The organism is Virgisporangium ochraceum (assembly GCF_016863655.1).
Taxonomy (GTDB): domain Bacteria; phylum Actinomycetota; class Actinomycetes; order Mycobacteriales; family Micromonosporaceae; genus Virgisporangium; species Virgisporangium ochraceum.
Genome location: NZ_BOPH01000073.1, coordinates 1 through 56788, shown reverse-complemented (window position 1 = coordinate 56788; position 56788 = coordinate 1). Strand labels below are relative to the sequence as shown.

At 71.4% G+C, this 56788-nt stretch carries 47 protein-coding genes and 1 pseudogene (1 of these 48 cut by a window edge); 20 read left to right on the top strand and 28 right to left on the bottom strand.

From position 1 onward, the window contains the following. From Voc01_RS25495 to Voc01_RS25475, 5 genes are all read right to left on the bottom strand, one after another. Positions 1-602 carry the 5' portion of a threonine ammonia-lyase gene (locus tag Voc01_RS25495; protein ID WP_203930071.1) on the bottom strand. The gene continues 352 nt to the left of window position 1, outside the view, so 602 of the gene's 954 nt are visible here — the first part of the coding sequence; the start codon lies at positions 600-602; its stop codon lies off the left edge, out of view. After that, a complete protein-coding gene (locus Voc01_RS25490; protein WP_203930070.1) occupies positions 599-4372 on the bottom strand; it encodes a multifunctional oxoglutarate decarboxylase/oxoglutarate dehydrogenase thiamine pyrophosphate-binding subunit/dihydrolipoyllysine-residue succinyltransferase subunit in 3774 nt (1257 codons plus the stop codon). The genes Voc01_RS25495 and Voc01_RS25490 overlap by 4 nt, the downstream gene beginning before the upstream one ends. 149 nt (positions 4373-4521) lie before the next feature. Then, complete coding sequence (locus Voc01_RS25485) at positions 4522-5379, bottom strand: ABC transporter permease (protein ID WP_203930069.1); 858 nt, start codon at positions 5377-5379, stop codon at positions 4522-4524. After that, entirely contained in the window at positions 5376-6287 is a 912-nt protein-coding gene (locus Voc01_RS25480) for an ABC transporter ATP-binding protein (RefSeq protein ID WP_203930068.1), read from the bottom strand. The genes Voc01_RS25485 and Voc01_RS25480 overlap by 4 nt, the downstream gene beginning before the upstream one ends. Positions 6288-6372: 85 nt before the next feature. Then, positions 6373-6771 (bottom strand): DUF3052 domain-containing protein, encoded by a 399-nt coding sequence (locus Voc01_RS25475; RefSeq protein ID WP_203930067.1) that lies wholly within the window; start codon positions 6769-6771, stop codon positions 6373-6375. An 83-nt stretch (positions 6772-6854) separates the two neighbouring features. Between Voc01_RS25475 and Voc01_RS25470 the strand changes: the two genes are divergently transcribed. The 7 genes from Voc01_RS25470 (at position 6855) to Voc01_RS25440 (ending at position 16002) form a co-directional block, all read left to right on the top strand. Continuing rightward, the gene (locus tag Voc01_RS25470) at positions 6855-7610 is read left to right on the top strand and encodes a GNAT family N-acetyltransferase (protein WP_203930066.1); all 756 of its coding nucleotides are present in this window, start codon (positions 6855-6857) and stop codon (positions 7608-7610) included. A 24-nt stretch (positions 7611-7634) separates the two neighbouring features. Next, positions 7635-8492 (top strand): lysophospholipid acyltransferase family protein, encoded by an 858-nt coding sequence (locus tag Voc01_RS25465; protein WP_203930065.1) that lies wholly within the window; start codon positions 7635-7637, stop codon positions 8490-8492. Positions 8493-8784: 292 nt separating this feature from the next. Beyond that, a complete protein-coding gene (locus tag Voc01_RS25460; protein ID WP_203930064.1) occupies positions 8785-12171 on the top strand; it encodes a cyclic nucleotide-binding protein in 3387 nt (1128 codons plus the stop codon). A 238-nt stretch (positions 12172-12409) separates the two neighbouring features. Further along, complete coding sequence (locus Voc01_RS25455) at positions 12410-13399, top strand: Os1348 family NHLP clan protein (RefSeq protein WP_203930063.1); 990 nt, start codon at positions 12410-12412, stop codon at positions 13397-13399. A 121-nt stretch (positions 13400-13520) separates the two neighbouring features. Next, positions 13521-13949: a hypothetical protein gene (locus Voc01_RS25450; protein ID WP_203930062.1), complete on the top strand. Its 429-nt coding sequence runs from the start codon at positions 13521-13523 to the stop codon at positions 13947-13949. 86 nt (positions 13950-14035) lie between these two features. Beyond that, positions 14036-14938 carry an ABC transporter ATP-binding protein gene (locus tag Voc01_RS25445; RefSeq protein ID WP_203930061.1) on the top strand — a complete coding sequence of 301 codons (903 nt, stop codon included), beginning with the start codon at positions 14036-14038 and terminating at the stop codon, positions 14936-14938. Continuing rightward, positions 14938-16002, top strand: a complete 1065-nt coding sequence (locus tag Voc01_RS25440; protein WP_203930060.1) for an ABC transporter permease — start codon at positions 14938-14940, stop codon at positions 16000-16002. The genes Voc01_RS25445 and Voc01_RS25440 overlap by 1 nt, the downstream gene beginning before the upstream one ends. Here the strand turns inward: Voc01_RS25440 and Voc01_RS25435 are convergent. The 4 genes from Voc01_RS25435 to Voc01_RS25420 form a co-directional block, all read right to left on the bottom strand. Further along, on the bottom strand, positions 15999-16532 hold the full coding sequence (locus Voc01_RS25435) for a GNAT family N-acetyltransferase (RefSeq protein ID WP_373873868.1): 534 nt from the start codon (positions 16530-16532) through the stop codon (positions 15999-16001). The genes Voc01_RS25440 and Voc01_RS25435 overlap by 4 nt on opposite strands. 54 nt (positions 16533-16586) lie before the next feature. After that, complete coding sequence (locus Voc01_RS25430) at positions 16587-18449, bottom strand: bifunctional metallophosphatase/5'-nucleotidase (RefSeq protein WP_203930059.1); 1863 nt, start codon at positions 18447-18449, stop codon at positions 16587-16589. Between the two features lie 112 nt (positions 18450-18561). Next, positions 18562-20580, bottom strand: a complete 2019-nt coding sequence (locus Voc01_RS25425; protein WP_203930058.1) for a prolyl oligopeptidase family serine peptidase — start codon at positions 20578-20580, stop codon at positions 18562-18564. Then, complete coding sequence (locus Voc01_RS25420; protein ID WP_203930057.1) at positions 20580-21284, bottom strand: SDR family NAD(P)-dependent oxidoreductase; 705 nt, start codon at positions 21282-21284, stop codon at positions 20580-20582. Before Voc01_RS25420 ends, Voc01_RS25425 begins: the two co-directional genes overlap by 1 nt. 482 nt (positions 21285-21766) lie before the next feature. Here Voc01_RS25420 and Voc01_RS25415 point away from each other — a divergent pair, with 482 nt between their 5' ends. Then, the gene (locus tag Voc01_RS25415; protein WP_203930056.1) at positions 21767-22711 is read left to right on the top strand and encodes a sigma-70 family RNA polymerase sigma factor; all 945 of its coding nucleotides are present in this window, start codon (positions 21767-21769) and stop codon (positions 22709-22711) included. A 269-nt stretch (positions 22712-22980) separates the two neighbouring features. Here the strand turns inward: Voc01_RS25415 and Voc01_RS25410 are convergent, their stop codons facing one another. The 3 genes from Voc01_RS25410 to Voc01_RS25400 are packed head-to-tail and all read right to left on the bottom strand — an operon-like array spanning position 22981 to position 26788. Beyond that, positions 22981-25074, bottom strand: coding sequence for an Hsp70 family protein (locus Voc01_RS25410; protein WP_203930055.1), 2094 nt, complete (start codon positions 25072-25074; stop codon positions 22981-22983). Between the two features lie 9 nt (positions 25075-25083). Then, positions 25084-25887, bottom strand: coding sequence for a methyltransferase domain-containing protein (locus Voc01_RS25405; RefSeq protein ID WP_203930054.1), 804 nt, complete (start codon positions 25885-25887; stop codon positions 25084-25086). 4 nt (positions 25888-25891) lie between these two features. After that, positions 25892-26788 carry a C40 family peptidase gene (locus Voc01_RS25400; protein ID WP_203930053.1) on the bottom strand — a complete coding sequence of 299 codons (897 nt, stop codon included), beginning with the start codon at positions 26786-26788 and terminating at the stop codon, positions 25892-25894. Between the two features lie 235 nt (positions 26789-27023). Between Voc01_RS25400 and Voc01_RS25395 the strand changes: the two genes are divergently transcribed. After that, a complete protein-coding gene (locus tag Voc01_RS25395) occupies positions 27024-28283 on the top strand; it encodes an ABC transporter substrate-binding protein (protein ID WP_203930052.1) in 1260 nt (419 codons plus the stop codon). Positions 28284-28330: 47 nt separating this feature from the next. Here Voc01_RS25395 and Voc01_RS25390 read toward each other — a convergent pair whose 3' ends face one another. After that, complete coding sequence (locus tag Voc01_RS25390; protein WP_203930051.1) at positions 28331-29197, bottom strand: helix-turn-helix domain-containing protein; 867 nt, start codon at positions 29195-29197, stop codon at positions 28331-28333. A gap of 1360 nt (positions 29198-30557) precedes the next feature. Here Voc01_RS25390 and Voc01_RS54155 point away from each other — a divergent pair. From Voc01_RS54155 to Voc01_RS25370, 4 genes are all read left to right on the top strand, one after another. Continuing rightward, on the top strand, positions 30558-30782 hold the full coding sequence (locus Voc01_RS54155) for a DUF397 domain-containing protein (RefSeq protein ID WP_203930050.1): 225 nt from the start codon (positions 30558-30560) through the stop codon (positions 30780-30782). Positions 30783-30856: 74 nt separating this feature from the next. Next, positions 30857-31093 (top strand): DUF397 domain-containing protein, encoded by a 237-nt coding sequence (locus tag Voc01_RS25380; RefSeq protein ID WP_203930049.1) that lies wholly within the window; start codon positions 30857-30859, stop codon positions 31091-31093. Between the two features lie 97 nt (positions 31094-31190). After that, positions 31191-34556 (top strand): S8 family serine peptidase, encoded by a 3366-nt coding sequence (locus Voc01_RS25375; RefSeq protein WP_203930048.1) that lies wholly within the window; start codon positions 31191-31193, stop codon positions 34554-34556. Next, positions 34553-34957, top strand: coding sequence for a hypothetical protein (locus Voc01_RS25370; protein ID WP_203930047.1), 405 nt, complete (start codon positions 34553-34555; stop codon positions 34955-34957). The genes Voc01_RS25375 and Voc01_RS25370 overlap by 4 nt, the downstream gene beginning before the upstream one ends. A 30-nt stretch (positions 34958-34987) precedes the next feature. On the opposite strand, the gene Voc01_RS25365 is transcribed toward Voc01_RS25370, so the two are convergent. The 5 genes from Voc01_RS25365 to Voc01_RS25345 form a co-directional block, all read right to left on the bottom strand. After that, on the bottom strand, positions 34988-35482 hold the full coding sequence (locus tag Voc01_RS25365; protein WP_203930046.1) for a CAP domain-containing protein: 495 nt from the start codon (positions 35480-35482) through the stop codon (positions 34988-34990). A gap of 90 nt (positions 35483-35572) precedes the next feature. Continuing rightward, positions 35573-37675 carry a 1,4-alpha-glucan branching protein GlgB gene (gene glgB, locus Voc01_RS25360; RefSeq protein WP_203930045.1) on the bottom strand — a complete coding sequence of 701 codons (2103 nt, stop codon included), beginning with the start codon at positions 37673-37675 and terminating at the stop codon, positions 35573-35575. A gap of 23 nt (positions 37676-37698) precedes the next feature. Beyond that, entirely contained in the window at positions 37699-39030 is a 1332-nt protein-coding gene (locus Voc01_RS25355) for a maltokinase N-terminal cap-like domain-containing protein (RefSeq protein ID WP_203930044.1), read from the bottom strand. Positions 39031-39084: 54 nt separating this feature from the next. Beyond that, the gene (gene treS, locus Voc01_RS25350; protein WP_203930043.1) at positions 39085-40923 is read right to left on the bottom strand and encodes a maltose alpha-D-glucosyltransferase; all 1839 of its coding nucleotides are present in this window, start codon (positions 40921-40923) and stop codon (positions 39085-39087) included. Positions 40924-40952: 29 nt separating this feature from the next. Continuing rightward, positions 40953-42920 (bottom strand): alpha-1,4-glucan--maltose-1-phosphate maltosyltransferase, encoded by a 1968-nt coding sequence (locus Voc01_RS25345; RefSeq protein ID WP_203930042.1) that lies wholly within the window; start codon positions 42918-42920, stop codon positions 40953-40955. A 112-nt stretch (positions 42921-43032) separates the two neighbouring features. Between Voc01_RS25345 and Voc01_RS25340 the strand changes: the two genes are divergently transcribed. Genes Voc01_RS25340 through Voc01_RS25325 form a run of 4 tightly spaced genes read left to right on the top strand, consistent with a single transcriptional unit; the run spans position 43033 to position 46091 of the window. Continuing rightward, positions 43033-43962 (top strand): 1-phosphofructokinase family hexose kinase, encoded by a 930-nt coding sequence (locus Voc01_RS25340; RefSeq protein WP_239160476.1) that lies wholly within the window; start codon positions 43033-43035, stop codon positions 43960-43962. Positions 43963-43969: 7 nt separating this feature from the next. After that, entirely contained in the window at positions 43970-44770 is an 801-nt protein-coding gene (surE, locus tag Voc01_RS25335; RefSeq protein ID WP_203930041.1) for a 5'/3'-nucleotidase SurE, read from the top strand. A 55-nt stretch (positions 44771-44825) separates the two neighbouring features. Further along, positions 44826-45191, top strand: coding sequence for a hypothetical protein (locus tag Voc01_RS25330; protein ID WP_203930040.1), 366 nt, complete (start codon positions 44826-44828; stop codon positions 45189-45191). A 15-nt stretch (positions 45192-45206) separates the two neighbouring features. Then, complete coding sequence (locus Voc01_RS25325; protein WP_203930039.1) at positions 45207-46091, top strand: hypothetical protein; 885 nt, start codon at positions 45207-45209, stop codon at positions 46089-46091. On the opposite strand, the gene Voc01_RS25320 is transcribed toward Voc01_RS25325, so the two are convergent. The 10 genes from Voc01_RS25320 to Voc01_RS25275 all read right to left on the bottom strand — a co-directional run bounded on the left by Voc01_RS25320 (position 46078) and on the right by Voc01_RS25275 (position 54827). Further along, a complete protein-coding gene (locus tag Voc01_RS25320; RefSeq protein WP_203930038.1) occupies positions 46078-48396 on the bottom strand; it encodes an FtsX-like permease family protein in 2319 nt (772 codons plus the stop codon). The two genes, Voc01_RS25325 and Voc01_RS25320, sit on opposite strands and share 14 nt — an antisense overlap. Continuing rightward, positions 48393-49043: an ABC transporter ATP-binding protein gene (locus Voc01_RS25315; protein WP_203930037.1), complete on the bottom strand. Its 651-nt coding sequence runs from the start codon at positions 49041-49043 to the stop codon at positions 48393-48395. Before Voc01_RS25315 ends, Voc01_RS25320 begins: the two co-directional genes overlap by 4 nt. Continuing rightward, a complete protein-coding gene (locus tag Voc01_RS25310; protein WP_203930036.1) occupies positions 49027-49575 on the bottom strand; it encodes a PadR family transcriptional regulator in 549 nt (182 codons plus the stop codon). The genes Voc01_RS25315 and Voc01_RS25310 overlap by 17 nt, the downstream gene beginning before the upstream one ends. Before the next feature lie 45 nt (positions 49576-49620). Beyond that, positions 49621-50292 carry a SanA/YdcF family protein gene (locus Voc01_RS25305; RefSeq protein WP_203930035.1) on the bottom strand — a complete coding sequence of 224 codons (672 nt, stop codon included), beginning with the start codon at positions 50290-50292 and terminating at the stop codon, positions 49621-49623. Further along, on the bottom strand, positions 50289-51122 hold the full coding sequence (locus Voc01_RS25300; protein ID WP_203930034.1) for an SDR family oxidoreductase: 834 nt from the start codon (positions 51120-51122) through the stop codon (positions 50289-50291). Before Voc01_RS25300 ends, Voc01_RS25305 begins: the two co-directional genes overlap by 4 nt. Before the next feature lie 17 nt (positions 51123-51139). Further along, positions 51140-51388 carry a hypothetical protein gene (locus Voc01_RS25295; RefSeq protein ID WP_203930033.1) on the bottom strand — a complete coding sequence of 83 codons (249 nt, stop codon included), beginning with the start codon at positions 51386-51388 and terminating at the stop codon, positions 51140-51142. A 99-nt stretch (positions 51389-51487) separates the two neighbouring features. Continuing rightward, positions 51488-53032 (bottom strand): bifunctional AfsR/SARP family transcriptional regulator/alpha/beta hydrolase, encoded by a 1545-nt coding sequence (locus Voc01_RS25290; RefSeq protein WP_203930032.1) that lies wholly within the window; start codon positions 53030-53032, stop codon positions 51488-51490. Positions 53033-53036: 4 nt separating this feature from the next. Continuing rightward, positions 53037-53654 carry a class I SAM-dependent methyltransferase gene (locus Voc01_RS25285; protein ID WP_203930031.1) on the bottom strand — a complete coding sequence of 206 codons (618 nt, stop codon included), beginning with the start codon at positions 53652-53654 and terminating at the stop codon, positions 53037-53039. After that, on the bottom strand, positions 53651-54502 hold the full coding sequence (locus Voc01_RS25280) for an alpha/beta fold hydrolase (RefSeq protein ID WP_203930030.1): 852 nt from the start codon (positions 54500-54502) through the stop codon (positions 53651-53653). The genes Voc01_RS25285 and Voc01_RS25280 overlap by 4 nt, the downstream gene beginning before the upstream one ends. A gap of 115 nt (positions 54503-54617) precedes the next feature. Then, positions 54618-54827 carry a hypothetical protein gene (locus tag Voc01_RS25275; protein ID WP_203930029.1) on the bottom strand — a complete coding sequence of 70 codons (210 nt, stop codon included), beginning with the start codon at positions 54825-54827 and terminating at the stop codon, positions 54618-54620. A 172-nt stretch (positions 54828-54999) separates the two neighbouring features. Here Voc01_RS25275 and Voc01_RS25270 point away from each other — a divergent pair, with 172 nt between their 5' ends. The 3 genes and pseudogenes from Voc01_RS25270 to Voc01_RS25260 form a co-directional block, all read left to right on the top strand. Further along, positions 55000-55794 carry a CoA transferase subunit A gene (locus Voc01_RS25270; protein WP_203930028.1) on the top strand — a complete coding sequence of 265 codons (795 nt, stop codon included), beginning with the start codon at positions 55000-55002 and terminating at the stop codon, positions 55792-55794. Continuing rightward, the gene (locus Voc01_RS25265; protein WP_203930027.1) at positions 55776-56561 is read left to right on the top strand and encodes a CoA-transferase subunit beta; all 786 of its coding nucleotides are present in this window, start codon (positions 55776-55778) and stop codon (positions 56559-56561) included. Before Voc01_RS25270 ends, Voc01_RS25265 begins: the two co-directional genes overlap by 19 nt. Continuing rightward, a pseudogene (locus tag Voc01_RS25260) lies at positions 56561-56788 on the top strand (hypothetical protein); the annotation flags it as partial. The gene Voc01_RS25265 and the pseudogene Voc01_RS25260, both read left to right, overlap by 1 nt.

Sequence of the window (56788 nt, the reverse complement as noted above, 5' to 3'; positions counted from 1 at the left end):
ACGCAGATGACCTCCACCCCGGGCGCCAGCTCCTTCAGCACGTGGCCCACGCCGGTCGCCATCGCACCGCCGCCGAGGGCGATCAGCACCGCGTCACCGGGGGACACCCGGTCGACCAGCTCCAGGCCGATCGTGGCGGCACCCTCGCAGGTCTCGACGTCGAGGCTGTCCTCGACCAGCCGGACGCCGCGCTGCCGGGCCAGCTCGACCGCCCGCTCCCGGGCCGCCTCGAAGTCGCCGTCGACCAGCTCCAGCGTCGTGCCGAGCGCGCGGATCCGGTCGAGCTTCGCCGCCGGTGCCCGGCGCGACGCCACCACCGTGACGTCGACGCCGCGGCGGCGGCCCGACCAACCGAGCGCCCAGCCCAGGTTGCCCGCGCTGGCGCACACCGCGGCCCCGTCACGCAGCTGGCTGGTGACGAGCTCGGTGCCCCGGCCCTTGAAGCTCCGGACCGGGTTGGCCGTCTCCAGCTTGATGCTCACCGCGCAGCCCAGCCGGTGCCCCAGGGGATCGCAGCGGAACAGCGGCGAATCCAGGAACACCGGGTCGATCACGTGCCGGGCCGCGCGGATCCGATCGAGATCGAGGCGCGTGCCGGTCACTGGCTGGGCAGGGCGGCTTCGATCAGTGCGGACTGCTCGACGTCGTGCATCTTGGTCGAGCCGACCGCGGGAGCGGCGGCGGCCGGGCGGGAGATGCGGCGCAGCCGCACGCCCTCCAGGTGCTCGAGCAGGTTGAGCGCGATGAACGACCAGGCACCCTGGTTCGCCGGCTCCTCCTGCACCCAGGCGAAGTCCTCGGCGTTCGGGTAGCGGCCGAGCGCCGCGCGCAGCTCGTCGACCGGCAGCGGGTACAGCTGCTCGACCCGCACGATCGCCACGTCGTCGATCTTGCGGTCGGCCCGGGCCTGCAGCAGGTCGTAGAAGACCTTGCCCGAGCACAGCAGGACGCGCTTCACCTTGGACGGGTCCGTGATCACCGTGTCGCCGATGACCGGCTGGAACGTGTGCTCGGTGAAGTCGGCGACCGACGACACGCACAGCCGGTGCCGCAGCAGCGACTTGGGCGTGAACACCACCAGCGGCTTCTTCTTCGTCGACAGCGCCTGCCGGCGCAGCAGGTGGAAGTAGTTCGCCGGGGTGGTCGGCACCGCGACCCGCATGTTGTCCTCCGCGCACAGCTGGAGGTAGCGCTCCAGCCGGCCCGAGGTGTGGTCGGGACCCTGACCCTCGTGCGAGTGCGGCAGCAGCAGCGTCACCGCCGACTGCTGGCCCCACTTCACCTCGCCCGACGACACGAACTCGTCGACGATCGACTGCGCGCCGTTGACGAAGTCGCCGAACTGCGCCTCCCACAGCACCAGCGCGTCGAGGTTCTCGACCGAGTAGCCGTACTCGAAGCCCATCGCGGCGAACTCGCTGAGCAGCGAGTCGTAGGCGAAGAACCGCGTGGTGTCGTTGAGCGACTGGACCGGCAGGTAGTCCTTGCCGGTGACCGAGTCGACCACCGCGGCGTGCCGCTGCACGAACGTGCCGCGCCGCGAGTCCTGCCCGGCCAGGCGCACCGTGACGCCCTGCTCGACCAGCGAGCCGAACGCGATGATCTCGCCGAAGCCCCAGTCGATGTTGCCCTCGACCGCCATCTTCGCCCGGCGCTCGAGCAGCTGCTGCACCCGCTTGTGCGGCGTGAAGCCCTCGGGCAGGTTGACGTGCGCCTCGCCGATGCGGCGGAGCACCTCGGCGTCGACGTGGGTGTCGACCTCGGGCTCCGGCTCCGGGTCACGCAGGCGCGACCGGCGCGTCGACGGGCCGGACGTGTCGCGGGTCGCCTTGAACACCGTCTCGAGCTGGGAGTTGAAGTCGCGCAGCGACTCCTCGGCCTCCTCGAGCGTGATGTCGCCGCGGCCGATCAGCTCCTCGGTGTAGATCTTCCGGACCGAGCGCTTCTGGTCGATGATCGCGTACATCAGCGGGTTGGTCATCGACGGGTCGTCGCCCTCGTTGTGACCGCGCCGCCGGTAGCAGACCAGGTCGATCACGACGTCCTTGTGGAACGCCTGGCGGTACTCGAACGCCAGCCGGGCCACCCGGACGACCGCCTCGGGGTCGTCGCCGTTCACGTGGAAGATCGGCGCCTGGATCATCCTGGCGACGTCGGTGGAGTACAGGGACGAGCGTGAGTACTCCGGCGCGGTGGTGAACCCGACCTGGTTGTTGACCACGACGTGCACCGTGCCGCCGGTGCGGTAGCCCGGGATCTGCGACAGGTTGAGCGTCTCGGCGACCACGCCCTGACCGGCGAACGCCGCGTCGCCGTGCACCAGCAGCGGCAGCACGGTGTAGCCCTCGAGCTTGAGGTCGATGCGGTCCTGCTTGGCCCGCACGATGCCCTCGAGCACCGGGTTCACGGCTTCCAGATGCGACGGGTTGGCAGTGACGCTCACCGTGGTGGCGTGCTCGCCGTCGGGCGTCGTGAACTTGCCCGTCTGGCCCAGGTGGTACTTCACGTCGCCGGAGCCGTGCGCGCTCTTCAGGTCGAGGTGACCCTCGAACTCGGAGAAGATCTTCTCGTACGGCTTGCCGACGATGTTGGCCAGCACGTTGAGCCGGCCGCGGTGGGCCATGCCGATGACGACCTCGTCGAGGTCGGCCTCCGCCGAGTTCTGCAGGATCTCGTCGAGCAGCGGGATCAGCGACTCGCCGCCCTCCAGCGAGAACCGCCGCTGGCCGACGAACTTCGTCTGCAGGAACGTCTCGAACGCCTCGGCGGCGTTGAGGCGGCCCAGGATGTGCTTCTGCTCCTCGGTCGACGGCTTCTCGTACTTCTTCTCGACCCGGGTGGCGATCCAGCGCCGCTCCTCCGGGTCCATGATGTGCATGTACTCGACGCCGACGCGCCGGCAGTACGAGTCGCGCAGCACGCCGAGCACCGACCGGAGCTTCATCTTCTCCTGGCCGGAGAATCCGCCGACCGGGAACATGCGGTCGAGGTCCCACAGCGTGAGGCCGTGCTCGAGCACGTCGAGGTCGGGGTGCTGGCGGATCTTGAACTCGAGCGGGTCGGTGTCGGCCATCATGTGACCGCGGACCCGGTAGGCGTGGATCAGCTCGATGACCCGCGCCGCCTTGTCGATCTGCCCCTCGGAGGTGCGGGCGACGTCGCTGACCCAACGCACCGGCTCGTACGGGATCCGCAGCGACGTGAAGATCTCGTCGTAGAACCGGTGCTCGCCGAGCATCAGCTCGTGGATGACCTTGAGGAACTCGCCCGACTGCGCACCCTGGATGATGCGGTGGTCGTAGGTGCTCGTCAGCGTGATGATCTTGCTGACGGCGAGCTCGGCGAGCTGGTCCTCGGCCATTCCGGCGAACGGCGCCGGGTACTCCATCGCGCCGACACCGAGGATGGTGCCCTGGCCGACCATGAGCCGCGGCTGCGAGTGGACCGTGCCGATGCCGCCCGGGTTGGTGAGCGAGATCGTGGTGCCGGCGTAGTCGTCCATGGTCAGCTCGTTGCGCCGGGCCCGTCGCACGATGTCTTCGTACGCGCTCCAGAACTGGCGGAAGTCCATCGCCTCGCAGGCCTTGATGCTCGGCACCACGAGCGTGCGGCTGCCGTCGGGCTTCGCGAGGTCGATCGCGATACCGAGGTTGACGTGCTCCGGCTTGACCAGTGCGGGCTTGCCGTCGACCTCGAGGAACGAGTTGTTCATCTCGGGGTGGGCGGCCAGCGCCTTCACCATCGCGTAGCCGATGAGGTGGGTGAAGCTCACCTTGCCGCCGCGACCACGCTTGAGGTGGTTGTTGATGACGATGCGGTTGTCGGCGAGCAGCTTCGCCGGCACGGCCCGCACGCTGGTGGCGGTCGGAACCTGGAGCGAGGTCTCCATGTTCTGGACGATCCGGGCGGCGACGCCACGCAGCGGGACGGTCTGCGTCTGCTTGGCGTCCTTCGCCCCGGACTCGTCGGCCTTCGGCTTCGCGGGAGCGACGGTCTTGGCGGGCGTCTTGGCGGGGGCTTCGGCGGGGGCCTTTGCCGGGGTCTTCGCCGGCTCGGCCCTGGCGGGAGCCGCTGCCTTCGCCGGCTCGGCCTTCTTCGGTGCGGCGGCCTTGGGGGCCGGCTCGTCGGTGGGCTTGTCTGCCGGCTTGTCGGCCGGTGGAGCGCTCGCACCGTCGGCCTTCGCGGTCTCGGTGTCGGCCGGTTCGGTGGTGTCTTCCTCTGCCGGCTTGTAGTCGGCGAAGAACTCGTGCCACGCCGGATCGACGCTGCCCGGGTCGGCCAGGTAGCGCTGGTACATGTCTTCAACGATCCACTCGTTGGGGCCGAAGCCAGCGAGGGGGTTGTCTTGCGGGCTGGTCGCCTGGGTCGACACGGGAGGTATCGCCTCTTCCACGGTGACGGTTAGATCCGCGGTCAAGGCTACGCGCTCTGGTGGATCTTGGACTCCGGTACGTGCCTCCGTCGCCTCCGCCGGCGACAAATCGGCTGCCGCCAGCACGCACCGGAGTCCCAGATCGGTCCTTACGAGATGTCGCGCTTACGCAGGATGAGCGTGCCGACCACGCCGCAGAGGACGCCGTAGGCCAGCATCACGATGCCGCCGACCCAGTACTCCGGCGCGTCGGGGAACGCCTCGGTGGCCGAGACGAAGACCTGCGCGGCCACCGCCGGCACGATCACCTGGGCCTGCAGGACCCAGTCCTCCTTGATCAGGTACTCGTGGATCAGGAAGAAGATGATCGTGGCGGCCTGGGTGCCGATCACGTACAGCAGCGACCCGGTGAGCACCGCGCCGATCTGGTTGCGGATCAGCGCGCCGAACCCGACGCCCACGATCCCCCAGAGGATGAACACCAGCAGGTTGAAGATGATCGCCCGCTGGACCTCCCACTCGCCGAGGCCGTTCGACACCTCCTGCGCCTGGAAGAACAGGAGCCCGGTTGGCAGACTCATGACGGTCGTGACCAGCCAGAACACCGCCGCGAACGCGACGCCGGTGACGAGCTTGGCCGCCATCACCGACGACCGGTGCGGCGTGGTCAGGAACGTCGCTGTCGCGGTCTGGTGGTAGAACTCGTTCGTCACGATCAGCATGCCCAGCATCAGCACGAACAGGCCGCCGAAGAACTGGCCCGAGGTGAAGATGTTGGCGGCCTGCGCGATCACCTGGCTCTGCGACTCGTACTGCTGCACGGCGTTGGCCGCGTCCTCGGCGTTCATGCCGGACGTGTCCGGCCGCTCCTGGTTGAGGAAGAAGTCGGCCTGCAGGCAGTTGACCAGCAGCGCCAGCGCGGTGGTGCCGATGACGCCGAGGCCGAACAGCCACCAGGTGTTCGTGGTACGGATCTTGAGAAGCTCGCCGCGGATCAGCCCGGTCATCGGATGGCCGCCTTTCCGTGGGTGAGTTCGAGGAACACGCGTTCGAGGTCGGGCCGGTCGGTGAACAACTCGTGGAGGACGACGCCCGCGTTGAGCGCGGCGGCACCCACGCCGGGCGCGTCGATCCCGGTGACGAACACCGCGCCGTCCGGGCCGTTCTCTAGCACGGCGCCGGCGGTGGTCAGCGCGTCGCGGAGCTTCTCCATGTCCGGGGTGCGGACCCGTACCCGCGAGGAGGTGGCCATCGAGTCGACCACGGCGCTCACCGGCCCCTGCCGCACCAGTTGCCCCGCCGCGATGATCACGATGTCGTCGGCCAGGATCTGCATCTCCGACAGCAGGTGGCTGGAGACGAGCACCGTGCGCCCCTGGGCGGCCAGCCCCTTGAGCAGGTCACGCATCCAGCGGATGCCCTCCGGGTCGAGCCCGTTGGCCGGCTCGTCCAGGATCAGCACCTGCGGGTCGCCGAGCAGCGCGGCGGCGATGCCCAGCCGCTGCTTCATGCCCAGCGAGTACCCCTTGAACTTGCGGTTGCCGGCCGCGTCGAGCGCGACCAGCTTGAGCACGTCGTCGACCCGGCTCGCCGGCAGCCCGGCCGCCGCGGCGATCACCCGCAGATGGTTGCGCCCGGTGCGGCCCTTGTGCGCGCTGGACGCCTCCAGCACCGCACCGACCGTGCGGATCGGCTGCTGCAGGTCGGCGTAGCGCTGGCCGCCGATGGTCGCGTGACCGGCGGTGGGTGTGACGAGGTTGAGCAGCATGCGCAGCGTCGTGGTCTTGCCCGCCCCGTTGGGACCGAGGAAGCCGGTGACGCGGCCCGGCTGCACCTCGAAGGAAAGGTTGTCCACGGCTCTGACCCGTTTGTACTGCTTGGTCAGGCCGGAGACGACGATCTGTCCGTTGGACATCGATCGGTCTCCTCAAAGTTTCGCGATGTGTGACGCCCGATGTTCCCTTATTTCGCCCATCCGTGTGGGGTCAGGGTCGGTGATCTCACCGGTCGGAAACCCGGATGACGTGCTTCAACGCTGACCAGGTGTCGTCGACCGCGCACACCTTGACGTCGACGCGACCGTGCGACAGCGCGTAGTGGCGGATCGTGTTCTCGGAGAGGTCGGTGACCACCCCCGACGATCGCTTAGGCCACATGACCCACAGGGCGCCGGCCGGCGTGGTCAGCGGGTGCAGCACCGGCCACCGGGCGGCCAGCCGCCGGCTGTCGGCACAGAAGCACAGCACCACGTCGTACGGCTCCGACCGCTGGACCCGGCGGTGCACCACCGCACCGGGCGGCCAGTCCGGGTCGAAGCCGGCCGCGCCGTCGACGAGCACGCGGTGGCCGGGCACCACACCGAGCTTCCGGACGAGGGGCGTCGCGCTGTAACCAGCCACGTGCGACACGTTCTCACGCCCGCGCCGGCCACGCTTCACGGCCGCGCCAACTGGGCGTCACCGTCGGCCCTTACACAGATGCCATGACCATTCTCGCGGCCACACCGGCGGGGTCAGTTCCGACCGGCGCCACCCGCCGGTACACGGTGCACATCGCCACGGAAGGTGCCCGGGTGCGGGACGCCCAGGCGCTGCGCCACCGTGTCTTCGCCGGTGAACTCGGAGCCGTGCTGCACACCCCCGAGCCCGGCTTCGACATCGACCCCTTCGACGCCGACTGCGACCACCTCGTCATCCTGACCGACGACGACGAGGTGGTCGGCACCTACCGCATGCTGCCGCCCGGCCGGCGCGAGAAGCTCTACGCCGACGGCGAGTTCGACCTGCGCGGCCTGGCGCCGCTGCGGCCCGGGCTCGTCGAGACCGGCCGCTCCTGCGTGCACCCCGACCACCGCACCGGCGCGGTGATCAACCTGATCTGGCAGGGCATCGCCCGCTACATGCACCTGCACGACCACCGGTGGCTGATCGGCTGCGCGAGCGTGCCGCTCGACGACGGCGGAGCCACCGCGGCCGGCGTGTGGGAGCTGACCCGGCGCCGCAACCTGGCCCCGCCGGCCTGGCGGGTCAGCCCGCGCAACCCGTGGCCGACCGCCACGCCCGCGCTCACCGACCGCCGGGCGAGCATGCCGCCGCTGCTCAAGGGCTACCTGCGCCTCGGTGCCTGGGTGTGCGGCCCGCCCGCCCACGACCCGGACTTCGATGTCGCCGACTTCCTCGTGCTGCTCGGCCTCGACCGGGTCGACCCGCGGTACATGCGCCACTTCCTCGGCGTCTGACCGGCAACGGAGAGGGGTCACGACATGGAAGCCGCGCTCTGGCGTCCCGCGTCCACCTGCACCACGGCGTGCCTTCCGCGGCCCGGCGCCGAACCGCGGGCCCGGCCCACAACGGTGGCCGGCCGGGTGGTCGCGGCGGCCGCGGTGCTGCTGTTCGCCGCGGCGGTACTGCCGCTGCTGCCGGACGGCCGGGTGCCGGGAACGGCCCGCCGGATCGCCCGCGCCCTGCTCGCCGCGCTCGGAGTGCGGCACGAGGTGACCGGCCGCCTGGCCACCCGGCGCGCGCTCGTGGTGGCCAACCACGTGTCGTGGCTCGACGTGGTGGTGCTCGCCGCGCACCTGCCGGCCAGGCCGCTGGCGAAGAGCGAGGTGCGGCTGTGGCCGGTGGTGGGCCGCCTCGCCGTCGCGATGGGCACGGTGTTCATCGACCGGAGCCGGCCCCGCTCGCTGCCGGCGACGGTCGACGCGGTCGCCGGCGCGCTGCGCGGCGGCGGCGCGGTGGTGGCGTTCCCGGAGGGCACCACCTGGTGCGGCCGGGCCAGCGGACCGCTGCGGCCGGCGCTGTTCCAGGCGGCGCTGCGCGTGGGCGCCGTGGTGGCGCCGGTGCGCCTCACGTTCGCGCTCGCCGACGGCTCGCCGACCACGGTGGCCGCGTTCATCGGCGACGAGTCGCTGCTGACGTCGCTGCGCCGGGTGCTGACCGCCCGCGGGCTGGCTGTGACGCTGCGGGCGCACCCGCCGATCCATCCCGGGCTCGGTGCCACCCGGCGCGGGCTGGCCGGCGTCACGCAGACCGTGCTCCGGTCGGGGAGCCCGACAGTCCACATGACGGGAACCTCGGATTCCGTGCAACCCTCCGTGTCCCCACCGCGTCAGATGTAGCGGTGACGTTCTTCTCTCCTCCCCAATGACGGTGGGCGGGCCGGCTCCAAATCGAGGGTGGAGTTTGGCCTGCCCACCGTGTCACTCCGGGGAGTACCCGGGGGGATGGGTGAACGGGTTGCCGGGGACGAGCTGTTCGGGGGCGTACCCGGCAACCCCACTCCCGGGCCGGAAGAGGCTCGGCCGGTCGGATCGACGACCGTAACCGTTCGGATAGTCATCTGTCGTTTTCCCGCCACACCCTGTTACAGGCGTCGATCGGTGCTTACCCTGCGACCGCGAGGTGGGGCCGATGACTATTGCCGAAACGCGGATCAGCGTCTGGGAGGCGCTCGCCGGGCGCGCCCCCGGTGTTCCGACCGGTCCGGCCGACCCGGGCCTGTGGCGCGCCGTCGTCGACCGGCTGAACCCGGCGAAGGCTCGCCCCGTCCTGCGGAAGGACATCGAGGACGCCCACCTGGTCAGCGCGCGCAGCGTCCCGTACGTGATGCTCCGCTCGCCCGACCGGGGCGAGTCCCGGTACCTGCGCCTGACCCCCGACGAGTGGCGGCTCGCGCTGCTCTGCGACGGCACCCGCACCGTCGCCCGCCTGGTCGCCGAGTTCGCGAAGATCTCCGGCAAGCTCGCGCCAGACCAGGTCACCCGCGTCATCGCCGACCTCGCCGCCAACCGGATGCTCGAGGAGCTGCCGGTCGACGCGTTCCGGCCGATCCAGCACACTCTCCGCAAGCCGTGGCCGGTGCGCCTGGGCCGGGGCATGGTCGCGTTCGCCCAGGGCCGCCGGGTGGTGCTTGCCAGCGTCGACCCGCTCGTCGGTGCCCTCTACAAGGGCGGCGGAAGGCTGTTCTTCACCCGTGCCGGCGCGCTCCTCTCGGCGCTGGTGGCGCTGGTCGGCATCGGGCTGTTCGTGTGGACCTGGGCGACCGGCGCGCAGGCGGTGTTCCTCACCGAGGACTCCTACATCGCCGGTGCGCTGGTGCTGCTCGGTCTCAACGTGGTGGCGCTGGCGTGCCACGAGCTCGGCCATGCCCTCGCCACCAGACACGCCGGCCGGCGCGTACCCGTGGCGGGCTTCCTCGTCTACTTCGGCATCCCGAGCGTCTTCGTCGACACCACCGACGTGTGGATGGCCGGCCGGAAGGCCCGCATCATCACGACCGCCGCCGGTCCGGCCGCCGGGCTCGTGCTCGCCGGCCTCGCGCAGCTCCTGGCGGTCGTCTACCCGCCGGCCGCGCCGTGGGCGTTCAAGCTCTGCTTCGCCTGGTACGTCAACGCGTTGTTCAACCTCAACCCGTTCCTCGCCCTCGACGGCTACTACCTGCTCATGGACTGGCTGGAGGTCCCCAACCTGCGGGCCCGCGGCCTGGCCTGGGTGGTCGCGCGCGTGCGGCGCCGGCCGCCGCGCTTCGCCCAGCTCGACCGCGAGGGCCGGCTGGTCGCGTTGTACGGGATGCTCGCCGTGGTCTGGCTGGTGATCGCCGCGAACCTCGCGTACCGCATATATACCGACCGCGTGGCCGGGCTGGTCACGGGGCTGTGGCGGTCGGGGTGGCCGGCCCGCGTGCTGCTGGTCGCGGTGGTCGCGGGGTTGCTGTCGCCTGTGTGTTACGCGCTAGCTGGCTGGTCGTCTCGAAGAGTCCGTCGGTTGCGTGCTTCCGTACGCGAGCGGAACCGGGCCGCCGACGCGCCCCGGCGGCTGGCCGCGCTGCGTGAGTCGTCGCTGGGCCGGCTGCCCGTGCCGGTCCTGGTCGCGCTCGCCGAGCAGGCCCGCTGGGTGCACCCGCGCACCGGCCAGCACCTGGTGTTCGCCGGCGCCGCCCAGCCCGACGTGTTCGTCGTCGTCGACGGCGCGGTCGAGGGCCGGCGGCCCAACGACCCGTCCGGGCTGGTGCGGGAGCGGGTCGGCCCAGGTGGCGTCGTCGGGCTCGCCGGCGCGGTCACCGGCGCGCCGGCCGCGCTGACCTGGATCACCGCCGGCACCACGCTGCTCGCCGTGCCCGCGCCGGCCGTCGCCGGCGCCATCGGCCCGGTCTCCGGTCCACCACCGGCCGAGCGGGCCGAGCTCGACGCGCTGCTCGCCGAGTCGCCGGCACTGGCCGGGCTCACCGAGGACGACCGGCTCGCGATGGCCGCCCGCTCGAAGCCGGCCACCTGGGCACCCGGCGCCCCGGTGACCACCGCCGACCCCACCGACGCGGTGGTCGTCGCGGCCGGCGTGGTGACCCTGTCCGACGGCACCGACCTGCAGCGCGGCGCCCTGATCGGCCCGCGCGGCGAGGGCCAGCCGGCCGCGAACGCCACCGCACGCACCCCCGTGCGCACCTGGACCCTGCCCGCCGTCGGCGGCACCACCCTGCTCCTGGGTACCGGGGGCCCGTCGTCCACGGCCGGAGCCACGGCACCCACCTTCGGCGCCCACCCACCCGCCGCGTACCCGCCCCTCGCCGCACCGCCGGGTGCTCCTCCGCCGGTCGACGAAGACGCCGACGGCCGGTTCGAGCGCAAGCTGTGGTGGCTGCTGCTCCTGCTGCTGGTGTTCGCGCTGGGCGTCACCACGAGCAACATCTGGCCCGGTCCCGCCTGGGCCGAGATGCCCACCGACCGGGCGATGCTCACGGGCCTGCGCGGCACGACGGTCGCCGTCGTCGACGGCGAGGAGGTGCGCCTGGCCGAGGGCGACGAGGTGTACGTGAGCGCCGGCGACTCGGTCACCGTCGGGCGGCGCTCCGGCGCCTGGCTGACGTTCCGGGGCGGCGCGCGCACCGTGCTGTGCGCCGGGTCGGCGGCCGGGATCGGCGAGCTGGCCAGCACCGGGGCCGGCCCGACCCGTCCGTCGGCCGCGTTGCGGCTCGACCGTGGCCGGGCACTGGTCGACACCGGTGCGACGTCGTCGGCGTTCGCGCCGCTCGCGATGGCCCTCGGCACCGCGGCCGGCCCGATCGCCAACACCGGCGACGCGCGCTGGATCACCGAGCCGCAGGCCACCGTGGCGTCGATCGGCGCGGTCCGCCTGGCCGGTGACCTGCTGCCGACCACCGAGACCGCGCTCGACTGCGGCGACGGCGTGGCCCTGCCGGTCGCCGGCACGGCGGCTCCCACCACCGACCCGCCGGCCACGTCGGCGTCACCGGTGCCGTCGCTGACCCCGCCGCCGTCGAGCTCCACCACGACGGCACCGGACCCGACCCGCGGGCCCACCCGCGGACCGACGACGACGCGGCCGAACAACCCACCGAACAACCCGCCGCAGAATCCACCCCAGAACCCACCCCAGAACCCGCCGACGACCACCTCGCCGGCGCCGCCGCGCGACACGACGGGTCCGGTGATCCAGCGGGCGTCGGCCGGGCCACGGCTGATCTACGCGACGTACTGCCGCACCACGCCGACGACGTTCACCATCAGCGCGCTGGTGTCCGACGCCGCGTCGGGAGTGAAGTCGGTGGTGGCCCGGTACACGTTCTTCGGACAGACCACGACGGTGACGATGAGCGGTGGCAACACCTACACCAGCGGACCCATCGGCCCGTTCGGTACCGACGAGGCCAACTACACGATCCCGGTGACCATTGTGGCCACCGATGGGGCCGGCAATACTTCATCGGCCAGCGCCGGCTCGGTCACCTACCAGGCCCGGTGCCCACAGACGTCCCCCACGGTTGACGAGAAGGAGACATAGTCGGATGTTGTGCTGGTTCTGCGCCAAGGCTGCGCGCGGTTCATGCCGGTTCTGCGCGCGTGGGCTGTGCGAAGACCACGCGAAGTTCGGCCCCTACCTCCTCGAGGTGCACCGTAGCCAGGCACGCGGCCGCGCCGAGGGGCTCGTCGTGGAGGACGCCGTGCAGTGTGGGACGTGCCGGCCGCGGCCGCAGCCCGTCCCGATGCCCGAACTTGACTGACCGAGGGACCGTTGCGCCATGACGGATTTTGACGCCGCCCTGGAACGCCTGATCTCCGACCCGGCGTTCCGTGACGAGCTGGCCACCGACCCGGCCCGTGCGCTGGCCGGCTACCGGCTGTCGCCCGACGAGCTCGACCTGCTGCGGTCGCAGGTCGACACCGGTGCCGGCGACAGCCAGCGCCAGGTCGAGACGCGCACCAGCAAGGCGAGCCTGTTCGGCCTGCTCTCTCCGATGGGCGGGTTCGGTGGCCTCGGCGACGCGACCCTGAACCCGGCCGACACCGGCGGGCAGGGCGGTGGCGCCGGCGGCTCGTTCCTGACCGACCACCAGGACGGGTCGCGGTCGGGCGCCAGCTTCGGCGCCGACGACAGCCGCTCCGGCGCCAGCTTCGGCGCCGGGGAGAGCCGGTCGGGCGCCAGCTTCGGCTCGGCGGATCCGGGCGGGCAGGGTAGCGGTGGACAGGGCGGCGGCGGACAGGGCGGCGGCGGGCCGGTCGACTCGGGTGCCAGCTTCGGCACCGACGACGGCGCGTCTCAGGCCAGCTTCGGTGACCAGCCGGGCAGCGACGAGTACCGGCCCCGGCACGGCGAAGGGCACGGCGAAGGGCTCGGCGCCGTGGTGAGCCAGGCCGGCGACTTCATGGGCGACGGCGGGGTGGAGGAGGAGCCGCGCGGCACGCTCTACACCAGCGCCGCCGCGCAGGACTACACCACCCGGGTCGACGCCAACGGCGACGGCCGGTGGGACGACTTCACCGCCACCAACCGGGAGGACGGCGGCGTCGACCTGTCCGTCGACCGCGACGGCGACGGTCACGCCGAGTTCGTCGGCCACGACCTCGACCGCGACGGCCTGATCGACGAGGCCACCACCGACGCCGACGGCGACGGCGCCCTGGACACCCAGTGGGTCGACACCGACGGCGACGGCTGGCTCGACGAGCGCCGGCAGGCGCCCGCGTACGAGGCCCAGCGCTCCGAGATCAGGGACCCGCGGGCGCAGTAGTCGCGCGACCCGCGAGCCCGGCAGAAGGTTGCTCGCGAGCGCGGCACACTTTGGGGAGCACCCGCGCTCCGCTGTTACCTACCGTTGAGCACATCACCAAACGACGGCTGGAGCAGCGGCGATGAGCGAATTCGAGTTTCTTGAGGGCCTCGAGGGGGCCGGCGACGACGGCACCCACGATGCGCCCGACTCGCTCTGGTCCGACGCCCCCACCGGCGCGGACCATGACGCGAGCTACGACGACGCCTCGTCGTTCCAGGACGCCGAGTGGGGACCCTCCCACGAGGACGACCCGGCCGAGCCGCTCGACGTGAACGAGTACGAGGACCCGCTCGCGATCGAGGAGCCCGGTGGGCTGCTGGACGGTCTCGAGTTCGACCTCTCGGGTCTCGATCTCGGCAGCCTGTCCGATAGCCATTTCGACGCCTCCTACGACCTGATCGGCTCGGACCCCGGTGAACAGGGCTGGTGGACCGACCTGGTGTCCGATCACAACCACGACGGCGCGTACGAGACAGTGTCGGCCGACGATCCGTACGTAGCCCTATAGACGCCGTGAGGCGGGACAAAACCGGCGCGTTCGACCAGACCTTGGTCGGGCGCGCCGGTTGATGTTGGCCGACTATCGTGCAGGTCGTGACGGGGACGATCGAGGTACAGGACCTCCACAAGCAGTACGGCGACACCAGAGCCGTCGACGGTGTGACGTTCGAGGTCCAGCCCGGGGAGTTCTTCGGCATCCTCGGACCCAACGGCGCGGGCAAGACCACCACCCTGGAGATCATCGAAGGGCTGCGGGAGCCCGACAGCGGTAGCGTGAGCGTGTTCGGCACCTCGCCGTGGCCGCGGAACCGGAGCCTGCTGACCCGCATCGGCGTCCAGTTGCAGGCGTCCTCGTTCTTCGAGCGGCTCACCGCGCGTGAGCAGATCCGCATGTTCGCGTCGCTCTACGGGGTCGCCGCCGACCGGGCCGACGAGATGCTCGCCACAGTGGGCCTCACCGACAAGGCCGACACCCGCACCGAGAAGCTCAGCGGCGGCCAGATGCAGCGGCTGTCGATCGCCTGTGCGCTCGTGCACGACCCCGAACTGGTCTTCCTCGACGAGCCGACGGCCGCCCTCGACCCGCAGGCCCGGCGCAACCTGTGGGACCTGCTGCGGCAGATCAACGACGCCGGCCGCACCGTCGTGCTCACCACGCACTACATGGACGAGGCCGAGGCGCTCTGCGACCGCGTCGCGATCATGGACCGGGGCAAGGTGCTCCAACTGGGTCCGCCGGCCACCCTGGTACGGGGGCTGCAGGCGCCGACGCGCATCTCGGTGGAGAGCGGCGTGCTGCCGGTCGCCGACGCGCAGGCGATCCAGCCCGGCGCCACCGTCGAGGACGACGGCGTCTCGCTGACGATCGCCACGACCGAGCCCGCTCCGGTGCTCGCCGCTCTGGCCGAGCGCGACGCGCTCCGTGGCCTGTCCGTGCGCGCCGCGACCCTCGAGGACGTTTTCCTCAACCTGACCGGACGGGAGTACCGGGCCTGATGCTTGGTCTACGAAGCCTCTCGCGGGCGATGCTGCTCGGGTTCGTCCGTGACCGGGCCGCCCTGTTCTTCACGATCTTCTTCCCGCTGATGTTCCTGCTGCTGTTCGGGGGCCTCTTCAAGGACAGCGGGGTGGCGAAGGTCGACGTGCTGCAGATCGGCGCTGTGCCGGTCCTCGACTCGTTGCCCGCCGACGCCCGCACGGAGCTGGACAAGGTGATGAGCGTCGAGCGCCGCGACGACGCCGCCTCCGCGCTCAAGGCCGTCCGCGACGGTGACGTCGCGGCGGCCGTCGAGCAGCGCGGCGACGAGGTCGTCCTGCACTTCTCCATGGCCGACCAGGTGCGGGCCGGCACCGTCCGGTCGATCTTCAACTCGCTCGTCGAGAGCGCCAACCTGTCCCTGAGCGGCGTGCCGCCGAAGTTCTCCCTCGACGTCGTGCAGGTCGAGGACGAGTCGCTGGAGACCATCCAGTTCATCACCCCCGGCCTGCTCGGCTGGGCCATCGCCACCGGCGCGACGTTCGGCGCCGCGCTGACGCTGGTGACCTGGCGGGAGAAGAAGCTGCTGCGCCGGCTTCGCCTGGCACCGGTGAGCCCGGCGGCGGTGGTGGCCGCCCGGGTGGGCATCAGCCTGGTGATCGCGTTCGCGCAGACGGCCCTTTTCATCGGCGTGGCGTCGCTGCCCTACTTCGGGCTGAAGCTCACGGCGTACTGGTGGATGGCCATCCCGCTGATCATGGCCGGCACGCTGGCGTTCCTGTCGATCGGCCTGCTCGCCGGCTCGTGGGCGAGGACCCAGGAGAGCGCGAGCGCGATCGTCAACATCATCGTGCTGCCGATGGCGTTCCTGTCGGGGTCGTTCTTCCCGCTCGACAACGCACCGGGCTGGCTGCGCGCGGTCTCGGAGGTCTTCCCGCTCAAGCACCTGAACAACGCGATGCTCGACGTGATGGTGCGCGGGCGCACCCCCGAGGTGGTGCTGCCGGAGATCGGCATCCTGCTGGGGTTCGCGGTGGTACTCACGGCCATCTCGGCCAAGCTCTTCAAATGGGACAGCGTCTAGCGCCACTCCGTGGCGAGGGCCGCCATGGTGACGGCGTCGACCCACCCGCCGTCCCACCGTAGGGCGTCGCGACGGACGCCCTCACGGACGAAGCCGACCTTCTCGTAGACGGCCTGTGCCCGCGGGTTGAACGCGTACACCTCCAGCTCCACGCGGTGCAGGCCGATCCCGAAGGCGTAGCCGAGGGTCAGGCGGGTGGCCTCGGTGCCCAGGCCGCGCCCCCGCGCGGCCGGGCCGAGGCTGATCCGGAAGCCGCAGCAGAGATTGTCCTCGTCGAGGTCGTTGAGGACGACCTCGCCGGCGTACCCGCCCGTGGCCCGGTCGACCACGGCCAGGTCGAGCCGGTCCGGCTCCCCGCCGCGGGTGGCGTACCACGCGTAGAGCTGCTCGGACGTGAACGTGGCGTGGGTGCCGGTGAGCTGCCGGCCCTCCGGGTCGTCGAGCATCGCCGCCAGGCCGGGAACGTCGTCGACGGTGACCGGGCGCAGGATGACGCGCTCGCCGGTGAGCGTCGGTTTGTCAGTGAACAAGATCGGACCCCCTGGCGCACAGCGTGCCAGGGGGTCCGCTCGACAGATACCGGTTTAGCCGGCCCGGGTGATCCGGTTCGCCGGGCCCGGCGCGATCGGGCCGGTCGCCAGGTAGGCGATCAGCGCGTCGACGTCGAAGCCGGGAGCGGTGACCCGGTTGGTGCCGCCGGTGAGGGCGGTGAAGCCGTCACCGCCGTTGGCCAGGAAGTCGTTCGTCGTCACCCGGTAGGTCGCCGCGGGGTCGATCGGCGTGCCGTTCAGGGCGATGTTCGAGATCCTGCTGCCGGCCGCGGCCGTGCTGTTGTACGTGTACGTGAAGCCGGCCGACACCTGCAGGATCCGCAGCGTCTGCACCCCGTTGACGATCGGGAACTGCTGTTCCAGCACGTCCTTGATCTGGGCGCCGGTGAGCGTCTGCGTCACCACGAGGTTGTTGAACGGTTGCACGGTGAACGCCTCGCCGTACGTCACCTGGCCGGGTGCCTCGCCGCCCGGGCTGTTGGCGTACGCCAGCGATGCCCGGATGCCGCCCGGGTTCATCAGCGCGATCTGCGCGCCGGCCGAGGCCTGCGTGTACCGCAGCTGCGCGTCGGCGATCACGTCGCCGAGCGGGCTCTCCTGGTTGCTGGCCGGCGTGACGTCGCGGACGATGTCGGCGCTGATCGAGCCGACGACGCGGTTCGCGATCGGCGCGACGGCCGTGCGGTACTTGTCGGCGACCGTCTTGACCTTCGGGTCGACCAGGGCCGGGTTGCGTACGAACACGCCGGGGGCGGTGGTCTGCCAGGTGCCGTCGGGGTTGCGCACGCCGTTCTCGGCGATGACGTTGCGGGCGCTCGCCGAGACGAACTTCTTCGTGCGGCGGTCGACCGCGAACGAGATGTCGGTGACCAGCTGGCCGTTGGTGCCGGCGCTGGTGACCACGCTCTTGCCGCCCGAGTTGGGAAGCTCGCAGGTGTAGAACCGGTGCGTGTGACCGGAGACGACCAGCCCGAACTCCGGCCGCAGGCCCGCGACGATCGGGGTGATCGCGCCGGCGAAGTTCGCGCAGCTCGACGGGTCGATTGTGGCCGGCGGCGGGTTCTGCGCGCCGCCCTCGTGGATGGTCAGCACCATCGCCTTGACGCCGAGGAAGCGCTTGAGCAGGTCGGCGTACATGTTCGCGGTGGCGACCTCCTCCTTGAACTCGACCGAGGTGATGCCGGCCGGGTTCACGATGCCGGGGGTGCCCTTGAGCGTCATGCCGACGAAGCCGACCAGCACGCCGCCGACCCACCGCAGGGTGATCGGCGCCAGGTGCGGCAGCCCGGTGCGCTTGTTCACCACGTTGGCCGCGAGGTACTCGAAGTCGGCGCCGCGGTACGGGTCGCCGTCCTGGCAGCCGTCGACGGGGTGGCAGCCGCCGCGCTGGAGCCGCTCGAGCTCGGAGACGCCCTCGTCGTACTCGTGGTTACCGACGGAGCTGATGTCCAGTCCGATCGCGTTGAGCACCTCGATCGACGGCTCGTCGTGGAACGCGGCGCTCACCAGCGGCGACGCGCCGACCAGGTCGCCGGCCGCGACCGTGTAGACGTACGGGGTCTGCTGGCGCGCCTCGGCCCGCAGCTTCTTCACCCAGTACCCGAGGTACTCCGAGCCGCCGGCGGGCGTGCCGTTGACGGTCGCGCCGCTGCCCGTGGGCGGGTCGAGCGCGCCGTGGAAGTCGTTGAACCCGAGCAGGTGACCGGTGACCGTGGAGCCGCTGCCGCGCTCGAACGCGACGTTGACCGGCGACATCGGGGTCCACCGGTCGGCGGCGCCGCCGGAGGCGTCCGGTTTCGCGAGGGGTAGAAGTGCGACGACCGCGGCGGCCAGTACCGGGACGGCGAGGTGCCGTGCCAGCCGTAACCGCCGCGGCGAAGCCACGGAACCAGCCATATTCACTCCCAGGATCGAGACATGCGACGGTCGCTATCTTTCGCCGCCGGGCCGGCCGGCGCGAGTGGTCCGATCTTTCGGTTTGGCATCGGGAGGGTTAGCGGAGGGTCCTTTACCGGAGATACCGGTCGAAGAAGGCCAGCAGGTCAGCCTCCATCTCGACGGCCCGGGTCACCGCGCGGGCCGAGTGCCCGACGCCGGTCTCGCGGCGGATCAGGATCGGCCGGTCGCCGCTGGTGGCGTGCTGCACCGCGGCGGTCATCTTGCGGGCGTGCATCGGATCGACGCGGGTGTCGCCCTCGAACACCACGAACATCGTCGCCGGGTAGTCGGTGCCCTCGACGACCCGGTGGTACGGCGAGTACCCGAGCAGCCAGCCGAGCTGCTCCGGGTCGGCCGCCGTGCCGTACTCGCCCGACCAGTTCGGGCCGAGCCCGAACTCCTCGTAGCGCACCATGTCGAGCAGCGGCGCCGAGCACACCACGGCGTCGAACCGGTCGGGCCGCTGGGTGAGCGCGGCGCCCACGAGCAATCCGCCGTTCGAGCCGCCGTAGCAGCCCACCTTCGAGGCCACACCGCTCGTCACCAGCCAGTCGGCCGCGGCGTGGAAGTCGTCGAACACGTTCTGCTTGTGGGCGAGCATGCCGGCGCGGTGCCAGGCCTCGCCCTCCTCGCTGCCGCCGCGGATGTTGGCGACCGCGAACACGCCACCCGCCTCGACCCACGCCAGCGCCAGCGGCCAGTACCGCGGCGCCATCGAGATGTTGAAGCCGCCGTAGCCGTAGAGGATCGTCGGCCGCGGCCCGTCGTACGGGCTGTCGGCGTGCACCACGAACATGCGCACCGGTGTGCCGTCGGTCGACCGGTACACGACCTGCCGCACCTGGATGGCCGGCGGCGTGGGCGCGGCGGCCGCCGACTCGAGCACGGCCGCGTCGGTGCCGGGCCGCCAGTGCAGCACGTGCTGGGTGGCGTCGAACGTGTGGAACGCCAGCCACAGCTCGTCGCCGCCCTCGGGCCGCGAGCGGAGGTCGGTGACCGTGCCGACGCGGGGCAGCGCGACCGGCCCGACCGGCGCACCCGTCGCGAGGTCGTGCACGGCGACCTCGGAGACCGCGTGCCGCACCAGGTCGACCGCGATGAGGTTCGCGGTGTCGAGCACCGCGTACGACGACAGCACCGCCTCCGGGTCCTCCGCGACGAGCGTGGTCCAGGCCGTCGGGTCCTCCGGGTCCGCGGTGCACAGGCGTCCGCGCGGCGCGTCGAGGTCGGTCCAGATGTACATCCGGCCGTCGCGGACGCTCGCGTACGCGCGGGCGTCGCGCTCCGAACCCATGAACACGGGGACGAACGTGAGCGTGTCCCGGCTGAGGTCGGCGATCCAGACGTCGTTGCGGGGGTCGGTGCCCCGGGAGGCCGAGACGATCAGCCAGCGGCCGTCGCGGCTGGTGTTGACGCCGAAGTAGGTGGCCCGTTCGGCGCCGTCGCCGAACACGAGCACGTCGTCGGCGGGGTCGGTGCCGACCCGGTGGCGGTACACCCGTCGGTGGTGCACCCCTTCGTCACCCGGCCCGTGCCGCTGGAAGAAGTACTCCTCGCCACCGGGCAGCCAGCCGACCGAGGAGTGCCGGGCGCGGTCGATCGGACCGTCGAGGAGCTCGCCGGTGGTGACGTCGAGCACGTACAGCTCGGACTCCTCGGTGCCGCCGGCCGACACGCCGTATGCGAGCCGGTCGCCCTCGATCGAGGGCTGCCAGACGTCGAGCGTGGTGGTGCCGGCCGGGTCGAGCGCGATCGGGTCGACCAGCACGCGTTCGGTGCCGTCGGCCTCGACCACGAGCAGCACCGAGTGCTCCTGGTGCGGCTCGCGCCGGCGCATGAACCGGCGGTCGCCCCGCCAGACCGGCGCGGTGACGATGCCGGCGCGCTCCAGCTCGTCGAGCGTCGCCCGGAAGCGCTCGCGCGTCGGTGCCAGCTCGGCGAGGTGACCGGCGAAGAGCTCGTCCTGCGCGGCCGACCACTCCTTCGTGCGCGGGTCGTCGGTGTTCTCCAGCCAGCGGTAGGGGTCGGCCACCCGGTGACCGTGCAGGTCCTCGACCAGGCCGAGCCGCTCGGCGGCGGGGTAGGTCATCACGCCCTCCCGTAGACGGGGATCGTCGCGCCGCTGGTGGCCGCCGAGTCGGGACCGGCGAGGAACAGGATCGTGGAGGCGATCTGGCTGGGTTGTACCCACTTGTCGTAATCCGCGTCCGGCATGGCGGTCCGGTTGGTGGGCGTATCGATGACGCTCGGTAGCACGACGTTGCACCGTACCCGTGCGTCCCGGTACTCGACCGCGACGGCCCGCGCGAACGCGGTGACCGCCGCCTTCGACGCGACATACCCCGACGCGCCCGGGAACGGCTGCTCCGCGGCCCGGCTCGATACGCACACGATCGACCCGCCGCCGGCCGCGACCAGGTGCGGGAGCGCGGCGCGCGTCACGAGGAACGTCGGGCGCAGGTTGACCGAGAACTGCCCCTCGAAGTCCGCGAGTGACAGGTCGTGCACCTTCGGGCCGGCGGCGAACCCGCCGACCAGGTTCACCACCGCGGTGAGCGGCGCGGCCGGGTCCTCCGCCGCCACGGCTGTGACCTCCGCCACGGCCGCCTCGTCGGTGAGGTCGACACCGGTGAGCACCCGCGCGCCGTCGACCCGCCCGTCTCCCCGCCCGTCGCCCCGCCCGTCGCCCCGCACCGGGAGCACCACCCGCCAACCCGTCTCCGCGAACGCCGCTGTGACTGCCGTGCCCAGCCCGCCCGTGCCACCCGTGATCAGGACGCTGCGATCCGCCATCCCGGCAACTTAGCCCGTGGATCGCGGCCCGATTTCACTGGCCGGCGGAGACGCGGCGTGGCACTCTCGGTGATGGCACGCCGTCCGGTTTCCGACTCGGGTACCGGAAAGTGGGCTTGATCCGTCATGGGTGCCGGGTTGACCTCGAAATTATCGGGCAGATGTTCCCTGTGAATATTCACAGGAAAGAGCGCAATTTCCCCGCTCCCGGTTAGCAACCGAATTTCTGGTCATCCAAACGTGCGCGGGCGCCGAATACCTCTCAGCAGGCTCTCAGCAGGTCAGTTGAACCTTCAGAGGTCTGGGTGCGTCTTAGTAGTAAGTGGCACAGGTCTCAGCGGTCGTAACCCGATTGGGCCTCGACCGCCGGAATCAGGATGGACCCGGTGCTGTTGTGACAGGGGCCAGCCTGATCTGGCATCGGTTTTCACAGACCGAAGCACGGGTATGGCCGACAGACGGCGGGGGAGGGGTCGAAAGAAGTGGGGAACGTGGCGGTTCAGATTCGTACAGATGAGGTTGCCGAAGAGCGCGACCTGGTCGGTGTTTACCTTCACGAGATCTCGCGGACGCCGCTGCTCGACGCAGCGGCCGAGGTGAGGCTCGCGAAGGCGGTCGAGGCCGGGCTGTACGCCGAACACCTGCTGGGCCAGGGTGCGCTTCCGTCCGGTCTCTCCCGCGACGAACTCGAACGGCTCGTCGCGGAGGGCGAACAAGCGAAGGATCAGTTCATCCGGGCCAATCTGCGCCTGGTGGTCTCGATCGCGCGGCGGTATGTCCGGTCCGGCATGCCGATGCTCGACCTGATCCAGGAGGGCAACACCGGCCTGGTGCGCGCGGTCGAGAAGTTCGACTACGTGCGTGGGTACAAGTTCTCCACGTACGCGACGTGGTGGATCCGCCAGGCGATCAGCCGGGCGATCGCCCAGCAGGAGCGCACCGTGCGGCTCCCCGTCCACCTGGTCGAGGACGTCAACCGGATGCGCAGCGCCGCGCGTCAGTACACCCGTGAGCACGGCTCCGACCCGGAACCCGAGCAGTTGGCGCAGGCCCTGCAGGTGCCGGTCGAGCGGGTGCTCGAGCTCATCCGCTGGTCGCAGGACACGGTGTCCCTCGACACCCCGGTCGGCGACGACGGTGACACCAACCTCGGCGACCTCGTCGCCGACACCGACGCCCCGTCTCCGGAGGACGTCGTTCTGTCGATGCTGGAGCGGCAGCGCATCGAAGGGCTGCTGAACCACCTCGACGACCGCTCGGCGGGCATCATGCGCGCCCGCTACGGCCTGGAAGACGGCCGCGAGCACTCCCTGACCGAGGTGGCCACCCGGTTCTCGCTGTCGCGCGAGCGCATCCGCCAGCTCGAGATCCAGGCCCTGGGTCGGCTCCGCGAGCTGGCCCGAGCCGAAGGCATGGCCGCCGCCTAGTAGCTCAGCCCAGACGAGTACCTCCTTCCCTCCTACAGAGGACGCCCGCCACAAGCGGGCGTCCTCTGTGCATGTCCGGCGAGCCGCGCCCGGCGTGGTTGCGGGGCGGGGTTGCGGGGCGGGGTTGCGGGGCGGGGTTGCGGGGCGGCCTGGCGGCTTGGCGGTTCGGCATAAACGACGCTCTATCCAGTGTGGATCCGTGCCGGCGAACCACACTGGATAGAGCGTCGTTTATGTAGGAACAGCGCGTAGGTAGGAACAGCGCGAGGTCAGCGGACGGCGTTGGGCCAGATCGCGGCCTCGACGATCGTGACGACCCGGCGCCACGTGTCGCGGACGGTGTGCACCTCGTCGGTGTGTAGCTTGCGGTCCTTCCACCACTGGCCGCTGCGCCGGCCCCGGTAGGCGCGCATCGTGTCGTCGACCTGGTCGAGGAGGGAGCCGCGGCCGAAGGCGGCCAGCACCGGCCGCAGGTCGAGGGCGTTGCCCAGCTCGACGGCGAGGTCGCGGGCGGCCACGAACAGGTCGGGGCTCCACTCCTTGGGGCCGTGCCCGACGTTGGCCACGATCAGGTCGAGCTCGTACGCCTCGACCATGTACTGCTCGGCGGTCACCGGGGTGATTCCGCGGCGGACCACGTCCCACTCGGCGAGGTCGGTCAGGTCGTGGGGGTGCGGTCCGCGCAGGAAGGTGGTCAGCTCGGGCAGGTCGTCGAAGACCAGCAGCTGGCCGTCGACGGTGAGGAACGCGGCATCGGGGTCCTCGTCGGGGTCGTCGGCAGGCAGGTAGCACCGCACCGTGAAGCCGGCGCTCTCGCCGATCGCCAGATCGAGCACCTGCACGAGCGCGGTCCACGGTGGTGCGCCGCTGTGGTGCTGCGGCGGAGCGACCGGCGCGAAGCGGGGGTCATTGGGCGGCGGGCCGGCCGGTTGCCGCGGGTAACCGGGTGGCGGGCCGAACCCGGGGTTGTGCTGCGGCGACGCCGGGTTGTAGTGCGGCGCGTAACCGGCCGGCGCCGGGCCGCCGTGCGGGGGCGGGTTGTGAGGCGGCGGAGTGTGGACCGGCGGAGTGTGGACCGGCGGAGTGTGGACCGGTGGGGCCGGGCCGTACGTGGGTGCCGGCCCGTAGGCCGGTGGAGCCGGGACGGGCGAGTAGGGCGGCCCGCCGTACCCCGGTGACACCGGGCTGTACGGCTGGGCCGGCAGCTGCCCGCTCGGGCCCGACACCGGCGACGCGGCGAGACCCGCACCGGAGACGGGGGCCGGAGCCGGGGGCGGCTGGGTTGCCGCGAAGCCGGGTGACCGCAGGTCGGCGATGCAGCCTTCGGCGACGGCGAGCTCGGGCTGCTCGATCGCCGTCGGTGCCACCCCGAGCGCCCGGTGCAGCAGCGTCGCGATCAGCGGCACCCGGCTGGCGCCGCCGACCAGGAAGACGTCTAGCGGCGCGGACTCCGCCAGGGCCGCCCGGCGGATCGCCGACTTCGTGGTGACCACCGTGCGTTCGAGGAGCGGACGGACGAGCCGCTCGAACTGGGCCCGGCCCAGCGGCAGGTCACGCTCCAGCAGCGGCACGAAGATCACCGTGCTCGACGACCGGGACAGCATCTCCTTGGCGGTGCGCACGTCGTCCCAGAGCTGGCGGCGGGCCCGCTTCTCGGGCGGGGTGGTGGGCTGCTCCAGGCGCGCCCAGACCGACTCGGAGTCGTCGGCGATGGCGCCGAGGAAGCCGATGATCGCCGCGTCGATGTCGAGGCCGCCGATGTCGGCCAGGCCGTCGGAGACGCGCACCTCGAAGCCGCCCGCCGCACGGGCGACCACGCTCACGTCGAACGTGCCGGCGCCCAGGTCGTAGACGACGAGGTTGCCGGCCGGGCGGTTCTGGTCACGCACCACCGCGTCGAAGTAGGACGCGGCCGCGATGGGCTCGGGCACCAGCCGCGGCGCCTGCAGGCCGGCGGCCATGGCCGCGTCGAGCAGCGTCCGCTTGCGGTGCTCACCCCATGCGGCCGGGCAGGCGATGGTGACCTCGAACGCCGCCCCGCCGGCGGCCGTCGAGGCCTCGGCCCTGACCCGCCGCAGCACCTCCGCGATCAGCGTGGTGACGGGCACCTCGGTGGACCCGAGCAGCACCGACCCCTCGTCGATGCGCTGCTTCGGGTTGGGCTCGTACCGGGCCGGGTCGACCCGCGCGGAGTGCTGGGCGTCGCGGCCGACGAGGAGCCGGTTGTCGTCGGTGAGGAAGACGGCCGAGGGCAGCAGCGGCGAACCGTCGAAGAGCATCGGCCGGGTACGGCCGTCGGGCCAGCGCAGGCAGGCCACGGTGGTGGACGTGCCGAAGTCGATGCCCAGGCGGTAGTCGGCCACCGTCACACCCTATGCGCGATGCGCGACCACGAAGATCCTGGGGAAGGGGAGGATCGTGCCGTACGGGTGGGGCGGGTACTCCGCGCGGAGGCGTTCGCCCACCTCGGCCCGGAAGTCGGCCAGCGCGGCCGGGTCGTCACGCAGCGCGTCGAGGTACGGGCGCAGCCCGGTGCCGGTGAACCACTCGAGCACGGGATCGGGCCCCTGGAGCAGGTGGTAGTAGGTGCTCTCCCACGCGTCGACGCGTAGGCCGGCCGACGCGAGCACGTCGACGTACTCGGCGACCGGCCGCACCGGCGAGCCGGCCGAACGCGGTCCCGGAGCGGTGGCCGCCGCGGCTAGCAGGTCCTTCCACCGGGAGCCGGCCGCGACCGCCTGGAAGATCTGACCGGCGCGCATCCCGGCGCTGCGCGGCACCTGGAACGCGAGCGCGCCACCCGGCTTCAGTGCCTCCGCCCAGGCGGGCAGCAGGGAGACGTGGTCGGGCACCCACTGCAGGGCGGCGTTGGAGACGATGACGTCCACCGGCTGCGGGTCCCAGTCCGCGATCGAACCCACCGCGAACCGCAACCGTCCGCTACGCGCGTGCGTGGCGGCGGCCCCGATCATGTCGACCGACGAGTCGATGCCGAGCACGTCGGCCTCGGGCCACCGGTCGGACAGGAGAGCCGTCGTGGGACCCGGGCCGCACCCGAGATCGACCACGCTGGCCGGATCCGGTGTCTGGATCCGGCCGATCAGGTCGTGGAACGGGCGGGCCCGTTCATCGGCGAAGCGCTGGTACCGGTCGGGGTCCCACGACGGCGAGACCATCGCGTCAGCCGGGCCGGCTGTAGGCGATCGGGCTCTGGATGCCCCGGAGCGCGACCGGCTGACTGGCCCGCGACGCGTGGATGATCTGGTTGTTGCCGACGTAGATGCCGACGTGGCCGAAGCCGTTGTAGTAGACGAGGTCACCCGGCTGCAGCTGGGCCCGCGTCACCTTGGCGGTGCGCTGGTGCTGCTGGGCGGCATTGTGCGGCAGGTTGACCCCGGCCCGCTTCCAGGCCTGCTGGGTGAGGCCGGAGCAGTCGAACCGCTCGGGGCCGGCGGCGCCGTACAGGTACATCTTGCCCAGCTGGGCGTACGCGTACTGCACCGCGATGGCGCCCTTGCCGCTGCTGCCCGGCGGCGGGCTCGACGAGCCGGGCGTCTGCGTCTGGGTCGGCTTCGTGGTGCGCAGGCCGGCCTCGATCGCCTCCAGCCGCTTGATCTCGGCCTCGATCGCCGCCTTCTTGGCGGCCAGGGCCGCGCGCTGCTGGGTCTGCGCGGAGATCAGGTCGGCCAGCTGCTTCTTCTCCGCCTCGAACTGCGACCTGGCCGCGGCGAACCCGGCGATGTCGCGCTGGCGGGAGCGGGACACACGCTCCATCGCCGCCACCTGCCGGGCCATCGAGGCGCTGTCGTCGGCGTCGAGCAGGAACCGGGTCGCCGACAGGTTCCCGCCGCCCTTGTACGCGGTGACCGCGAACTTGCCGACCTCGCTCTGGGTGGCGTCGACCTTCGCCTGCAGGCCGCCGAGCTTCTGCTCGATGTCGGCGGCCGCGGCCTGCGCCGCCTTCAGCTCCTCACCGATGCGGTTGTAGTCCTCGATGACGTGCTCGAGCTCGTCGTACGCCTTGTCGAGCTGCTGTTCGGTTGTGGGCTCGGCGCTGGCGACGGTCGCGGGGAGCATCACTCCGAGTGCGACGGCCACGCATGCGATCAGCCGGAATATCCGCTGTAGCACTGCCCCAAGCTAGCCAGGTGGCGCGGGTACGCAAAGGCAGTCGCCCGGTTCGATAGCTAAGACCGTAAATATACCAATTACTCCGCGTAGCGGAGCGGGCACGGGAGCAGGCCGGCGGGGGACGTGCTCACGCGCGTCCCATAATCGTTGTCTGGTCTTCGACGCTCTCCCGGGGAGTTTCATGAAACGGCACGTGATCGCCATCGCCCTGCTCGGCGGGTTGCTCGCCGGGTCGGTGGCGGCCTGCCGCGACGGCGAGCACCCGATCAGCGACGCCGCCGGCGTGACGAGCGAGCCCTGCCCGAAGGCGGTCGACCGCAGCAAGGGCTGTATCTACCTGGGGATCATCTCCGATCTGACGGTCGGGCCGCGGGCGGCCGAGGCCGCGGCCGTCACCGAGGCGCAGCAGAAGTTCTGGGACCGCGTGAACCGGGCCGGCGGCATCGGCGGGCACGAGGTCGACGTCGTGACGTACGTGCGCGACAACCGGTCGAACCCGACCACGCACGTCCGGGCATATCAGGAGATCCGGGGCAAGGTGCTGGCGCTGGCCCAGACGATGGGCGAGTACGGCACCGCCGCGATCCTCAGCGACCTGCGCGCCGACTCGACCGTCGCCGTACCCGCCTCGTGGACCTCCGCGTGGGCGTACGAGCCCGGAATGCTCGCATCGGGCGCCAACTACTGCGTCGAGGGCATGAACACGGTCGACTTCGCCCGGGCGGGCAGCACCGTGCGGTCGGTCATGTCGGTCCACCTGCCCGGCGACTACGGCGACGACGGCGCGGCCGGCGTCAAGCTGGCCGCCGACGCCAACGGGATGACGTTCATCAACATCAAGACCGATCCGGGCGCCGACAAGCAGGAGGGCGCCGTCGGCGCCATCGTCGCCCGGCAGCCCGACGTGGTGGTGCTGACGACCACGGCCGCCGAGACCGAGGTGATCGTGCGGCAGGCCGTCGAGCGCGGCTACCGCGGCCGGATCATCGGCGCCGGTCGAAGCTGGGACCCCGCCCTGCTGCGCGGCCCGGCCGCCGCGGCGCTGAAGGCGAACTACGTGCGGGCCGCGCCGTGGGGACCGTGGAACGCCAACACCGCCGGCCACCGGGAGATGCGCGACGCGCTCGGCTCGCTCGCGCCGCAGGACGGACACGTGTCGGGGTGGATCTGGTCGTACCCGCTGAAGGCGGCGCTCGACACGGCCGCCGCCGGCGACAACCTGACGCACAAGGGCCTGTACGCCGCCGCCCGCGCCCAGACCACGGTGGACTACCAGGGCATGCTGCCGGCGGGAACATCGAACAGGACCGCGAACCAGACGATGGTGCTCAGCCCGGCGACGGGCAGCGGGGTGGCCGACGTGCCCGTGGTGCGCGACTTCTTCGCGGGCCCGACGGTCGAGCGCACGCGCCTCGACCGGCCCTGTTTCCAGGATCTGTAGCTTCCAGGACCCGTAGACAGCTCGGCCGGCCACGTGGCCGGCCGGGCTCAGCGGAACTCGTCGGCGATCTTGCGGATCAGGGCCTCGGACTGGCCCTTGTCGAGCGCGCGCCGACGCAGGTTGGCCAGGAGCTGCTCGTACTTCTGCACCTGGTCCTTCTTGTCGATCAGTTCGTCGTACCAGGCGTTCTCGAGGTAGACCACCGGCGGGTCGGCCCCGGGGAAGGAGAGCAGCTGGAACGTGCCGGAGTCGACGTACGGCCCGGCGGTGAACGGGATGACCTCGATGACGATGTTGGACCGCGTGTTCAGGTCGGCCAGGTGCAGCAACTGCTCCCGCATGACCGCCGGGCTCTGCGCGACCCTGCGCAGCGTCGCCTCGTCGAGCACCACGCGGAACACCGGCGCGCCGTCGGACTCGAACAGCGAACGCTGCCGGCGTAGCCGCACCTCTTCGCGGACCTCCACCGACTCGGGCCCGGCCACGTCGTTGACGATGCCGCCCAGCACGTACCGCATGTACGCCTGGGTCTGCAGCAGCCCGGGGATCAGCGTCGACTGGAACGTCTCGATCGAGGACGCCTCGGCCTCGAGGCCGAGCAGCTTCTCGAAGTCGGTCGTCGGAAGGTGCTCGCGGTACGTGGCCCACCATGGCCGTTCCCGCGAGCTCTTGGCGAGCCGGATCAGAGCGTTGACGCTCTCGCTGTCGTGCACGCCGTAGTGCGCGAGCAGCGACCGCAGGTCGGTCGTGGAGATGCCGACCGTGCCCTTCTCGATCCGGATCAGCTTGGACAGCGACCAGTCCATCGCTTCGGCGACCTGCTCCTGGGTCGCCCCTGTCTGGTCACGGGCATGCCGGAGAGCGGCGCTCAGCCGCCGCCGCCCCAGGATTGGCCCGTGCAGTTCAGCGCTCATCATCCACCCGCGTCGAAGCGCCACTTGGCATTTGGCACAGTCTAGGTCTGCCACGTGTCAGAGCGACAGCCCCATTAGGACGGTTTTGCGGTTGGTGAACACCTGCGACGTCGGACGTGCGCACCTCTTGAACGATAGCATCGCGCCGCCGACGTGCTGATCTTCGCCATTCCAGCCTCCTTTTCGTCAATTCCCGCGGAGGGCGGCAACCGGGGAAATCGGATTGCTGGAAAAAGGCGCTCGGTGGGCGCTCGGGAATGGGTACGCGGTGCCACCTGCGCGTACGTCGGCGCAGCCGGCCGGCCGGGCCCGGCGCGGAGTCGGTGTGCATTTCGCCCGACCGCGTGCGGCTGTGTTTTCGGCCGCCGTTCCGGTGGCGCGCCGCCGGAGCCGCTCCCGGGTGGTCGGAAAACAGGGTGGCGTAAGCCCGTAGGCTCGCCTTACTACCGCTCGTAGCTCGGCGACTACAACGCTGTTGGAATTGTTTGTGTTTTGTCATGAAGCTTTCCGGGTGTGTTGCTGGGGGCGGTAAAGATTTATCGTGTGTCCATCGGATTCGCAATTCGTGAGCGCGGTCCATTCTGGGCGGCCGGATTCAGGGGCCGCCTCCGAAGGGCGACGGGCGCCTTCCGGCCGGGATGCGGTGAAGTGGTGGCCCGACGGTCGCCGGTTCGAATGCGGGCCGATTTCGGTGGTCGACCATTCGCCTGCATTCCGGAGGGCGGGTCGCGGATGGTCGGTGCCGGGCGTCGCACAGCTCTTCGGGGATGCCTTCCCTGCTCGCGGCGTAGGGGTACGGAGATAACTCGTGGGTAACCGGGGTGGTGAAAGGCGAAACTTTGTGTTCTGCTTCGCCGGTAAGGGGCTCCCGTTCGACGGGCCGCCATCGCTCACCGTGGCGCTGGCGTTTCTGTGCGTTCGGGTGAGGGCTCGATTCGACGAGCCTTTTGTTCGAACGGTTGGTAAACGCTGACTGACCGTCTCGAACGGAGAGACGACCGCATCGACGACGCCGACGAGAATGGGCCGTTTTCCGGGTGTCGCGTCGCCACGTAGCAAACGGACACCTGTCGGTCTGACGTGCGGGAAGCGCTGTGCGACAAGCGGTTTTGGCCGTCGACTGTCCACAAGGGTCGGTCGTCTCCGTCGGTTACTGAACAACTACAAATAACCGCCCCGGAAATGGCGGTACGGTTGTTGCGAGAGATGTCGATGCGTCTTGAAGTGCGGGAATAACGTTTGGTGAAGAAGCGTCTGCGGACGGTGTGGAAATGGTCCCTCAGACGGGTGAATATCGGGAAGATAACAAGTTGGATCATCACGTCTGCGTGTTTTCGTCGTTCGTGGCAACGTGTTGCCAATGAGCGCTAGCGTCGCGGCGGAATCGTCGCCATCCGACCCAACGGCCGTCCCACAGTGGCGGCGTAGTTCCTATTGCGCCAACGGGGCGTGCATTGAGGTGGCGACCGACGGCCCGCGCGTCGGCATACGCGACAGCAAGGCGCCCGCCGCAGGTGAGCTGTGGCTGAGCCCGGTCGAGTTCCGGGCCTTCATCGCCGCCGTGCGGGACGAAAATTACGGCTAGACGGATACGGTCTTGAACGCCTCCCGGCTCGCCCTTCACTCTAGGTGAAACGGCGAGTTCGGGAGGTATCGGTGGTGGACGAAACGAACGTCCGGCAGCCTGAGGGCTGGCGGCGCAGTTCCCGGTGCTCCGACGGGGCATGCGTCGAGGTCAACTCCTCTGACGGCATGGTCCTCGTGCGCAGCACCGTGGAGCCCGGCGTGGAACTCAGGCTGACGGCCGAGCAGTGGCGGTCGCTGGTCGCCACGGTGAAGGCCGATGGGTTCGGGTCGCCGGTGAGGGGAACCGACCCCTACGCCACGACCCCGTAGCGTCTGCCCAATATCCCCCTTTTGCCCCCTTTCCGGTGAGATCGGCGGATGATTGAGATGATCATCCGCCGACGACCGACGAGAGTGGGGTTCGGGCGTGCACTTCCGAGGCAGGGCGGCACCGGGCAGGGCGGCCCTGGGCAGGGCGGCACTGCGGGCCGCGGTCGCGATCCTGGTCCTGCCGCCGGTGGTGGTGCTCGCCGGCGTCCGCCCCGGCGTCGGTAACCCGCAGCCCGGTCTGCGCAAGACGGCCGACCTTACGCCCGTCTCGCGCGCGGTGGCCGCCAAGACGCCCGTGAGCCGCCTCGCGCGCTCCGACGGGAACCTGCTCGCGCGCACCGACAGCGCGCCCGTCCAGGTCGTCGTGAAGCTGGACTACGAACCGGTCGCCACGTACGCCGGCACCCTGCCCGGGCTGCCCGCGACCGGGCCGGCGTACACCGGCCGTCCGCTCGCCGGTTCCGCCGAGGAGGAGCGGTACGAGGAGCACATCAGGTCCCGCGAGGCCGCGGTGCTCGGCGCCGTCGCGAAGCGGGTACCGGCCGCGGTGCCCGGGCAGCGCCTGCGCACCGTCTACGGCGGCGTGACGTTCACCGCGCCGGCCAACCGCCTCCGCGACCTCGCGTCGGTGCCCGGCGTCGTCGCGGTGCAGGCCGACTCGGTCCGCAGGCCCCTCACCGACTCCAGCGCCGAGTTCATCGGAGCCGCCCCCAAAGGAACCGACACGGACGGCGCCGGCGCGGCGGACGGGGCCGGGGTGCTCGTCGGTGTCCTCGACACCGGTGCGTGGCCCGAGCATCCGTCGTTCGCCGAGACGCCCACCAGCCAGGCCCCGCCACTGAAGGCCGACGGGACGCCGCGCACCTGCGACTTCGGCCCCGATCCGACGGTCGACGGGGGCAAGGGCCAGCCGTTCCGCTGCAACCGCAAGCTCGTGGGCGGCGCCGCGTTCCTGTCCGGGTACCTCGCCGACGCCAAGCGCGCGGCCGAGGAGAAGTACAGCACCGCCCGCGACTCCAACGGCCACGGGACGCACACCGCGTCGACCGCCGTCGGCAACGTGGTCGACGAGGCGCCGGTGTTCGGCGTCGACCGCGGGCCGGTGCGCGGGGTCGCGCCGGGCGCGTGGCTGTCGGTCTACAAGGTGTGCGGCGCACAGGGGTGCCTCGCGTCGGACTCGGTCGCCGCGATCGGGCAGGCGATCCGCGACGGCGTGCAGGTCATCAACTTCTCGATCTCCGGCGGCACGAGCCCGCAGACCGACCCTGCGGAGCTGGCGTTCCTCGACGCGTACGCCGCCGGGGTGTTCGTCGCCGCGTCGGCGGGAAACGACGGCCCGGGCGTCGGGACGGCGAACCACCTCGCGCCGTGGGTCACCACGGTGGCCGCCTCGACCCAGCGCCGCGAGTTCGTCTCGACCCTGACCCTGAAGAGCGGCTCCACGACCGAGACGTTCGAGGGCGCGTCGATCACCGCCGGGATCGGACCGGCACCCGTGGTGCTGGCCGAGAGCGTCGCCGGGTACCGGTCGCTGTGCGGCACGAAACCGCCCGCCGACGCGTTCAAGGGCAGGATCGTCGCGTGCGAGCGCGGCGGCAACATCGGCCGCGTCGACAAGGGCAACAACGTCAAAGCCGGCGGCGCGGTCGGCATGATCCTGTACAACCCGACGCTGCAGGACGTCGAGACCGACAACCACTGGCTGCCCACCGTGCACCTCGCCGACGGCGCGGCGGCGAAGAAGTTCCTGACCGACCACAAGGACGTCACCGGGTCGTTCACCGCCGGCACCAAGCGCTCCGGCCGGCCCGACGTCATGGCCGCCTTCTCCTCCCGGGGGCCGGCCGGCGCGTTCGTCAAGCCCGACGTCACCGCGCCCGGCGTCCAGATCCTGGCCGGGCACACGCCGACCCCGGAGGCGCCCGCACAGGGTCCGCCCGGCGAGCGGTACCAGGCGATCGCCGGCACGTCGATGTCGTCGCCGCACGTCGCCGGCGGCGCCGCCTGGCTGAAGGCCCGGCATCCGGACTGGAGCCCGGGGCGGATCCGGTCGGCGCTGATGACCACGGCGACCACCGAGGTGGTCAAGGAGGACCTGAAGACACCGGCCGACGCGTTCGACATGGGCGCCGGACGGATCCGGCTCGACCGCGCCGACACCGCCGGGCTCGTGTTCGACGAGACGGCCACCCGGCTCACCTCGCTGGCCGGTGACGCCGTCAACGCGGTCCACCTGAACCTTCCGTCCGTGAACGCGCCCGTCGTGCCGGGACGGGTGACCACCGTGCGGACCGCGACCAATGTCACCGGACGGACCGTGACCTACCGGACGGCCGCGACCACCGCGGCCGGCGCGACCGTCAGCGTGCTGCCCGCGACACTGACCGTGCTGCCCGGCCGCAGCGCGGAGCTGTCGATCAGCATCCGCTCGGAGGCCGCGACGAGACAGTTCTTCGGCGGGGTGACGCTGCAGCCCGCGACCCCCGCCGACGGGCCGGCCCTGCACCTGCCGGTCGCGTTCGTGCCCAGGCCCGGCCCGGTGACGGTGACCAGCACCTGCACCCCCGAGCAGATCGCGGTCAAGGCGACCAGCCTGTGCACGGTCACCGCGAGCAACGCCACCTACCAGCCGGCGACCGTCGACATGACCACGACCCTGTCGAACGGCCTGACGGCCGAGAGCGCCACCGGCGCGATGATCGTGGACCCGCACCAGATCGAGCTGCGGCAGGCGAAGCTGCCCGGCATGGTGCCGGGCACGCCGTCGCTCGGCGCCGGCCAGATCTTCGGTTACCAGCCGCTGGACCGCTTCGGGATCGGCGTCGACCCGATCGGCGACGAGGAGATCGTCAACTTCGACCTGCCCACGCCCACCGTGTACGGCGGGCAGGAGCACCGCCGGATCGGCGTGACGTCGAACGGCTACCTCGTCGTCGGCGGCGGTGACGAACAGGACGTGGTGTGCTGCGAGTTCGGCACGCTGCCGAACCCGGCACGCCCGAACAACGTCCTCGCGCCGTTCTGGACCGACCTCGACGGCGCCGGCGCCCCCGGCGTGCTGGCCGGGGTGCTCTCGGCGGCCGACGGAAGCTCGTGGCTGGCCGTGGAGTGGCGGCTGAACGTGTACGGCACCACCAGCCAGCGCGTCTTCCAGGCCTGGATGCGCCTCGGCGGCACGGAGGAGATCGGGTTCGCCTACCCCGCCGACGCGTTGCCGGCCGACCCGGGCAAGCCGGTCGTCGTCGGCGCGGAGAACGTCAACGGGACCGGCGGCGACCAGCTCGACTCGCTGCCGACCGGCGACGTGCTGGTCACGACGTCGAAGCCGGTGCCGGGCGGCTCGGTGACGTACTCGGTGACGGTGCGCGGAACCGCGGCCGGCGACGGCACGGTGGTGACCCGGATGGACAGCCCACAGGTGCCGGGCGTGACCACGGTGACCTCGAAGGTGACGGTGAAGTGAAGATCATCGAGGGCGAGATCGTCCACGTCGGCGCTTCCGTGCCCCCGGCGGGGAGATCCTTTCCGGTGGTGGTGTCGGTGGTTCTGCTCGCCGCCACCGTCGTGCTGGGGACGCTGCTCGTGCGGGAACGGTCGGCGCGTGACGACGACAACCGCCACCTCAGGGCGCAGAACGCGCGCTCGGTGCAGCGCGCCGCCGCGCTGGGCGCGGAGCTCGCCGTGGTGCGGGCCCAGCGCGACGAGGCCGTGTCGCGACTGATCGAGGAAGACGGGCTGAGCGCCGAGGCGGTCGCCGCGATCCGCGCCTGCGTGCTGCGGTACGCCGAGTACGAGCGCACGCCCGGCGGCGCGCCGACGCTGGCGCAGAAGGCGTGCGCAAACGCCGAACCGTACGTCCGCTGAGGTGCGGACGTACGGCTCGGCGCGAGGGGGTCAGACAGTGCCGAACATCTGGGTCCAGTAGGGGGTGCCGTCGGCCTTCTTGGCCAGGCCGACGCCGACCGACTTCGACTTGCAGTTCAGAATGTTGGCCTTGTGGCCGGGGCTCTTCATCCACGCGGTCACGACGGCCTCCGGGGTGCGGTAGCCCCACGCGATGTTCTCGGCCGACGCGGTGGTGTAGCCGGCCCGCTTGGCCCGCACGAGGAACGTGCTGCCGTCCTTGCCCGTGTGGCTGAAGTAGTTCTTCGCCACCATGTCGGCGCTGTGGGCGCGGGCCGCGGTGGTGAGCTTGGCCTCGGTGCGCAGCGCGGCGCAGCCGTTCTTGACCCGGTTGTCGTTGGTGAGCTTGACGACCCTCGCCTCGAAGGTGGCGTCGGAGCTCGGGGCGGTGGCGGCGGACGCCGGCGTGGTGCCGAGGATGGCACCACCGACGAGAGCCGTGGACATCGCGGCGAGGGCGGCGGCGCGCCGGAGAAGGTTGGTCATGCCACCTGGATCGGCGCACCGGGCCCACCCCCAAGGGATGGACCCGGTTGGCACCGGTCCCGAAACGGGTCTACGCCGGTGACGGACGCCCTACGCCGGCTTCAACCACAGCGCACCCAGCGGCGGCACCCGGAGCGCAACCGAGAACGGCTGGCCGTGCCACTGCTGCTCCTCGGTCTCCACCCGGCCGAGGTTGCCGACGCCCGAGCCGCCGTAGGTCTCCGCGTCGGTGTTGACGATCTCCAGCCAGGTGCCCTGCTTCGGCAGGCCGATGCGGTAGTTCTCGTGCGGGAGCGCGCTGAAGTTCACGACGCACGCGACCTGCTCGCCGTTCGGGGCGAGGCGCAGGAACGAGAACGTGTTGTTGGCCGAGTCCTCGGCGCTGAGCCAGCGGAAGCCGGACGGCGAGTGGTCCTGCGTCCACAGCGCGGGCGTGGCCTTGTAGACCGCGTTCAGGTCGGCCAGCAGCCGGTGCACGCCGGCGTGGCCGGGATCGTCGAGCAGGCCCCAGCTGAGGCCGCGCGCCTCGCTCCACTCCTGGAAGTCGCCCAGCTCGCAGCCCATGAACAGCAACTGCTTGCCGGGATGCGCCCACATGTATGCCAGCAGCGCCCGCACCTGGGCGAGCTTGCGCCACTTGTCGCCGGGCATCTTGCCGGCGAGCGACCCCTTGCCGTGCACCACCTCGTCGTGGCTGATCGGCAGCGTGAAGTTCTCGCTCCACGCGTACACCAGCGAGAACGTCATCTGGTGGTGGTGCCACTGCCGGTGCACCGGGTCCTTGGACATGTACTGGAGCGTGTCGTGCATCCAGCCCATGTTCCATTTGAAGCCGAAGCCCAGCCCGTCGAGGTAGGTGGGCCGGGTGACACCCGACCAGCTCGTCGACTCCTCGGCGATCGTCACCACGCCGGGGTGGTGCTTGTAGACCGTCGCGTTCATCTCCTGCAGGAACGAGATCGCGTCGAGGTTCTCGCGGCCGCCGTGCTTGTTCGGCGCCCACTCGCCGTCCTTGCGGGAGTAGTCGAGGTAGAGCATGCTCGCGACCGCGTCGACGCGAAGGCCGTCGGCGTGGAACTCCTCGCACCAGAACAGCGCGTTGGCGACCAGGAAGTTGCGCACCTCCGGCCGGCCGTAGTCGAACACGTACGTGCCCCAGTCGGGGTGCTCGCCCAGCCGCCAGTCACCATGCTCGTAGAGCGGGGTGCCGTCGAAGCGGGCCAGCGCGAACTCGTCCTTCGGGAAGTGCGCCGGCACCCAGTCGAGGATCACGCCGATGCCGGCCTGGTGCAGCTTGTCGATGAGGTACCGGAAGTCGTCGGGCGTGCCGAAGCGCGACGTCGGCGCGTAGTAGCCGGTGACCTGGTAGCCCCAGGAGCCGCCGAACGGGTGCTCCATCACCGGCATCAGCTCGACGTGCGTGAAGCCCATCCCCACCACGTACTCGGTGAGCTCCTCGGCCAGCTCGGTGTACGACAGGCCCGGGCGCCAGGAGCCCAGGTGCACCTCGTAGACGCTCATCGGGTCCTGGTGCGGGCTCGACTCGGCGCGCCTGCGCATCCAGTCGCCGTCGTTCCACTCGTAGCCGGAGCGGAACACCATCGACGCGGTCTGCGGCGGCACCTCGGTGTGCTGCGCGTACGGGTCGGCCTTCTCCCGCCAGACGCCGTCGGGGCCGAGGATGCGGTACTTGTACCGCTGCCACTCCTGCACACCGGGGACGAACAGCTCCCAGACGCCGCTGGCGCCGAGCGACCGCATCGGCCAGCCCTCATGCGGTCCCCACCCGGCGAAGTCACCGATCAGCCGGATCCCGCGCGCGTTGGGTGCCCAGACCGCGAAGCTGGTGCCGCCGTCACGCAGGTGCGCGCCGAGGACCTTCCACAGGCCCTCGTGCCGGCCCTCGCGGATCAGGTGCAGGTCGAGCTCGCCGACCGTCGGCGCGTGCCGGTACGGGTCGTCGAGCTCCCGCCCGTCGACGTCGAGGCGGTAGTCGAGCACGGTGCCCGGCACGACCGCTTCGAAGACGCCGTCGTCGTGGATCCGCTTCATCGGATGCCGGTCCGTCCCGAGGACGACCGCGACGTCGCCCGCTCCGCGCCTGAGCGTGCGGATGACGGTGTTGCCACCGGACGGATGCGCGCCGAGTACCGCGTGCGGGTCGTGCGCCATACCCGCGATGAGGTCGTCCATGTCAGTCCCTTCCGAGGGCAACGCTAGCGGAGCAGGCGATCGACCGACTTGAGGGGGATGCGCATCCACGCCGGTCGGTACTTCGCCTCGTAGGCCACCTCGTACAGCGCCTTGTCGAGTTCGTAGGCCCGCAGGGCCATCCCACGGTCACGCGGGTCGTAGCCCGCGACCTCGGCGTACCCCTCGCAGAACGCGATCTGGTTGCGGTCGATCCACTCGCGGGCCCGCTCGTTGAGCTTCGCGTCGTCGCCGTCGTCGCGGCCCACCAGCACCTGGTAGGCGGCGTACTCGAACGAGCGCAGCATGCCCGCCACGTCGCGCAGCGGCGAGTCGGGCCGTCTCCGCTCCTCGACCGGCTGCCCCGGCTCGCCCTCGAAGTCGATCACCAGCCAGCCGGGCGGCGTGCGGAGGACCTGGCCGAGGTGCAGGTCACCGTGCACCCGCTGCAGGTCGATCTCGACCTCGCCGGCCGCGCGCAGTGCCGTCTCGGCCCGCTCCTTGTACGGAGCCAGCTCGGGGACGGTGCCCGCGGCCTCGTCGAGGCGGTCGCACATCACGTCGACCGCGATGCGGCCGGTGGTGACGCCCAACTCGTCGGCGAGCGTCCGGTGGACGCTCGCCACCGCCTCGCCGAGCCGGAACGACTCGCCGGCGAGGTCGCCGCCGACCTGGTCGGCGTGCGTGTCGGGATCGTTGAGCAGGTCGCGGGCGCTGGTGGCCGCCATCGCCCAGCCCTCGGCCGAGTTCTGGGCGTACTCGCTCACCATGCCGAGCGTCAGCGGCTGCCCGTTCGGGTCGGTGCTCTCGATCGCGCCCATGAGCCGGGCGACGTGCCGGCTCCCGGCCCGGGCCAGCACCCGGTTGAGCTCCAGGTCGGGGTTGAGCCCCGGCGGCACGCGGCGGAACAGCTTCATGACCGCCGCGTGGTCGAACACCACGCTGGTGTTGCTCTGCTCGACGTTGCCGACCCGGGCCGGCGCGTCGACCGGCAACGTCACGCCGGGCTCGGCCGCGAACCGCACCGTGCCGAACGTCTTGTCGTCGGCGATCAGCGCGAGGATCTCCCGGGCCGCGCTCTCGTCGTAGAGCGCGTCGAACCCCACCCGCGTACTGCCGTCGGTCTCGGCCTCGCCGATGCGGGCGCCGGTGGCCCGCTCGGCGGCCGGTGGCTGCGGGTCGCCCCACCGGACGAAGACCTGGTAGCGGTCGCTACCGCCGTCTTCGTAGGACACGAGCAGCAGCATGTGGTCCATGCCGGGCAGCGCGGTGACGGCTTCCGGCCGTACGGCCTGGATCCGACGGTGGCGGCCCGCGTACCAGCGCTGCCGGGGAAGCCAGTCTGCGAATGGAAGCATCGCCGTTTCCTCGCTGGGGGCTTGGGGGTCGGCCGGGTGGTCAGGTGGGGCGGGTCAGTCGTTGTTCTCCGGTGGACAGAGCTGGAACCAGTAGAACCCGTGCCCCGGGATCGTGAGCAGGTACGGCAGTTCGCCGATGGCCGGGAAGGGCACCCGGCCGGACAGCTCGATGGGGGTGTAGCCGTTCCAATTGTGGAGGTTCAACTCGATCGGCTGCGGGAACCGGGACAGGTTGTTGACACACAGCACGACGTCGTCGTCGTGCACCCGCGCGAACGCCAGCACCGAGGGGTTGGACCCACCGAGCTCGCGGAACTCGCCCACGGCGAACGCGGTGTGCCGGCGCCGGATGGCCAGCATCATCCGGGTCCAGTTGAGGATCGACATCGAGCTTTCCCGCTGGGCCTCGACGTTGATCGACTGGTACCCGTAAACGTGGTCCTGGATCGGCGGCAGGAACAGCCGGCCCGGGTTGGCGCGGGAGAACCCGGCATTGCGGTCGGGGCTCCACTGCATCGGGGTGCGCACACCGTCGCGGTCACCGAGCCAGATGTTGTCGCCCATCGCGATCTCGTCGCCGTAGTACAGCACCGGTGAACCGGGCAGCGACAGGAGTAGCGCGGTGAACAGCTCGATCTGGTTGCGGTCGTTCTCCAGCAGCGGCGCGAGGCGGCGCCGGATGCCGACGTTGGCCCGCATCCGCGGGTCCTTGGCGTACTCCGCGTACATGTAGTCGCGCTCTTCGTCGGTGACCATCTCGAGCGTCAACTCGTCGTGGTTGCGCAGGAAGATGCCCCACTGGCAGTTCTTCGGGATCTCCGGCGTGTTGGCCAGGATCTCGGAGATGGGGAACCGCGACTCGCGCCGCACTGCCATGAAGATGCGCGGCATCAGCGGAAAGTGGAAGGCCATGTGGCACTCGTCGCCGACGTCGGAGTCGCCGAAGTACTCGACCACGTCGGCCGGCCACTGGTTGGCCTCGGCGAGCAGTACGCGTCCCGGGAACTCGTCGTCGATGATCTTGCGGGCCTGCTTGAGGAACGCGTGCGTCTCCGGCAGGTTCTCGCAGTTCGTGCCCTCCCGGGCGAACAGGTAGGGCACGGCGTCGAGCCGGAACCCGTCGATGCCGAGGTCCAGCCAGAACCTCATGACGTCGATCATCTCCTGCTGGACCTTGGGGTTGTCGTAGTTCAGGTCCGGCTGGTGGGAGAAGAAGCGGTGCCAGAAGAACTGGCGGCGCACCGGGTCGTACGTCCAGTTCGACTCTTCGGTGTCGATGAAGATGATGCGGGCGTCCTGGTACTTCTCGTCGGTGTCGCTCCACATATAGTAGTCGCCGTACGGGCCGTCGGGGTCGCTGCGTGACTCCTGGAACCACGGGTGGCTGTCGGACGTGTGGTTCACCACGAGGTCGGTGATGACCCGGATGCCGCGCTTGTGGGCGGCGTCGAGCAGTTGCACGAAGTCCTCGACCGTGCCGAACTCGGGCAGCACCTTGTAGTAGTCGCGGATGTCGTAGCCGCCGTCACGCAACGGTGAGTCGTAGAACGGCGGCAGCCAGAGGCAGTCGACGCCCAGCCACTGCAGGTAGTCGAGCTTCGCGATGAGGCCCTGCAGATCGCCCGACCCGTCGGCGTTCGAGTCGTGGAACGCCCGCACCAGCACCTCGTAGAACACCGCGCGCTGGAACCAGGTGGCGTCGGCCGGCAACGTACGGGCGTGCCCGTAGTCGTCGGCGCTCGGGTGCTCGACGGTGCCGTCGGCGCCCACGTGGCTGCCCTCGGCCGACGACGCCGCGTTCCGGGAGGCCGTTTCGACCGACCGGGCGGTGGCGACGTTCGGGTCGTGAGGCTCGTTCGGGTTGTGCACGCTTTGCGCTTGCCCGGTGCTCATGGCTCTAAACTGCCGTCTTGATCGATGGGTTACGCCCGGCGGTGCACGGTGAAGATGTGTGCCGGTTCCAGGTACGGATCGAGTAAGACCGCATTGTGCTGCCCCCAATCGTACGTAGCGCCGGTAAGTTGGTCCCTTACCGTGAAGCGCTCGTGCCAGTCGAAACCAAGCGCGGGCATGTCCAGGGTGGTGTTACCCCACTGCTGATGGGCGGAATCGAAGGTGCAGATCACCAGCACCGTGTTGCCGGTGTCGGGATCGCGCTTCGACCAACACAGCAGGGCCCCGTTGTCGATCTCGTGGAAGCGCAGGTTGCGCAGCCAGTGCAGGGCCGGATTCTCGCGTCGGATCTGGTTCAGCCGGGTCAGGTACGGCGCGAGCGAACGCCCGGCCTTCTCCGCGCCGGCCCAGTCGCGGGGGCGCAACTGGAACTTCTCGTTGTCGAGGTACTCCTCCGCACCGGGGCGCGGAACGTGCTCGAACAGTTCGTAACCCGCGTACATCCCCCACGACGGCGTGAGCATGCTCGCGAGGACCGCACGGATCTTGAACATCGGCGGACCGCCGTGTTGCAGGGTCTCGTGCAGGATGTCGGGCGTGTTCGGCCAGAAGTTCGGCCGCATGTGGTCACACGCCTCGACCAGCTCCTCGCAGTACTGCCGCATCTCGGATGCCGTCGTGCGCCAAGTGAAGTAGGTGTACGACTGGGTGAAACCGATCTTGCCAAGGCCGTGCATCATCGCCGGCCGGGTGAACGCCTCGGCGAGGAACAACACGTCCGGGTCGACCTTCTTCACCTGCCAGATCAACCATTCCCAGAAGTTGACCGGCTTGGTGTGCGGGTTGTCGACCCGGAAGATCTTCACGCCGAGGTTCACCCAGTGCAGCACCACCCGCAGGATCTCCGCGCGGATCCCGGCGGGATCCCGGTCGAAGTTGATCGGGTAGATGTCCTGGTACTTCTTGGGTGGGTTCTCGGCGTACGCGATCTGCCCGTCGGGCCGCACGGTGAACCACTCGGGGTGGTCGGCGACCCAGGGATGGTCGGGGGCGCACTGCAGCGCCAGGTCCATCGCGACCTCCAGGCCCACCTCAGCGGCGGCTTTGATGAAGCGCTGGAAGTCCTCCTCCGTTCCGAGCTCGGGGTGGATGGCGTCGTGACCGCCCTCGGCAGAGCCGATCGCCCACGGTGAGCCGACATCTGTCGGCCCGGCGACCAGCGTGTTGTTGCGACCCTTGCGGTTGACCCGCCCGATCGGGTGGATCGGTGGCATGTACAGGATGTCGAAGCCCATCGCCGCGACGGCGGGCAGCCGCTCGGCCGCCGTGGCGAACGTGCCGTGCCGCACCGGCGAGCCGTCGGCCGCGACCGCGGCACCCTCCGACCGGGGGAAGAACTCGTACCAGGCCGAGAAGTTCGCGAGCGTGCGGTCGACCCACAGGCCGTAGGTGGCCGACCGGGTCACGAACTCCCGCACCGGGTACTCCCACAGCAGTTCGCGCAGGGCGAGGCCGGGGGACACCCGTTCGAACAGGGCGCGGTCCTTGTCGTCGAGGACCTCGGCCGCCGCCTCCAGTTCCGGCCGCCGTTCGGCCGGGACGCCCGCGGCGGCGGCGCGCAGGATCGCGACGCCCTCGGCGAGGTCGTTCGCGAGGTCCTCGACACCTTGACCGGCATCGATCTTCTTGGTGACCGCGTTCCACCAAGTGAGATACGGATCGCTCCACGCCTCGACGGCGAACGACCAGCGACCGGTGGCATCCGGCCGGATGGCGCCGTGCCACCTGTCGGTGCCGGGCTCGCCGGCCCTCATCCGGGTGAATGGCCGGGACGCGCCGTCGGGCCCCTGCCAGACCACGTTGACGCCCAACGCGTCGTGGCCCTCCCGGTAGGAGGTCGCGGACACGGGAACGAGTTCGCCGACCACGGCCTTGGCCAGGTTGCGACCACTGGAGACCGCGGGGGTCACGTTTTCGATAGGGAATCTGCCGACCATCCCCAATCACGTTAACGGCAGCGGCCCGGATGTACACGGTGACGAAGCAAACTTGCACGAGTGTTCGCGTTAACCACGGCTTGCGACCACCTCCGCCGGGTAGACCTGAGGAATGTCAACCCCTTCCGCGATGGTGTTCGCGCCCGCTCCGCAGTTGACCGTGACGATCGAACGGTTCAGCGAGACCGACGAGTTGCACGTGCACCCGGGAGGTCAGGGAATCTGGCAGGCCCGCATGTTGAGACTGCTGGAGGTGCCGGTGACGCTGTGCGCGGCGCTCGGCGGAGAGGTCGGCACCGTACTGGAACCGGCGCTCGCCGGCGAGGACCTCACGCTGCGCCTGGTGAAACGCGAGAGCACGAGCGGGTGGTACGTGCACGACCGGCGCGAGGGCCAGCGGGAGGAGGTCGCCGCCGGTCACGGTCACCCGCTGACCCGGCACGAGGTCGACGAGCTGTACGGGCTCGCGCTCGCGGAGGGGCTGCGCGCCCGCGTCACCGTCCTCAGCGGAACGCCCGACCAGACGACGGTCCCGGCGGACCTGTACCGCAGGCTCTCCGCCGACATCCGCGCGAACGGCGGCCGGGTGGTCGCTGATCTCTCCGGTGAGCAGGTGCGGGCCGCGCTCGAGGGCGGGCTGTTCTTCCTGAAGGTGAGCCACGAGGAGGCGCTGGAGGACGGCCACGCCAAGGGCGAGAGCCGCGAGGAGATGGTGCGCGCGCTGCACTCCCTGCGCGACGCGGGTGCGGAGAACGTGGTGATCAGCCGCGCCGCGGACCCCGCGCTGGCGCTCCTCGACGGCGACGTCTACGAGATCGGACTGCCGAAGCTGGAGGCGGCCGAGACCCGCGGCGCCGGTGACTCGATGACCGCCGGGGTGGCGTCGGTGCTCGCGAAGGACGGCGACCTGGTCGACGCGGTACGCACCGGCGCCGCGGCGGGCGCGTTGAACGTCACGCGTCACGGGCTGGGCACGGGTCGGGCGGAGGCGATCGCGGAACTGATCGGCCACGTGCGGTTGGACCGCCTCGACGGGGTATAGGACCGCCATGCGCGTTCTCATCACCAACGACGACGGTGTGCGGGCGCCCGGCATCCGGCACCTGGCCCGCGCGGTCGCGGCGGCCGGGTACGACGTCGTCGTCGCGGCACCCCGGGTGGAGGCGAGCGGCAGCAGCGCCGCCCTGACCGCCGTGGCCGAGGACGGCCGGGTCGTCGTCGAGAAACACGACCTCGGGTTCGGCGTGGCGGCGTCACCGGCGTACATCGTGGTGCTGGCGAACCTCGGTGCGTTCGGCGATCCGCCGGATCTCGTGCTGTCGGGCATCAACCGGGGTGCCAACGCCGGTCACGCGGTTCTGCACTCGGGAACGGTCGGCGCGGTGCTCACGGCCGCCGCGAGCGGCCGGTCGGGCCTGGCGGTCTCGCTCGACGTGCTCACCCCGGCGATGACAAGCGCGAGCAGCGGCGGCGCGGCGATCGCCGCGCTGGACGCGATGGACGACGAGGCGCGAAACTGGTCGACCGCGGCCGACCTCGCGGTGACGCTTCTTCCGCAACTTGCAGAATCACCGGCCGGCACCGTGTTCAATCTGAACGTGCCCGACGTCGAACCCGGGAAGCTTGCGGGGGTGCGGCAAGGGTCACTGGCGTCTTTCGGACAGGTGCAAGTTGCGATCGCGGAGTCGGGTGAGGGGTTCGTGCGGACGTCGGTGGAAGAGAGCGGTGGGCGCTCCGAACCGGGTACGGACCTCGCGCTTCTGGCCGATGGTTACGCGAGCGTGACCCCCATACGAGCGGTCGGTGAGGACCCTGGACTTGTCATTGATCTCGCACGTGCAGATGCATGATCGATTTTGCGGGCCGGCTGTCGACCCGCGCACATCGTAGGTAGCCTGCCGATCTATGACCGGCAATATCGACATGCGGCGGGATGATCTCATCTCGTTGCTGGGGGGCCCTGGGCCGGCGGAGACCGCGTGCCGTCACGCACTGAACGGCAACGCGGAGTACGTGGTGTACGCGGAGAAGATGGCCGCGGAGCAACTGGCGAACTCGTACGCGCGGCGCATGCGGGCGATGGAACGGGTCGGCACACCGACCGTCGGGTTCCCGGAGGCGGTGGAGGCGCTGCGGGCGCACGCTCCGGGCGAGGTCGTGATCGGCTCGGTGACCGTGGAGAACCCGCCCGTGCACTTCCAGCTCTTCTTCACGGCCGACGCCGACCGGCTCGTGGCGTGCCTGGGGGTGGACCAGCGCCCCACCCTGTGAGGTAGAACGGTCACTATGTCGGTCACCGGGGTCGTGCAGGAACTGCTCGTGCGCTACCTCGACGTGTGGACGCCGACCGCACTGCACGCCCGCCGCGCGACGTTCGCGTACGCGTCGACCTCCTCGGCGCCGGCGCTGCCCGAGGCGGCGCTGCGGGTCTTCGCCGAGTTCGCCGACCGGATGCGGGGGCGCCGGTTGGGGTTCGTCGTGGTCACCCCCGAAGGGCTGACGGGACTGGCCGCCGCGCCGGCCGACCTGGGCGTGTTCCCGGTGGGTGGCCCGCCGGTCGAGCGCCTGCCGGTCGCGTTGAAAGCGGCCGGGTCGGCGAAGGCGCCGCTGCTCGCGTTCCTCGACCTCCCCGACGGCCCGTCGGACGACGCGCTCGCCGCTGTCACGGCGGGTAAGCCGGCCGAGCTGATGCTGGTCACCACGCCCGGGACGTGGCGCGACGTGCGCGACCACCTGAGGGCGGCGGGGTTCACGCTCACGTCCGGCGTCGAACTGGTCGACACGGACACCGAGCCGGCAGGCGGCGAAGCCGCCGTCCTCGTCGCGTTCGCCTCCTCCCAGGATCGCAGCCTCGAGGCGTTCAAGAACGCCATGTGGGCGGTGGACGAGTACGCCGGCGTCCGGTACCGCGACCCCGGCGACCCCGACGGCCACCTGCTCGACATCTCCCTCAAGCCGCATCCCGGCCCCCTGCGCCGGGAACTGCTCGCGCACCTCGCCGGTACCGGTGGCCGCACGGTCACCGAACTGCGCCGGTTCACGCTCACCGACACCGTGTACCGCAGCGGCGACACCAACGCCGCGATCACCTCGCTGCTCACCGCCGGCGCGGTGACCCGCGAGCCGGAGACCGGTCGGCTCGCGGGCGACGTCGTCGTCAGGGCCGTCTGAGGCTTTCGGCCGTGACCCGCTGGGTGACGTACGCGGGGACCGTGGTCAGCACGAGCCCGGTGAGCAGGGCGGCACCGGCGAGCCAGAGCACCGGGGCGACCCGGTCGACCACGAACCCCGCGTCCACCTTCAGCAGCGCCGCGAACCCGAACGCGATCACGAGCGTCGCCGCCGACGCGGTGACGAGCCCGAGCGCCAACGGCAGCGCGCCGGAGCCGGCCTCGCCGGCGGCCACGACCGCCGGCCGGGTGCCGACCACGATCAGGGTCGCGTTGTCGCGGCGGCGCTCGATGGTGCGGTCGACCGCGGCGGCGGCGAACGACCCGACGCCGAGCACGAACGTCACGATCAGCCCGCACACGAGGAACAGCACCATGAAGTTCGTGTCGACGCCCCGGTACCCGCCGAGGTCGCCACCCAGGTACGTGGCCGGCGCCCGCGCGGAGACGACCCGGGCGGCCCGCTCGACGGCCGCGCGGTCGGCGGCGACGACGTCGAACGACAGCGTCTCCGGTTCGAACCCGGCCACCGCCGGGACCTGACGGGTGACGAACACCGGCGCGCTGATGCCGACGTTGAAGCGGGGCGTGGCGGTGAGCGTGGCCGCGGGCGTCGGCAGGAGCGTGCCGTCGGCGAGCCGGAGGTCACCGGCGCGGTCCGGCTCGCGGCCGCCCGGGCCGTAGCTGAACTCCATCCAGTAGACCTGACCGTCCACACAGGACTGACCGGCGGCGAGGCGGTACATGGCCAGCAGCTCGGCGCAGTCGCCCAGCACGCCGTTGGCCTCGGCGCCACCGACCGTCAACGGCACCGGCGGCAGCGCGACGATCGTCGTGCCCGGCGTGGCGCGCAGGTCGGCCATCAGCGTCGGGGTGGGGTTGGGCACCTGGAGCAGCACGTCGGAGGTCTGTTCCGCGCGGCCGAGCAGGTCCTGGTCGGACGCGACGAGCGCGATGCCGAGCGAACCGAGGCCCGCCACGTAGATCGCCACCGTCAGGGAGGCGACCAGCCGGGGCGCCACGCCGGGGCTGTGCCGCACGCGGGCGGCGGCCAGGCCGAGCCAGACCGGCGTGACCGGCAGCCGCTGGACGAGCCCGGCGACCGCGTAGCTGAGCACCGGCAGGGCCAGCGCCAGGCCGAGCCCGGTGACCAGCACCGAGCCGAGCATCAGCCAGCCCCGCGCGTCGGTCGGCAACGCACCGCCGCGGCCGGCCGCGGTGGCCCCGGCCAGTCCGCCGACCAGCGGCAGCAGCCGCCACGGCGACGGCCGCGACGCCGGCGCCCCACGCCGGACCCCGAGCGGGTCGAGCCGGGCCGACCGGCCCGCGAGCACCCCCACGGCGACCGCGAACGCGACGGTCACGCCGACGACGAGGGCCATCCCGCCCGGCGCCACCGACGCGTCGGACGCGAACCACTGCAGCCGCCCGATCGGCCAGCCCGTGCTCAGCGGCGCCAGCACGCTGAACAGCACCGCGCCGAGCAGCGCGCCGGCGCCGGCGACCACCCCCGTCTCGACCACGTTGACCACCGCCGCCTGCCGGGTCGACACGCCCAGCAGGCGCAGGCTGGCGATCCGCCGGTCGCGCGTGGTCGCCGACAGCCGGGCGCAGGTCGCGAGGAACACGCCAAAAGGCACCAGCACGAACAGCGTGAACGCGCCGGCCGCGTACCGCCCCGGGGTGAAGACGTCGGGGTCGGTCATCTCGTCGCCGCGGCCGTACCGCAGCGCGCCGCCGAACCCCTCCAGCGCACGCTGCTCGTCGAGCCCGGGGTTGTCGGCGGCGACGCCGACGTACGCGCGGAGCTCGTTCGGCGCGATCAGCCCGGCCCGGCCGATGGTGCCGACGATGGGCTGCGGGAACCGTTCGCGCGCCCGCGCGTCGGTGCGGATCAGCTCGGCGAGCGCGGGCGAGACGACGATCTCGCCCGGTGCCGGGAACCGGGCCAGCCCGGGCGGCAGCTCGGTGGCCGGGGTGGCGCCGCCGATCGCGATGCGGCGCAGCGGCAGGTGACCGATGGCGTCGTCGATCTCGATCAGCCGGGTGGCGCCGGCGGTCACGGGCCGGTCGGTGTACCGGGACCCGCCGTCGGTGTCCGTGCTGTACCCGGAGTCGTCGGCGGCGTAGACGGGTGAGCGGTCGCGGGCCCGCTCGTCCTGCGCCCGGGTGACCGACACCGCGGCGAGGCAGGCGAGCACGAGCAGCACCCCGAGCGCGGCACCCGAGGACATGAGACCGGCGCGCAGCAGCCCGCCCCGCCCGGACCCGACCGACATCCGCAGCCCGAGCAGCACCAGCCTCATACGAGCACCCCGTCGCGCAGGTACAACGTGCGGTCGGCGTACGACGCGACCCGCGCCTCGTGGGTCACGAGCAGCACGGTGGTGGAGCGGCGGCGGGCCAGCTCGGTGAACGAGTCGAGCACGGTCTCGCCGGAGGCGCTGTCGAGCGCGCCGGTGGGCTCGTCGGCGAAGATCACCGTCGGCTGGTGGACCAGCGACCGGGCCACCGCCGCGCGCTGCGCCTGGCCGCCGGACACCTGGCCGGGCCTGCGGTCGGCCACGTCGTCGATCTCCAGCTCGGCGAGCAGGCTCCGCGCCCGGTCGCGCGCCTCGGCCCGCGGGACCTTGAGCAGCCGCAACGGCAGCTCGACGTTCTCCCGCAGCGACAGCTCGGGCACCAGGTCGCCGAACTGCAGCACGAACCCGAACGACCGCAGCCGCAGCCGGCTGCGCGCGCCGTCGGGCAGCGTGTCGATGCGCTGCTGACCGAGGTGGATGCGGCCCTGGTCGGGCCGGAGGATGCCGGCGAGCACGTGCAGCAGCGTCGACTTGCCTGACCCCGACGGTCCCATCACCGCGACCACCTCGCCGGGCGCGACGCCGATGCTGGTGCCGGCCAGCGCGAGCGTCTGCCCGAAGCGGACCACCAGGTCATGCGCTGTGATCATGGTCCGTCTCCTTGATGTGGGCGGCGAGCCGGTCCAACCGGGCCTCCGCGCCGTCGATCCACTTCAGATCGGCGTCGAGGTGGTACATCTCGAAGTCGGCGTCGAGCTGGGCCATCAGGTCGCCGCGCTGGCGGGCCACCCGCATCTCGCGCAGCCGCCGGTGGTGGGCCTGGCGCTGGGCGTCGAGCAGCGCGCGGGCCGGGCGTCCGCTGTGGAGGGCGAGCACGACCTTGGCGAAGAGCGCCCGGCGGGTGGCCGACACCTCGGGCACCTCGGGCTCCTGCAGCCACCGGTCGAGCTCGTACACGCCGGCCCCGGTGATCGCGTACAACCGCCGGTCGGGCCCCTCACCGGCGGCGACGCCGGCCAGGTCGGCGAGGCCGTCGCGCTGGAGGCGCTGCAGCGTGGAGTAGACCTGCGCCGACTTCAGCGGGCGGGCGGCGCCGAACCAGACGTCGTAGCGCTGGCGCAGCGTGTAGCCGTGCTGGGCGCCGGGTTCGAGCAACCCGAGCAGCGTTCGGGATACGGACATGCCGGAGAGGCTAGCAACCGGGTTGCTACCGTAGCAACTTGGTTGCTACGCCCGGACCGCCTCGTCGACGGTCGTCTCGCGCCTGCCGAGGAAGACCGGGTCACGGCCGCTGACCAGGTCGACCACGGCCTTGACGCACGCGCCGTGCTCGCGGTTCGAGCTGATCAGCCACGGCCTGCGGAACTGCTTGACGCTCTCGTCGCCGACGCCGTAGGTGTCGACGCCGACGCGGCGGCACAGGGTCACGGCGCGGGGGAGGTGGTACGTCTGGGTCACCACGATCGCCTTGCGCACCCCGAACACCTTCACCGCGCGCACGCAGGAGTCGTAGGTGTCGAAGCCGGCGTGGTCCATCGCGATCTTGGTGCGGGGCACGCCGTGGTCGCTGAGCCAGCGCAGCATCGCGCCGGGCTCGTCGTAGCGCCACGCGCGGTGGTCGCCGGAGACCAGGATCGCCTTCACCTTGCCGGTCTCCAGCAACCGCTGCGCGATCGCGAGCCGGGCCTCGAGAAACGGCGAGGGGACGCCGGTGCTGTACACCTGGGCCCCCAGCACCAGGGCGACCGGCGCCTCGGGCACGTCACCCTCGCCGAAGATGTAGGCGTCGGTGCCCGACCGCAGCCAGGCCACGCTCGCACCGGTGAGGGCGACGGCGGCCAGCGCGCCGGCGATCGACAGGCGCACGGCCCGCAGAAGCCAGACGCGCAGTGTGGTCACCCCGACAGGGTGGCAGCGAGCGTCAAGGCGGGCCGGCCGAGGAGCCGGGGGACCGCGTCGCTCACCGCGGCCAGCTCACCCGACGCGATCGCCGTGTACGTGCTGACCCACGCGTCGACCTGCCAGGGCGGCGCGCCGTACACCGCCCGCGACGCGTACGCCTCCTCGATCGTCTCCGGCACGTAGCGCACCTTCCGGCCGGACGCGGTGATGATCTCCGCGACCTCGTGCAGGGTGAGCGGCACCGGGCCGGTGAGGTCGTAGGTCGCGCCGGCGTGTGGCGCCGGGTTCCTGAGCACCTCCGCGGCCACCGCGGCGATGTCGTCCATCGCGACCGCCGCCACCCGACCGTCGCCGGCCGGGCCGCGGATCACGCCCTGCTCGTCGGCCATCAGCGGGAAGAAGTCGGCGTAGAGGTTGTCGCGCAGGAACGTGAACGCCAGGCCGCTGGCCCGGATGTGCTCCTCGGTGGCGTGGTGGTCGCGGGCGAGCGTGAACGTCGCGGTCGGCGACGCGCCGTAGAACGAGGTGTAGACCAGGTGCGAGACGCCCGCGGCGGCGGCCGCGTCGACGAAGGAGCGGTGCTGGGCGACCCGCTCGGGATGCTCGGCGCCGGACACCATGAACACCGTCTCGACCCCGGTGAGCGCGGCCCGCACCGCGGCGCCGTCGTCGTAGGTGGCGACAGCGGTCTCGCAGCCGGCGAGGGCCGGCGCCCGTGCGGCGTCGCGGACGACCAGCCGCCGCGGGACGCCGTCGAGGAGCCGGACCACGCGGCCACCCAGCCGGCCTGTCGATCCGGTGATGGCGAGCGTCGGCGCACTGGTCATGCGCCGACCCTACGACGTCAGTGGTTGCGCTGGCGGTAGGTCTCGGCGGCGGCGTCGAGGCGCATCCGGGTGCGCGTGCCGGGCCCGACGGCCCGCTTCGCCTTCTGGTACAGGTACGCGCCGCCGGCGGCGACCGCGATGCCGACGAGCAGGTACACCAGGACGCCCATCAGCGCCTGGAACAACCAGATGGCCAGCGCCCCGAGCGCGACCAGGCCGGCGATCGGCAGCACCAGCCAGGCGATGAGCTTTACGGCGTTCCCCATCGGGATCCCCCTTCACTGCGCGGACGCCCCTGCTGGCCCGCCCGCGGGTTCCAGAGTCCCGCGTGGGCGCAACCCCTGCCATCGGGGAAGCCCCGGATATCAGCTGTGGAGAAACTCAGCGATCTCGTCGACGACGCGGCCCAGGTCACGGGCGTCGGGCAGGTGGAACCGGCCCTCCAGGGGCACCAGCACGGCGTCGGGCAGGCTGCGGGCCAGCTGCCGGCCGCCCTCGAACGGCACCAGCCGGTCACCCCGGTAGTGCACCACGAGCGACGGCGCGACCACCGACGGCAGCAGGTCGGTGACGTCGACGTCGTAGACCGCCTCCAGGTAGCCGGCGGCGACGTCGCGGTCGGCCGAGTCGCGCAGCACCATGCCGAGGTGGTGCGCGGCCTCCTCGGTGGCCTCGGGCCGGTACAGCCCCGCGAACAGCGTCGACCCCAGGCCCCAGTGGCTGCGGACCATCGCCACCAGGGCCGCGTTGAGATCGGGACGGGTGAACACCGCCGTGCCGTCGGCGTAGGTGCCGAGGAACACCAGCCGGCGCACCAGGTCGGGCCGGCGGGCCGCGAGCGCGATCGCCACCGGTCCCGCCTGCGACATCGCGAGCAGGCCGACCGGCGTACCCAGATGGCACACCACCGCCTCGAGTTCGTCGACGGTGGCGTCGAACCCGAAGTCGGTGACGGGGCCGCGGGACAGGCCGGTGCCGTGCCGGTCGTACAGGGTCACGGCGCACCGCCCGACCAGCTCCTGCAGCAGCGACGACCGCGGGTCGCGCCCGGACGCGATCACCTCGATGCTCGACACCCACCCCGGCAGCGCCACCAGCGGCGGTCCCGCTCCGAGCGTCGCGACGGCGATCCGCGGACCTCGGGGAACGGTCACGTAGCGGGCCCGCAGCGCGCTCAGCGCCGGCGGTGCCGGTGCTCCGAGGTCGTGGCGGAGGATCTCCACCTGGAGACGCGCGATGCCGGCCGCCGGGGTGAGGCCCAGCTCGTCGCCGAGCCGCTTCTCGTACTCGGCGTAGGTGCGCAGTGCGTCGGCGTGCCGGCCGGTGGCGTAGAGGACCCGCATGAGCGTCTCCCGGGCCCGCTCGCGCAGCGGGTGCTCGCCGACGAACGCCTCCAGCGCCGGCAGCGCCTCCTCGGCCCGGCCGGCGTCGAGCAGGTGGCGGTGGAGGTCCTCCACGGCGTGCAGGCGCGCCTCGTCCAACCGGATCGCCTCGAACCGGGCGACCGGACCGTCGGCGAAGCCGGCGTACGCGCGTCCCCGCCACAGCGACAGCGCCGACGCGACCAGCTCGGCGGCGCGGGCGGCCTCGACCCCGGCGGCGGCCGCGAGCAGCGCGGTGAACCGGTTCGCGTCGAGGTCGTCGCCGACCTCCAGCAGGTAGCCGGGCGGCCTGGTGCGCAGCGCGGCCCGGGGCAGCGCCCGCCGCAGCCGCGAGACCTGGTTCTGCAGCGCCGCCGCGGGGTCCGCCGGCTGCCGGTCGGGCCACATCAGGGTGGTCAGCTCGTCGACGGACACCACCGTGCCCGCGCGGGCGAGCAGGCTAGCGAGCAGCGCGCGTTGCCGCTCGCCGAGCGGCACCGGTGCGCCGTCGGGACCCTCGGCCTCGACGGCGCCCAGCACCCGGAACATCGCATCAGCGTACGGCCCACCCGGCGATCTGCGGATTGATCGGCAGCAGCACCGAACGGACCCGGTACCGCTCGACGGTCAGGTCGGCGAACCCGGCCTTGTGGAGCGCCTCGGCGGTGTCCCGGTGCACGTCGCAGCCCTCGAACAGCCAGCGCCACGGCCGTTCGACGGCCTTCTGGACCGCGCCGTACCAGCCGTCGACGCGCACGTGTTCGAGGAACACCAGCCGGCCGCCGGGACGCAGCACGCGCGCGATCTCGGCGAGCGTCGCGGCCTGGTCGGGCACCGTGCACAGCACCAGCGTGCTCACCACGACGTCGGTGCTGGCGTCGGCGAGGCCGGTGCGCTCGGCGCTCTCCGCGCGGAGCTCCAGGGTGACGCCGTGCCGGCGGGCCGCCCGTCTCAGCCTTGTGTGCATGTGCGGGTTGGGTTCGATCGCGACCACCGTGGTTCCCGGGCGGTAGTAGCGGAAGTTGGTACCGGTGCCCGGCCCGATCTCGACGACGGTGTCGGGAAGGGCGGCGAACAGCGTGCGTTTGCGCTGGCCGGACAGGAAGTGGTCGTAGCCGCGGGCGGCGGCGAGGATTGCCGCGTTGAGCCGGCCGCGCACCGGGTTGTTCATGCCAGCTCCTTCAGGAACGTCTCGATGAGGTGCGCGGTCTCGGCGGCGCGGGTGACCTGCGGCGTGTGGCCGGCGCCGGGCAGCACCTCGTACGGGGCGTCGAGGAGGGCGGCGAGGGCGGCGCTCCACGCGGTCGGGTTGATCGCGTCCCGGTCGCCGTGGACGATCAGGGCCGGGCACCGCGGCGGCCGGCCGGTCAGGGCCTTCCGTGACCGCGCGGCGACGGTGGCCGCGAGCACCTCGGGGGTGGTGCCCAGCCCGTCGAGCAGGGCGGCGGCGCGTTGTTCGCCGTCCGCCTCCGCGCCGAGGGCGGTTTCGGTGAACCAGCGGACGAAGCCGGGGAAGTCGGTGCGCCAGGCCCCGCGGTTGTAACGGCTCCAGCCGCCGGTGCCGGCCGGCTCGCCGTCGAACGTGGCAATCGCGGTCTGCAGCGGGGTCGGCTCGCCGCCGGCGACGTCGATGGTCGGTGCGATGAGCACGAGACCGGCGACCCGGTCGGGGTGCAGGACGGCGGTGAGGTAGGCGACGAGCCCACCGAAGGAGTGGCCCACCAGGACCGCGCGCCCGGTGCCGGTGGCGTCGAGCACGGCCACGGCGTCGGCGACCAGTTCGGGGAGGGCGTAGGCCGCGGGGTCGGTCGGGCGGTCGGAGCCGCCGCTGCCGCGGGCGTCGTGGAGGATCAGGGGATGCCGGTCGGCGAGGTGCTCGACCTGGGCGGCCCAGAGCCGCCTGGTGGTGATCATCCAGGCCGGTAGGAGGGCCAGGGGAGTGCCTTCGGCGGCGCCGGTGCGCTCATAGGCGATGCGGACGCCGTGCCGTTCCAGGTTTGCTCGTTGTGGGGTTGCCATGCGCGCAAGGCTGGCGCGGGGCGCTGTCGCCGCGCCCCCGGCGCGCTGTCATCGGGCTACCGGACTGTCGCGCCGCCCCGCGCCGGTGCGCGGCACGGGGGCGGCGCGACCGGACTCACTGCGACGGTTCGGGGACGTCGCAGTCGACCTTCGGGTTGGCGCCGACGTAGTTCAGCGGCCCGGCCACGATGGTGACGGCGACCGTACCCACCTCGGCGCAGCTCGTCGCCTCGTCGTCGGCGAAGTACCCACGCTGCCCGGCGGCGATCGCGCCGATGATCAGCCAAATCAGAACGATCACGCCGCCTATCGATCCCGCACGCATTGCAAGCTCCTGTCACGTAGTAGATCCGGGGGTGTTGGGGCGGCAGGTTGATACCCGAGAGACGTTGCGCGCTAAACGGCACGTTGACAGCCCCGACGCGATCGCCGTAGGTTCGCCTTGCGTACTACCGTTCGGGATACGCACAACTGGCGCCGGAGGCAGACAGGCCGCGATGGGTGAGGTCACCACGCTCGAACACGCCGTCGCGACGCTCGTCACCGACGGCGCGACCGTCGCGCTCGAGGGTTTCACGCACCTGATCCCGGTAGCCGCCGGTCACGAGATCATCCGGCAGGGCCGGCGCGACCTCACGCTGATCCGCATGACCCCCGACATCGTCTACGACCAGCTCATCGGCGCGGGCTGCGCACGCAAGCTCGTGTTCTCCTGGGCCGGCAACCCGGGGGTCGGTTCGCTGCACCGGTTCCGCGACGCCGTCCAGCGCGGCTGGCCGGTGCCCCTGGAGATCGAGGAGCACAGCCACGCCGGCATGGCCAACAGGTTCGCCGCCGGTGCGGCCGGCCTGCCGTTCGCTGTGCTCCGCGGCTACAAGGGGACCGATCTGGAGCGGCACACCGGCACCATCAGGCCGATCACCTGCCCGTTCACCGGCGAGGTGCTCACCGCCGTTCCCGCGGTCAACCCCGACGTCGGGATCATCCACGCCCAGCGCGCCGACCCGGCCGGAAACGTGCAGATGTGGGGCATCACGGGGGTGCAGAAGGAGGTCGTTCTCGCGTCGAGGGCCTCCCTGGTGACGGTCGAGGAGATCGTGCCGGAACTGACCCCGCTGCCCGGTGCCGTGACCCTGCCCTCGTGGATCACCACGTACGTGGCCGCCGTGCCCCGCGGGGCGCACCCGAGCTACGCGCTGGGCTACTACGAGCGCGACAACGCCTACTACCAGGAGTGGGACGCGATCAGCCGCGACCGCGACGCTTTCACGGAATGGCTGAAGACGCTGTGACCTCCCTCCAGCCCTCGTCGTCTCCCGCGTGGACCTCGGCCGAGATGATGACGATCGAGGCCGCGCGGGCGTTGCGGAACGGCGCCCGGTGCTTCGTCGGCATCGGCCGCCCGAGCGCGGCGGCCAACCTCGCCCGCCGCACCTCGGCGCCCGACCTGGTGCTCATCTACGAGTCGGGCACGATCGGCGCCAAGCCCGACAGGCTGCCGCTGTCGATCGGCGACGGCATCCTCGCCGAGACGGCCGACTCGGTGGTATCGGTACCGGAGATCTTCAACTACTGGTTGCAGCCCGGCCGCATCGACATCGGGTTCCTCGGCGCCGCGCAGATCGACCGGTTCGCCAACATCAACACCACGGTGATCGGTGACTACGCCGACCCGTCGGTACGGCTGCCCGGTGCCGGCGGCGCACCGGAGATCGCCGCGTCGTGCCGCGAGGTGATCGTGGTGGTGCAGCAGTCGCTGCGGACGTTCGTGGAGCGGCTCGACTTCATCACCTCCGTGGGGTACGGCGACGGCCCGGGTACCCGGGAACGGTTGGGGCTCACCGGACGCGGACCGGTGCGGGTGATCACCGACCTCGGCGTCCTGGAGCCGGACCCATCCTCGTGCGAGCTGACGCTCACGCGCATCCACCCGGGGGTGGATCCCGAGATCGCTCTGAAGAGGACTGGCTGGCCGCTCCGGGTCGCCGCAGACTTGGGGACCACCGAACCGCCGAGCGACACCGAACTGGCCGTTCTCCGGGAGTTGGAGGCAACCTGATGCAGGATCACGGGGTGCAGGAGTACCGGATACAGGGGTACCGGCGCGACGACGGAACCGTTCATCCGCCGCTGCTGTGGCCGGGATACAAGTCGACGGTGCTGCGCGCGCCGGCGCAGCCGCTGGTGCTGCTGCCGCACTCGCTGACGGAGATCACCGGCCCGGTGCTCGGCGAGGGCCGCGTCACCGAGGCCGACGCCGACCTCACCCGCCACTGGAGCGGCGGG

What these genes read in the sequence shown, in the direction of transcription:
- Voc01_RS25485 (WP_203930069.1), bottom strand. Translation starts at nt 5,379, where the DNA reads ATGACCGGGCTGATCCGCGGCGAGCTTCTCAAGATCCGTACCACGAAC.
- Voc01_RS25480 (WP_203930068.1), bottom strand. Translation starts at nt 6,287, where the DNA reads ATGTCCAACGGACAGATCGTCGTCTCCGGCCTGACCAAGCAGTACAAA.
- Voc01_RS25470 (WP_203930066.1), top strand. Translation starts at nt 6,855, where the DNA reads ATGACCATTCTCGCGGCCACACCGGCGGGGTCAGTTCCGACCGGCGCC.
- Voc01_RS25465 (WP_203930065.1), top strand. Translation starts at nt 7,635, where the DNA reads ATGGAAGCCGCGCTCTGGCGTCCCGCGTCCACCTGCACCACGGCGTGC.
- Voc01_RS25460 (WP_203930064.1), top strand. Translation starts at nt 8,785, where the DNA reads ATGACTATTGCCGAAACGCGGATCAGCGTCTGGGAGGCGCTCGCCGGG.
- Voc01_RS25455 (WP_203930063.1), top strand. Translation starts at nt 12,410, where the DNA reads ATGACGGATTTTGACGCCGCCCTGGAACGCCTGATCTCCGACCCGGCG.
- Voc01_RS25450 (WP_203930062.1), top strand. Translation starts at nt 13,521, where the DNA reads ATGAGCGAATTCGAGTTTCTTGAGGGCCTCGAGGGGGCCGGCGACGAC.
- Voc01_RS25440 (WP_203930060.1), top strand. Translation starts at nt 14,938, where the DNA reads ATGCTTGGTCTACGAAGCCTCTCGCGGGCGATGCTGCTCGGGTTCGTC.
- Voc01_RS25430 (WP_203930059.1), bottom strand. Translation starts at nt 18,449, where the DNA reads ATGGCTGGTTCCGTGGCTTCGCCGCGGCGGTTACGGCTGGCACGGCAC.
- Voc01_RS25425 (WP_203930058.1), bottom strand. Translation starts at nt 20,580, where the DNA reads ATGACCTACCCCGCCGCCGAGCGGCTCGGCCTGGTCGAGGACCTGCAC.
- Voc01_RS25420 (WP_203930057.1), bottom strand. Translation starts at nt 21,284, where the DNA reads ATGGCGGATCGCAGCGTCCTGATCACGGGTGGCACGGGCGGGCTGGGC.
- Voc01_RS25405 (WP_203930054.1), bottom strand. Translation starts at nt 25,887, where the DNA reads ATGGTCTCGCCGTCGTGGGACCCCGACCGGTACCAGCGCTTCGCCGAT.
- Voc01_RS25400 (WP_203930053.1), bottom strand. Translation starts at nt 26,788, where the DNA reads ATGCTCCCCGCGACCGTCGCCAGCGCCGAGCCCACAACCGAACAGCAG.
- Voc01_RS25395 (WP_203930052.1), top strand. Translation starts at nt 27,024, where the DNA reads ATGAAACGGCACGTGATCGCCATCGCCCTGCTCGGCGGGTTGCTCGCC.
- Voc01_RS25390 (WP_203930051.1), bottom strand. Translation starts at nt 29,197, where the DNA reads ATGAGCGCTGAACTGCACGGGCCAATCCTGGGGCGGCGGCGGCTGAGC.
- Voc01_RS54155 (WP_203930050.1), top strand. Translation starts at nt 30,558, where the DNA reads ATGAGCGCTAGCGTCGCGGCGGAATCGTCGCCATCCGACCCAACGGCC.
- Voc01_RS25365 (WP_203930046.1), bottom strand. Translation starts at nt 35,482, where the DNA reads ATGACCAACCTTCTCCGGCGCGCCGCCGCCCTCGCCGCGATGTCCACG.
- glgB (WP_203930045.1), bottom strand. Translation starts at nt 37,675, where the DNA reads ATGGACGACCTCATCGCGGGTATGGCGCACGACCCGCACGCGGTACTC.
- Voc01_RS25355 (WP_203930044.1), bottom strand. Translation starts at nt 39,030, where the DNA reads ATGCTTCCATTCGCAGACTGGCTTCCCCGGCAGCGCTGGTACGCGGGC.
- treS (WP_203930043.1), bottom strand. Translation starts at nt 40,923, where the DNA reads ATGAGCACCGGGCAAGCGCAAAGCGTGCACAACCCGAACGAGCCTCAC.
- Voc01_RS25345 (WP_203930042.1), bottom strand. Translation starts at nt 42,920, where the DNA reads ATGGTCGGCAGATTCCCTATCGAAAACGTGACCCCCGCGGTCTCCAGT.
- Voc01_RS25340 (WP_239160476.1), top strand. Translation starts at nt 43,033, where the DNA reads ATGTCAACCCCTTCCGCGATGGTGTTCGCGCCCGCTCCGCAGTTGACC.
- surE (WP_203930041.1), top strand. Translation starts at nt 43,970, where the DNA reads ATGCGCGTTCTCATCACCAACGACGACGGTGTGCGGGCGCCCGGCATC.
- Voc01_RS25330 (WP_203930040.1), top strand. Translation starts at nt 44,826, where the DNA reads ATGACCGGCAATATCGACATGCGGCGGGATGATCTCATCTCGTTGCTG.
- Voc01_RS25325 (WP_203930039.1), top strand. Translation starts at nt 45,207, where the DNA reads ATGTCGGTCACCGGGGTCGTGCAGGAACTGCTCGTGCGCTACCTCGAC.
- Voc01_RS25320 (WP_203930038.1), bottom strand. Translation starts at nt 48,396, where the DNA reads ATGAGGCTGGTGCTGCTCGGGCTGCGGATGTCGGTCGGGTCCGGGCGG.
- Voc01_RS25315 (WP_203930037.1), bottom strand. Translation starts at nt 49,043, where the DNA reads ATGATCACAGCGCATGACCTGGTGGTCCGCTTCGGGCAGACGCTCGCG.
- Voc01_RS25310 (WP_203930036.1), bottom strand. Translation starts at nt 49,575, where the DNA reads ATGTCCGTATCCCGAACGCTGCTCGGGTTGCTCGAACCCGGCGCCCAG.
- Voc01_RS25300 (WP_203930034.1), bottom strand. Translation starts at nt 51,122, where the DNA reads ATGACCAGTGCGCCGACGCTCGCCATCACCGGATCGACAGGCCGGCTG.
- Voc01_RS25295 (WP_203930033.1), bottom strand. Translation starts at nt 51,388, where the DNA reads ATGGGGAACGCCGTAAAGCTCATCGCCTGGCTGGTGCTGCCGATCGCC.
- Voc01_RS25290 (WP_203930032.1), bottom strand. Translation starts at nt 53,032, where the DNA reads ATGTTCCGGGTGCTGGGCGCCGTCGAGGCCGAGGGTCCCGACGGCGCA.
- Voc01_RS25285 (WP_203930031.1), bottom strand. Translation starts at nt 53,654, where the DNA reads ATGAACAACCCGGTGCGCGGCCGGCTCAACGCGGCAATCCTCGCCGCC.
- Voc01_RS25280 (WP_203930030.1), bottom strand. Translation starts at nt 54,502, where the DNA reads ATGGCAACCCCACAACGAGCAAACCTGGAACGGCACGGCGTCCGCATC.
- Voc01_RS25275 (WP_203930029.1), bottom strand. Translation starts at nt 54,827, where the DNA reads ATGCGTGCGGGATCGATAGGCGGCGTGATCGTTCTGATTTGGCTGATC.
- Voc01_RS25270 (WP_203930028.1), top strand. Translation starts at nt 55,000, where the DNA reads ATGGGTGAGGTCACCACGCTCGAACACGCCGTCGCGACGCTCGTCACC.
- Voc01_RS25265 (WP_203930027.1), top strand. Translation starts at nt 55,776, where the DNA reads ATGGCTGAAGACGCTGTGACCTCCCTCCAGCCCTCGTCGTCTCCCGCG.